60 protein-coding genes (1 of these 60 only partly in view) are annotated in these 54063 nt (G+C 69.8%); 29 read left to right on the top strand and 31 right to left on the bottom strand.

Going from position 1 to position 54063, the window contains the following annotated elements; translation table 11 throughout:
* Window positions 1–64 carry the end of a hypothetical protein gene (locus tag JWQ05_RS07715; RefSeq protein ID WP_299657052.1) on the top strand. 248 nt of this gene lie to the left of the window's left edge, so the window shows 64 of its 312 coding nt (coding positions 249–312); its start codon lies beyond the left edge, outside the window; its stop codon occupies window positions 62–64.
* A gap of 99 nt (window positions 65–163) precedes the next feature.
* On the opposite strand, the gene JWQ05_RS07710 is transcribed toward JWQ05_RS07715, so the two are convergent.
* Window positions 164–3094, bottom strand: a complete 2931-nt coding sequence (locus JWQ05_RS07710; RefSeq protein WP_299657049.1) for an EAL domain-containing protein — start codon at window positions 3092–3094, stop codon at window positions 164–166.
* Window positions 3095–3306: 212 nt separating this feature from the next.
* Between JWQ05_RS07710 and JWQ05_RS07705 the strand changes: the two genes are divergently transcribed.
* Window positions 3307–3654 carry a hypothetical protein gene (locus JWQ05_RS07705; RefSeq protein WP_299657046.1) on the top strand — a complete coding sequence of 116 codons (348 nt, stop codon included), beginning with the start codon at window positions 3307–3309 and terminating at the stop codon, window positions 3652–3654.
* 82 nt (window positions 3655–3736) lie between these two features.
* On the opposite strand, the gene JWQ05_RS07700 is transcribed toward JWQ05_RS07705, so the two are convergent.
* Window positions 3737–4735, bottom strand: coding sequence for a hypothetical protein (locus tag JWQ05_RS07700; RefSeq protein WP_299657043.1), 999 nt, complete (start codon window positions 4733–4735; stop codon window positions 3737–3739).
* A 342-nt stretch (window positions 4736–5077) separates the two neighbouring features.
* Here JWQ05_RS07700 and JWQ05_RS07695 point away from each other — a divergent pair, with 342 nt between their 5' ends.
* The gene (locus JWQ05_RS07695) at window positions 5078–5239 is read left to right on the top strand and encodes a hypothetical protein (protein WP_299657040.1); all 162 of its coding nucleotides are present in this window, start codon (window positions 5078–5080) and stop codon (window positions 5237–5239) included.
* A gap of 13 nt (window positions 5240–5252) precedes the next feature.
* Here JWQ05_RS07695 and JWQ05_RS07690 read toward each other — a convergent pair whose 3' ends face one another.
* Window positions 5253–6377, bottom strand: coding sequence for a cytochrome c peroxidase (locus JWQ05_RS07690; RefSeq protein WP_299657037.1), 1125 nt, complete (start codon window positions 6375–6377; stop codon window positions 5253–5255).
* Between the two features lie 196 nt (window positions 6378–6573).
* On the opposite strand from JWQ05_RS07690, the gene JWQ05_RS07685 reads away from it, so the two are divergent.
* Complete coding sequence (locus JWQ05_RS07685; RefSeq protein WP_299657034.1) at window positions 6574–7614, top strand: glutamine synthetase beta-grasp domain-containing protein; 1041 nt, start codon at window positions 6574–6576, stop codon at window positions 7612–7614.
* A gap of 115 nt (window positions 7615–7729) precedes the next feature.
* Here the strand turns inward: JWQ05_RS07685 and JWQ05_RS07680 are convergent, their stop codons facing one another.
* A complete protein-coding gene (locus JWQ05_RS07680; protein ID WP_299657131.1) occupies window positions 7730–8659 on the bottom strand; it encodes a glutaminase in 930 nt (309 codons plus the stop codon).
* A 392-nt stretch (window positions 8660–9051) separates the two neighbouring features.
* Between JWQ05_RS07680 and JWQ05_RS07675 the strand changes: the two genes are divergently transcribed.
* Entirely contained in the window at window positions 9052–9327 is a 276-nt protein-coding gene (locus tag JWQ05_RS07675; RefSeq protein WP_299657031.1) for a NepR family anti-sigma factor, read from the top strand.
* Window positions 9324–9917 carry a sigma-70 family RNA polymerase sigma factor gene (locus JWQ05_RS07670; protein WP_299657028.1) on the top strand — a complete coding sequence of 198 codons (594 nt, stop codon included), beginning with the start codon at window positions 9324–9326 and terminating at the stop codon, window positions 9915–9917. Before JWQ05_RS07675 ends, JWQ05_RS07670 begins: the two co-directional genes overlap by 4 nt.
* 9 nt (window positions 9918–9926) lie before the next feature.
* On the opposite strand, the gene JWQ05_RS07665 is transcribed toward JWQ05_RS07670, so the two are convergent.
* Window positions 9927–10193, bottom strand: a complete 267-nt coding sequence (locus JWQ05_RS07665) for a hypothetical protein (protein ID WP_299657025.1) — start codon at window positions 10191–10193, stop codon at window positions 9927–9929.
* Between the two features lie 544 nt (window positions 10194–10737).
* On the opposite strand from JWQ05_RS07665, the gene JWQ05_RS07660 reads away from it, so the two are divergent.
* Window positions 10738–12882, top strand: a complete 2145-nt coding sequence (locus JWQ05_RS07660; protein WP_299657022.1) for a helicase-related protein — start codon at window positions 10738–10740, stop codon at window positions 12880–12882.
* Window positions 12883–12982: 100 nt separating this feature from the next.
* Here JWQ05_RS07660 and JWQ05_RS07655 read toward each other — a convergent pair whose 3' ends face one another.
* Entirely contained in the window at window positions 12983–13354 is a 372-nt protein-coding gene (locus JWQ05_RS07655) for an SWIB/MDM2 domain-containing protein (RefSeq protein WP_299657019.1), read from the bottom strand.
* A 645-nt stretch (window positions 13355–13999) separates the two neighbouring features.
* Between JWQ05_RS07655 and JWQ05_RS07650 the strand changes: the two genes are divergently transcribed.
* On the top strand, window positions 14000–14125 hold the full coding sequence (locus tag JWQ05_RS07650; RefSeq protein ID WP_299657016.1) for a hypothetical protein: 126 nt from the start codon (window positions 14000–14002) through the stop codon (window positions 14123–14125).
* Between the two features lie 224 nt (window positions 14126–14349).
* Window positions 14350–14709, top strand: coding sequence for a hypothetical protein (locus JWQ05_RS07645; RefSeq protein WP_299657013.1), 360 nt, complete (start codon window positions 14350–14352; stop codon window positions 14707–14709).
* Here JWQ05_RS07645 and JWQ05_RS07640 read toward each other — a convergent pair.
* A complete protein-coding gene (locus JWQ05_RS07640) occupies window positions 14699–16048 on the bottom strand; it encodes an MFS transporter (RefSeq protein ID WP_299657010.1) in 1350 nt (449 codons plus the stop codon). The two genes, JWQ05_RS07645 and JWQ05_RS07640, sit on opposite strands and share 11 nt — an antisense overlap.
* Before the next feature lie 49 nt (window positions 16049–16097).
* Complete coding sequence (locus tag JWQ05_RS07635) at window positions 16098–17252, bottom strand: helix-turn-helix domain-containing protein (protein WP_299657007.1); 1155 nt, start codon at window positions 17250–17252, stop codon at window positions 16098–16100.
* Between the two features lie 215 nt (window positions 17253–17467).
* Here JWQ05_RS07635 and JWQ05_RS07630 point away from each other — a divergent pair, with 215 nt between their 5' ends.
* Window positions 17468–17686, top strand: coding sequence for a hypothetical protein (locus JWQ05_RS07630; protein ID WP_299657005.1), 219 nt, complete (start codon window positions 17468–17470; stop codon window positions 17684–17686).
* Window positions 17683–18429, top strand: a complete 747-nt coding sequence (locus JWQ05_RS07625) for a hypothetical protein (protein ID WP_299657003.1) — start codon at window positions 17683–17685, stop codon at window positions 18427–18429. The genes JWQ05_RS07630 and JWQ05_RS07625 overlap by 4 nt, the downstream gene beginning before the upstream one ends.
* Window positions 18430–18463: 34 nt before the next feature.
* Here the strand turns inward: JWQ05_RS07625 and JWQ05_RS07620 are convergent, their stop codons facing one another.
* From JWQ05_RS07620 to JWQ05_RS07605, 4 genes are all read right to left on the bottom strand, one after another.
* Window positions 18464–19033 (bottom strand): peptidase S14, encoded by a 570-nt coding sequence (locus JWQ05_RS07620; RefSeq protein ID WP_299657000.1) that lies wholly within the window; start codon window positions 19031–19033, stop codon window positions 18464–18466.
* A 103-nt stretch (window positions 19034–19136) separates the two neighbouring features.
* Window positions 19137–19871: a Crp/Fnr family transcriptional regulator gene (locus JWQ05_RS07615; protein ID WP_299656998.1), complete on the bottom strand. Its 735-nt coding sequence runs from the start codon at window positions 19869–19871 to the stop codon at window positions 19137–19139.
* A gap of 48 nt (window positions 19872–19919) precedes the next feature.
* On the bottom strand, window positions 19920–20192 hold the full coding sequence (locus JWQ05_RS07610; RefSeq protein WP_299656995.1) for a hypothetical protein: 273 nt from the start codon (window positions 20190–20192) through the stop codon (window positions 19920–19922).
* Window positions 20193–20267: 75 nt separating this feature from the next.
* Entirely contained in the window at window positions 20268–20513 is a 246-nt protein-coding gene (locus JWQ05_RS07605) for a hypothetical protein (protein ID WP_299656992.1), read from the bottom strand.
* A 151-nt stretch (window positions 20514–20664) separates the two neighbouring features.
* Here JWQ05_RS07605 and JWQ05_RS07600 point away from each other — a divergent pair, with 151 nt between their 5' ends.
* Complete coding sequence (locus JWQ05_RS07600) at window positions 20665–21378, top strand: YoaK family protein (protein ID WP_299656989.1); 714 nt, start codon at window positions 20665–20667, stop codon at window positions 21376–21378.
* A 3-nt stretch (window positions 21379–21381) separates the two neighbouring features.
* Here the strand turns inward: JWQ05_RS07600 and JWQ05_RS07595 are convergent, their stop codons facing one another.
* From JWQ05_RS07595 to JWQ05_RS07580, 4 genes are all read right to left on the bottom strand, one after another.
* Entirely contained in the window at window positions 21382–23334 is a 1953-nt protein-coding gene (locus JWQ05_RS07595) for a hypothetical protein (protein ID WP_299656986.1), read from the bottom strand.
* A 36-nt stretch (window positions 23335–23370) separates the two neighbouring features.
* On the bottom strand, window positions 23371–24885 hold the full coding sequence (locus tag JWQ05_RS07590) for an NAD(P)/FAD-dependent oxidoreductase (protein ID WP_299656984.1): 1515 nt from the start codon (window positions 24883–24885) through the stop codon (window positions 23371–23373).
* Between the two features lie 125 nt (window positions 24886–25010).
* Window positions 25011–25961 carry a UDP-glucuronic acid decarboxylase family protein gene (locus JWQ05_RS07585; protein ID WP_299656981.1) on the bottom strand — a complete coding sequence of 317 codons (951 nt, stop codon included), beginning with the start codon at window positions 25959–25961 and terminating at the stop codon, window positions 25011–25013.
* 53 nt (window positions 25962–26014) lie between these two features.
* On the bottom strand, window positions 26015–27328 hold the full coding sequence (locus tag JWQ05_RS07580) for a UDP-glucose/GDP-mannose dehydrogenase family protein (RefSeq protein WP_299656978.1): 1314 nt from the start codon (window positions 27326–27328) through the stop codon (window positions 26015–26017).
* 395 nt (window positions 27329–27723) lie between these two features.
* On the opposite strand from JWQ05_RS07580, the gene JWQ05_RS07575 reads away from it, so the two are divergent.
* On the top strand, window positions 27724–28734 hold the full coding sequence (locus JWQ05_RS07575; protein ID WP_299656975.1) for a site-specific integrase: 1011 nt from the start codon (window positions 27724–27726) through the stop codon (window positions 28732–28734).
* A 14-nt stretch (window positions 28735–28748) separates the two neighbouring features.
* On the opposite strand, the gene JWQ05_RS07570 is transcribed toward JWQ05_RS07575, so the two are convergent.
* The gene (locus tag JWQ05_RS07570; RefSeq protein WP_299656972.1) at window positions 28749–28997 is read right to left on the bottom strand and encodes a hypothetical protein; all 249 of its coding nucleotides are present in this window, start codon (window positions 28995–28997) and stop codon (window positions 28749–28751) included.
* Between the two features lie 357 nt (window positions 28998–29354).
* Here JWQ05_RS07570 and JWQ05_RS07565 point away from each other — a divergent pair, with 357 nt between their 5' ends.
* From JWQ05_RS07565 to JWQ05_RS07555, 3 genes are all read left to right on the top strand, one after another.
* Complete coding sequence (locus JWQ05_RS07565; RefSeq protein ID WP_299657128.1) at window positions 29355–29789, top strand: hypothetical protein; 435 nt, start codon at window positions 29355–29357, stop codon at window positions 29787–29789.
* Between the two features lie 148 nt (window positions 29790–29937).
* Entirely contained in the window at window positions 29938–30204 is a 267-nt protein-coding gene (locus tag JWQ05_RS07560; RefSeq protein ID WP_299657125.1) for a hypothetical protein, read from the top strand.
* A gap of 350 nt (window positions 30205–30554) precedes the next feature.
* Window positions 30555–30899: a hypothetical protein gene (locus tag JWQ05_RS07555; protein ID WP_299656969.1), complete on the top strand. Its 345-nt coding sequence runs from the start codon at window positions 30555–30557 to the stop codon at window positions 30897–30899.
* A 108-nt stretch (window positions 30900–31007) separates the two neighbouring features.
* Here the strand turns inward: JWQ05_RS07555 and JWQ05_RS07550 are convergent, their stop codons facing one another.
* Window positions 31008–31142, bottom strand: coding sequence for a hypothetical protein (locus tag JWQ05_RS07550; protein WP_299656965.1), 135 nt, complete (start codon window positions 31140–31142; stop codon window positions 31008–31010).
* 167 nt (window positions 31143–31309) lie between these two features.
* Between JWQ05_RS07550 and JWQ05_RS07545 the strand changes: the two genes are divergently transcribed.
* Entirely contained in the window at window positions 31310–31492 is a 183-nt protein-coding gene (locus JWQ05_RS07545; RefSeq protein WP_299656962.1) for a hypothetical protein, read from the top strand.
* Between the two features lie 37 nt (window positions 31493–31529).
* Here JWQ05_RS07545 and JWQ05_RS07540 read toward each other — a convergent pair whose 3' ends face one another.
* Window positions 31530–31778, bottom strand: coding sequence for a hypothetical protein (locus JWQ05_RS07540; protein ID WP_299656959.1), 249 nt, complete (start codon window positions 31776–31778; stop codon window positions 31530–31532).
* 352 nt (window positions 31779–32130) lie between these two features.
* Here JWQ05_RS07540 and JWQ05_RS07535 point away from each other — a divergent pair, with 352 nt between their 5' ends.
* Together JWQ05_RS07535 and JWQ05_RS07530 are read left to right on the top strand one after the other, a co-directional pair.
* Entirely contained in the window at window positions 32131–32652 is a 522-nt protein-coding gene (locus tag JWQ05_RS07535; RefSeq protein WP_299656956.1) for a MucR family transcriptional regulator, read from the top strand.
* 162 nt (window positions 32653–32814) lie between these two features.
* The gene (locus tag JWQ05_RS07530; protein WP_299656953.1) at window positions 32815–33372 is read left to right on the top strand and encodes a metallophosphoesterase; all 558 of its coding nucleotides are present in this window, start codon (window positions 32815–32817) and stop codon (window positions 33370–33372) included.
* A 40-nt stretch (window positions 33373–33412) separates the two neighbouring features.
* Here JWQ05_RS07530 and JWQ05_RS07525 read toward each other — a convergent pair whose 3' ends face one another.
* The 5 genes from JWQ05_RS07525 to JWQ05_RS07505 all read right to left on the bottom strand — a co-directional run bounded on the left by JWQ05_RS07525 (window position 33413) and on the right by JWQ05_RS07505 (window position 38277).
* On the bottom strand, window positions 33413–35161 hold the full coding sequence (locus JWQ05_RS07525) for an HWE histidine kinase domain-containing protein (RefSeq protein ID WP_299656951.1): 1749 nt from the start codon (window positions 35159–35161) through the stop codon (window positions 33413–33415).
* 172 nt (window positions 35162–35333) lie between these two features.
* Window positions 35334–36119: a tRNA (guanosine(46)-N(7))-methyltransferase TrmB gene (locus JWQ05_RS07520; RefSeq protein ID WP_299656948.1), complete on the bottom strand. Its 786-nt coding sequence runs from the start codon at window positions 36117–36119 to the stop codon at window positions 35334–35336.
* Between the two features lie 4 nt (window positions 36120–36123).
* A complete protein-coding gene (gene metK, locus JWQ05_RS07515; protein ID WP_299656945.1) occupies window positions 36124–37302 on the bottom strand; it encodes a methionine adenosyltransferase in 1179 nt (392 codons plus the stop codon).
* Window positions 37303–37448: 146 nt separating this feature from the next.
* The gene (locus JWQ05_RS07510) at window positions 37449–37868 is read right to left on the bottom strand and encodes a helix-turn-helix transcriptional regulator (protein ID WP_299656942.1); all 420 of its coding nucleotides are present in this window, start codon (window positions 37866–37868) and stop codon (window positions 37449–37451) included.
* Window positions 37869–38148: 280 nt separating this feature from the next.
* A complete protein-coding gene (locus JWQ05_RS07505; RefSeq protein ID WP_299657137.1) occupies window positions 38149–38277 on the bottom strand; it encodes a hypothetical protein in 129 nt (42 codons plus the stop codon).
* A gap of 454 nt (window positions 38278–38731) precedes the next feature.
* On the opposite strand from JWQ05_RS07505, the gene JWQ05_RS07500 reads away from it, so the two are divergent.
* Entirely contained in the window at window positions 38732–38881 is a 150-nt protein-coding gene (locus JWQ05_RS07500; RefSeq protein WP_299656939.1) for a DUF2735 domain-containing protein, read from the top strand.
* A 13-nt stretch (window positions 38882–38894) separates the two neighbouring features.
* Here JWQ05_RS07500 and JWQ05_RS07495 read toward each other — a convergent pair whose 3' ends face one another.
* The 3 genes from JWQ05_RS07495 to JWQ05_RS07485 form a co-directional block, all read right to left on the bottom strand.
* The gene (locus JWQ05_RS07495; RefSeq protein ID WP_299656936.1) at window positions 38895–39152 is read right to left on the bottom strand and encodes a hypothetical protein; all 258 of its coding nucleotides are present in this window, start codon (window positions 39150–39152) and stop codon (window positions 38895–38897) included.
* A gap of 67 nt (window positions 39153–39219) precedes the next feature.
* On the bottom strand, window positions 39220–39402 hold the full coding sequence (locus JWQ05_RS07490) for a DUF3606 domain-containing protein (protein WP_299656933.1): 183 nt from the start codon (window positions 39400–39402) through the stop codon (window positions 39220–39222).
* Between the two features lie 205 nt (window positions 39403–39607).
* Window positions 39608–39931: a hypothetical protein gene (locus JWQ05_RS07485; RefSeq protein ID WP_299656930.1), complete on the bottom strand. Its 324-nt coding sequence runs from the start codon at window positions 39929–39931 to the stop codon at window positions 39608–39610.
* A gap of 316 nt (window positions 39932–40247) precedes the next feature.
* Between JWQ05_RS07485 and JWQ05_RS07480 the strand changes: the two genes are divergently transcribed.
* Window positions 40248–40631: a hypothetical protein gene (locus JWQ05_RS07480; RefSeq protein ID WP_299656927.1), complete on the top strand. Its 384-nt coding sequence runs from the start codon at window positions 40248–40250 to the stop codon at window positions 40629–40631.
* Window positions 40632–40870: 239 nt separating this feature from the next.
* Here the strand turns inward: JWQ05_RS07480 and JWQ05_RS07475 are convergent, their stop codons facing one another.
* Complete coding sequence (locus tag JWQ05_RS07475; protein ID WP_299656924.1) at window positions 40871–41107, bottom strand: hypothetical protein; 237 nt, start codon at window positions 41105–41107, stop codon at window positions 40871–40873.
* A 389-nt stretch (window positions 41108–41496) separates the two neighbouring features.
* Here JWQ05_RS07475 and JWQ05_RS07470 point away from each other — a divergent pair, with 389 nt between their 5' ends.
* From JWQ05_RS07470 to JWQ05_RS07435, 8 genes are all read left to right on the top strand, one after another.
* Window positions 41497–41673 (top strand): hypothetical protein, encoded by a 177-nt coding sequence (locus tag JWQ05_RS07470; protein ID WP_299656921.1) that lies wholly within the window; start codon window positions 41497–41499, stop codon window positions 41671–41673.
* A gap of 212 nt (window positions 41674–41885) precedes the next feature.
* On the top strand, window positions 41886–42125 hold the full coding sequence (locus JWQ05_RS07465; RefSeq protein ID WP_299656918.1) for a hypothetical protein: 240 nt from the start codon (window positions 41886–41888) through the stop codon (window positions 42123–42125).
* A gap of 750 nt (window positions 42126–42875) precedes the next feature.
* A complete protein-coding gene (locus JWQ05_RS07460) occupies window positions 42876–43703 on the top strand; it encodes a DNA-binding protein (protein ID WP_299656915.1) in 828 nt (275 codons plus the stop codon).
* Window positions 43704–43708: 5 nt separating this feature from the next.
* Window positions 43709–45208, top strand: coding sequence for a M48 family metalloprotease (locus JWQ05_RS07455; protein WP_299656911.1), 1500 nt, complete (start codon window positions 43709–43711; stop codon window positions 45206–45208).
* A 294-nt stretch (window positions 45209–45502) separates the two neighbouring features.
* Window positions 45503–46774 carry an ATP-binding protein gene (locus JWQ05_RS07450; protein WP_299656908.1) on the top strand — a complete coding sequence of 424 codons (1272 nt, stop codon included), beginning with the start codon at window positions 45503–45505 and terminating at the stop codon, window positions 46772–46774.
* Window positions 46775–46819: 45 nt separating this feature from the next.
* Window positions 46820–47167 carry a response regulator gene (locus tag JWQ05_RS07445; protein WP_299656905.1) on the top strand — a complete coding sequence of 116 codons (348 nt, stop codon included), beginning with the start codon at window positions 46820–46822 and terminating at the stop codon, window positions 47165–47167.
* 146 nt (window positions 47168–47313) lie between these two features.
* A complete protein-coding gene (locus JWQ05_RS07440; RefSeq protein ID WP_299657122.1) occupies window positions 47314–47976 on the top strand; it encodes a DJ-1/PfpI family protein in 663 nt (220 codons plus the stop codon).
* Window positions 47977–48113: 137 nt separating this feature from the next.
* A complete protein-coding gene (locus tag JWQ05_RS07435; RefSeq protein ID WP_299656901.1) occupies window positions 48114–49586 on the top strand; it encodes an amino acid permease in 1473 nt (490 codons plus the stop codon).
* Window positions 49587–49628: 42 nt separating this feature from the next.
* Here the strand turns inward: JWQ05_RS07435 and JWQ05_RS07430 are convergent, their stop codons facing one another.
* The 3 genes from JWQ05_RS07430 to JWQ05_RS07420 all read right to left on the bottom strand — a co-directional run.
* Window positions 49629–50552 carry an MBL fold metallo-hydrolase gene (locus tag JWQ05_RS07430; RefSeq protein WP_299656898.1) on the bottom strand — a complete coding sequence of 308 codons (924 nt, stop codon included), beginning with the start codon at window positions 50550–50552 and terminating at the stop codon, window positions 49629–49631.
* 235 nt (window positions 50553–50787) lie between these two features.
* The gene (locus JWQ05_RS07425; protein ID WP_299656895.1) at window positions 50788–52020 is read right to left on the bottom strand and encodes a murein L,D-transpeptidase family protein; all 1233 of its coding nucleotides are present in this window, start codon (window positions 52018–52020) and stop codon (window positions 50788–50790) included.
* A 138-nt stretch (window positions 52021–52158) separates the two neighbouring features.
* A partial coding sequence (locus JWQ05_RS07420; protein ID WP_299656892.1) for an ABC transporter ATP-binding protein occupies window positions 52159–54063 on the bottom strand: 1905 nt, incomplete at its 5' end.

Here is a 54063-nt window from a genome sequence, read left to right as displayed (position 1 = left end):
GGCGCCGAGCTTCTCGAGCCAGAACGGCGACGTGAACGTCAACGACCTCAAGGTCGTCGGCTGAACGCAGGCGGGTAACGCATTCTGACTTGGACGTTGGTCCGGCGGGAACGCCCACGTTGAGAGACAACCGGCGCGGGGCTGCTCCGCGCCGCCGACGATGTCAGGCTACGGCGCGGGGCGTTCCTTTGGCCTCGCGGGGCGTTCCACCGGCCTCGCGGAGGGCGCCTTTCGCCTCACGGGACCAGCGCTCGATCATCGTCGGGACCTCGCGGGCCGGGGCGGGCTTGGCGAAGTAATAGCCCTGGCCCTCGTCGCAGCCCTCGCTGCGCAGGCGGTCGAACTGGGCCTCGGTCTCGATCCCCTCGCCGGTGGTGCGCATGCCCAGGCTGAGCCCGAGGCCGATGACGGCGCGCACGATCAGCCCGGAATCGGTCTTGCTGGTGATGTCGCGCACGAAGGACTGGTCGATCTTGATCTTGTCGAAGGGGAAGCTGCGCAGGTAGCTCAGGGACGAGTAGCCCGTGCCGAAATCGTCCATGGCGATGCGCACCCCGAGGCGGCGCAGGGCGTGCAGGGTCGCGAGCGTCGTCAGATTGTCCTTGAGGAGCACCGATTCGGTGATTTCCAGTTCGAGGCGGCCGGGCGGCAGGCGGCTACGGGTCAGCGCCTCGCGCACCGCCTCGACGATGACCTCGTCGCGGAACTGCACCGCCGAGACGTTCACCGCCACCTTGATGCCGTCGGGCCAGCGCATGGCCTCCGTGCAGGCGGTGGTGAGGCACCAGGCGCCGAGCGGCACGATCAGGCCGATCTCCTCGGCGACGGAGATGAACTCGCCGGGCGGCACGAGCCCGCGGACCGGATGGCGCCAGCGCACCAGTGCCTCGAACCCGCCGATGCACCGCGCGCGGAAATCGTAGATGGGCTGGTAGTGGAGCTCGAACTCCTCGCGCACCAGCGCCTCGCGCAGGTCGAGTTCGAGGGCACGGCGGGCCTGGAGGCTGACATCCATCGCCGCCTCGAAGAAGCGCCAGGTGCCGCGCCCGTCCGCCTTGGCGCGGTAGAGCGCGACATCGGCGTTCTTGAGGAGCTTGTCGCAGGTGGTGCCGTCGCCGGGCGCAAAGCAGATGCCGATGCTCACCCCGACGCTGGCGCGGTTGCCGTCGAGGTCATAAGGCGCGCTGACGACCTCGATGATCCGGCGCGCCAGCACGGCGGCATCCTGAGGCTGCTCGGCTTCCGAGATGATGATCGCGAATTCGTCGCCGCCGAGACGCGCGATCGTGTCGACCTCGCGCACGCAAGCCCGCAGCCGGTCGGCCACCGCGCGCAGGAGCGCGTCGCCCACCGGGTGGCCGAGGGTGTCGTTGACTTCCTTGAAGCGGTCGAGGTCGAGGCACAGGACCGCGAACGGGCTGCCGCGCCCGAGATGCGCGACCGCCTCCTCGATGCGCTCGCCGAACATCGCCCGGTTGGGCAATCCGGTGAGGACGTCGTGGCGGGCCATGAAGGCGATGCGGGCATCCGCCTCCCGGCGCTCCGTCACGTCCTCGAAGGTCGCGACCAGGCCGCCCCCGCGCACCGCCTTGTGGGAAACCTCGACGACGCGGCCGTCGGCGAGATGCAGGAAATCCGCGTTCGACGGCCGGCCGGCGGCGGTCTCCGCCAGCGCCAGGGCGAAGGCGTCGGGATCGGACCGCCGATCCGCGCGGCCGGCGGCACTCAGCGCCGCGACCTCCCGATACGGCAGGCCGAGGGGGAGCCGGTCCGGCGACAGGCCGAAGATCTCGCAGTAGCGGCGGTTGACCACGGTGAGACGGCCGCCGGCATCGAACAGGCACAGCCCCTGGGACATGTTGTCGAGGGCCGTATCGAGGCGCAGGTTGGTCGATTGCAGGATGGCTTCCTGCTGCTTGATCAGGGTGATGTCGCTGCAGACCGCGATGAAGCCGCCGCTCCGCGTGGCGTTCCGGCTGATCCGCAGCCAGCGACCATCGTCGAGGCGCAGTTCGCTGCGCTCCTCGGTGGCGTCGAGGAGTGCCCGGGCGAGGCAGCCCGAGCCCGCGGCGTTCCGCGCCAGGCCCGCGATGGCGCTGCCCGCCGGCAGGCGGCCGGCGGCAAAGCCCAGGTAGTCGTCCGCCTGGCTGTTGGTCAGGGTGACCCGCCCGGCCTCGTCGACCACGACGATGCCCTCGCGGGAGGTCTCCAGGGCGTCGGCCAGTTGATCCTCCGCCGAGATCCGCTGCGCGACCTCCCGCTCCATCGCGTGCCGGATATTGTCCCGCATGACGCCCATGGCGGCCAGCAGCGTGCCGACCTCGTCGGCGCCCCCCGCCGGCATCGTCCCGCTGAGGTCGCCCGCCGCGATGCGCGAGGCCGCCCGCGAGGCGTCGGTGAGCGGGCCCATGATGCGGCGCGCGAGGCAGAACGCCACCGTACCGGAGAGGAGGACGGCAAAGAGCGTCCCGAACAGGTTGAGCCGCGTCTCGCGGGCGACGATGGCCCGCGCCTGCTGGCGATAGATGAAGCCGTCGCCGGCGGTGTAGTTGATGAAGAGGTCGAAGTTCTCCTCGGCGACGGCGGCATGGCGGTCGAGCTCCGCGTAGGCCGCCTCGCCCTGGCCCTGGTCCGAGAGCTTGGCGCGCGCCGCCGCCCAGGCGGCGACCGCCTGCTCGGCGACCCGCGCGGCCTCGGTGGCCCGGTCGGATTGGGCGCGCTCGACGGCGATCTCGAGGTCTTCCGCGAGCAGGCGCTGCAGGCTGAGGAGGCGCTCGTCGAGGACCGTCCGTGTCGCCGGATCGGTGATCAGCCAGCGCCGCGCCTCGACCGCCCGCATTCCGGCAAAGTCGGTGGCGGCCGCACGGGCATAGTTGATCGACATCAACGAGCGGTCGAAGGTCTGGCTGACGAGTTCATCCGCCCGGCGGATGCTGGAGGCCGCCGACAGGCCGAGCGCCCCCGTGATCGCGCTCATCACGAGGAACGCGATCACGATCCGTCCGCGGATCGTGCCGAGCATCGCACCGACGGTGTCGACCCAGCGCCGGCGAGGCCGGGCGCAGGTCGCCATCGGTGCTTCGGGAGATGTCATCAAAGCCGTCCCGTCCAACGATGGGTTGAGCATGACGGACAGACGTTAAGGCGGTCTTGAAACGCAACGATTGCATTTTCGGCCTTAACCGATGTTTCACGCGGAGATGAGACACCAGAGCGGTCGGCGTTTCCGCACCCGACCCGACGCCGGATGTCGTGATCGACACCGGCGGATCGTACTCCTCAACATGCTCCACGGATGGACAACGCATGCGGCGCCTCACCTGTGTCTGCCTGGCCTTCGGTGCACTGGGTGCGGCGACGGGCGGTCTGGCACTGGCGGCCATCGGTCCGCCGACACTTCACGTTTCCCAGAAGGGGCGCGCGTTCCAGCCGAACGCCGTGATCCTGCAGCGCGGGGCCAGCGTCGAGATCGTCAACGACGACGGCGACCTCCTGCACCACGCCTACATCGATTCCCCCGACTTCACCTTCGATTCCGGAGACCTGAAACCGGGGAGCCGGGCCCAGGTGACCTTCACGGTGGGCGGGACCTTCGCGGTCCTGTGCGGCATCCACCCCAAGATGAAGCTCACCGTCCGCGTCGAGGGACGCTGAGTCGGGCACACGCGAAACAGGCTCCGCCCGATATGGGGGAGCCTGTTTCGCGTTGGCGCGCAGCCCGTCTTGGTGCCGTGTCTCAGAGCATGCTCGTTCCCTGAAGCATGGCATGGGCGCCGTAATACAATCCGATGAAGGCGGCGAGCGCGGCTCCGTAGCCCACCGGCGTCAGCGCCAGGTTGCGCAGGCGGTAGGGCGCCGTGGCGTTGTCGGCGGCGATGGCCACCATGGCCACGATGATCGGCGCATGCCCGATGGCGTCGACCTTGCCGAACTCGAAGATCGCCGAGACGAAGGTGGCGGCAAGCAGGATCGCGGCGATCCGGCGAACCAGCGGCGTACAGACCAGGGCGAAGGCGAGGGCGAATTCCACCGCGCCGGCCGCCTTCATGAAGTACTCGCCCGAGAAGCCGAGGGTCATCGCCGGATGTTCGACGAACAGCGGGAAGGACCATTGCGGGTAGGCCCACTTCTCGACCGACGCCCACATCAGGGTGATGGCGGCCGTGTACCGCACCACGTCGAGGGGCCGGATCCCGCCGGGCAGAGACCGCCCGAGGCCGGTCAGGGCGAAATAGGCCGCGACGCCGAGGAAGACCGGATAATCGGCGAGATGGAAGGCGCCGTATTCGCGCACGGCGGTGGCGAACAGCACCACGATGCCGAGCGCCGAGAGCGGCATCGTCCGGCGCCACAGGAACCCCGCCGCGATGGCGAGCTGGAACCAGGAGATCGCCGCGTTGGCGGTCTTCAACTCAGGCGTCAGGATGATGCCGCCCAGGGTCCAGAGCGAGACGAAGAAGGCGCCGCAGACCGCGCGAAACAGCAATTCGGTGTTGTCGCGCGCCCAGGCGGTGGTCCGGTCGAGGGATCGGGTCAGCGCTGCCCCCAGCACCGTTCCCTCGAGCAGGCCACCCACCATGAGGGCCAGCAGAGAGAGGCCGATCAGCTTCTCGAGATCCGAGCAGAGGACCTCGCCGAGGCCGCGCGGCGAGCCGACGAGATCGTAGGCGCAGAACCATTTCACGTGGGCCGTCGCGGCGGTGGAGCCCGCCACGGACAGGAGCACAGACATCATCACGACTGCAGGACGAGGCAGCCAGTATCGCCCGGATTGCATGGAAAGGCCCTGCTGAGATCACCGGCGATCGGGGGCTTGCCGGCGAGCTCAAAACTACGCGCCTTCGATGAATTGCGGAAGGAAGTTGTTAACGGTTCTTGCCAAATGGTTAACAACGGTCCGGAGGGTTAGCACTGCGCGCTTCGACCGAACCGAGTTCAAGACCATGTCCGACTGAAGCGATCGATCGAGGTAACAGATTGATGACACTGCAGGGCGAAAAGTGCTCAATCGACATGGCCTGCTAACCTTGAAGAGGGTAGGACAACCGCACTGGAAGCGTCCCACCCGAGCGGCCCGATGATCGCCACCCTGAGTCTGTCGAGCCTGATGGTGGGAACGGGCCTGTCCTACGCGGCGACGCGGACCTCGGGCTCGGCCGAGTCCTTCGAGCTGTGGTCCGGACGGCTGCTGCTGGCGGGCCTCGGCCTTCTGGGAGCCAGCCTTCCCCTGTTCCGCTAAAGCGCGGCGCCCCTCAGTTGAGGCGCGGCTGACCCGCGACGTCGGCGGTGAGCGTCTTCAGGAAGGCGACGAGGTCGCGCTTCTCGGCCTCCGTGAGGCCCAAGGGTTTGATGGACGGAGACCGGCTCGGCCGGTCGATTCCCCCGCGATCGTAGAGGTCGATGACGTCCTCCAGGGTGGCTCGCGAGCCGTCGTGCATGTAGGGGCCGCGCTCCGCGACGTCCCGCAGGGTCGGGGTCTTGAAGGCGTAGCGCAGCTGCTCCGAGTTCTTGAAGGCGACGGCCCGGCCGATGTCGTCGCCGGTGCCCACCCCGATGTCCTGAAAGGACCCGTCGGTGAAGGTCCAGCCGGAATGGCAGGCGGCGCACTGGCCCTTGCCGTTGAACACCGCGAACCCCGCCTTGGCGCGGGCGTCGATGGCCGTCTCGTCGCCCAGGACCCAGCGGTCGAAGGGGGACTGGCCCGAGACGATGGAGCGCTGGAAGGTAGCGAGCGCGAGTTCGATCGTCCGGCGGCTGATCGCGGCATCCATGCCCGCATTCTTGCTGGCGTCCTTGCCGGCCCCCTGGCCGCCCCCCTGGCCGGCCTCGACCCGCTCGGGGAAGGCGGCCGAGAAGGCACGACGGTAATCGGGGTCGCTCTTCAGGCGCTCGATCAGCACGCGCTCCGGCAGGTTCATCGCGCTCGGGCTGGTGATCGGCGTGAAAGCCACATCCTCCAGGTCGTCGAACTTTCCATCCCATCCCAGGATGGGGATCTGAGCGACGTCGAGGAGGGTGGGGGTCCGCACCTTCATGATGGCGCCGGTCTCGCCGACGCCGCGCGGACGCCCGTCGCTCCACGACTGCGACGGGACGTGGCAGCTGGCGCAGCTCATGGTTCCGGCGCCGGACAGGATCGGGTCGAAGAACAGGCGCTGGCCGAGTTCGGCCTTGGCCGGGCTGTAGGGATTCTCGGCCGGATAGGAATTCTCGTCGACGCGCCGATAGGCGTCCCGCAGGGCCAGGATCTCGGCCGGCGTGGTGTCGGCTACCCCGTGTCCCGGCTCACCTGCCCTGAGCGGGTCGAAACCGATTCCAGCGGACGCGACGGCGAGCAGGGCAGCGCCGGCGAGCGCGCTGCTGATCTGTCTGCGCATCGCGATCTCCTGATCCAACCAGCGCTAGTACGAACGCGTTAATGAAATCTCACGCCGAGGCCGGATGCCGTTATGCCGCAGTCCGGCGCCGGCGGGTTCTGGCGCGATCATTGCTTAGGCGCCTCACGCCAGCGATGGCTGCGAATCCCGTTGGGTGTTCTCGGATTTCGCATCGCTTCAGGACGAGAGGCTCGGAATGACGAAATACAAGCTCGAGTATATCTGGCTCGACGGATACACTCCGGTGCCGAACCTTCGCGGCAAGACCCAGATCAAGGAATTCGACGGCTTCCCCACCCTCGAGCAGCTTCCGCTTTGGGGCTTCGACGGCAGCTCGACCCTGCAGGCCGAGGGCGGAAGCTCCGACTGCATGCTCAAGCCCGTGCGCCACGTTCCGGATTCCACCCGCAAGAACGGCGTGCTCGTGCTCTGCGAAGTCATGATGCCGGACGGCGTCACCCCGCACGCCTCCAACAAGCGCGCCACCATCCTCGACGACGACGGTGCCTGGTTCGGCTTCGAGCAGGAGTACTTCTTCTACAAGGACGGCCGCCCGCTCGGCTTCCCCACCGCCGGCTACCCCGCTCCGCAGGGCCCGTATTACTGCGGCGTCGGCTACAAGGAAGTCGGCTCGATCGCCCGCAAGATCGTCGAGGAGCACCTCGACCTGTGCCTCGACGCCGGCATCAACCACGAGGGCATCAACGCCGAGGTGGCCAAGGGCCAGTGGGAATTCCAGATCTTCGGCAAGGGCTCCAAGAAGGCCGCCGACGAGATGTGGCTCGCCCGCTACCTGCTCCAGCGCCTGTGCGAGAGCTACGAGATCGACGTCGAGTACCATTGCAAGCCGCTGGGTGCGACCGACTGGAACGGCTCGGGCATGCACGCGAACTTCTCGACCGAGCACCTGCGGACCGTGGGCGGCAAGGCCTATTTCGAGTCCCTCATGGCGGCCTTCAAGGAGAACCTCGAGGACCACATCGCCGTGTACGGCCCCGACAACCACATGCGCCTGACGGGCAAGCACGAGACCGCGGCCATCGACCAGTTCAGCTACGGTGTGGCCGATCGCGGCGCCTCGATCCGCGTGCCGCACAGCTTCGTCAACAACGAGTACAAGGGCTACCTGGAAGACCGCCGCCCCAACAGCCAGGGGGACCCCTACCAGATCGCCTCGCAGATCCTGAAGACGATCGCCTCGGTGCCGACCGCCACCGATCAGCAGGCTGCCGCCTAAGTTTTAGGCGCAACCGTCGGGCATTTTGCCTGTTTTTTGATCGAAGCCTGCCGCGCTCGTCGCGGCAGGCTTTTCTTTTGTGCCCGGTGGATAGGCAATGCATCGCTCAGTGCGTTCACGCCCCGAAGATCGACCAGCCGAGGCGTTTCGTGAGCATCTCGAGGGCGATCCGCCCGAGATGCGAGTTGCCGGAGGCGTCGAGGCCCGGGGACCAGACCGCGATCGAGGCCTTGCCCGGCGCGATCGCCAGGATGCCGCCGCCGACACCGCTCTTGCCCGGCAGGCCGACCCGGTAGGCGAATTCCCCGGAGCCATCGTAATGCCCGCAGGTCAGCATCACGGCGTTGATGCGGCGCGCCCGCTCGGGCGAGACCACCGAGTGGCCGGTGGCCGGATTTCGCCCGGAATGGGCGAGGAAGCACCCGGCCTGGGCGAGCTGCCGGCAGGACATGCTGATGGCGCAGTGGTGGAAGTAGACGCCGAGGGTGAAATCGACCGGGTTGTCGAGCACCCCGAAGGATTTCATGTAATTGGCGAGCGCCACGTTGCGAAAGCCCGTGCGCAGCTCGGAGGCCGCCACCGCCTCGTCGATGGTGATCGCCGGATCCTGCGCCAGGAACTGCAGGAAGCGCAGGATCTCGCCCAGCGCCTCGCGCGGCTGGTGCCCCGACAGGATCAGGTCGGTGACCGCGATGGCGCCGGCATTGATGAAGGGGTTGCGCGGGATGCCGCGCTCGCGCTCCAGCTGGACGATGGAGTTGAAGGGGCTGCCCGAGGGCTCGCGGCCCACCCGGCGCCAGAGCCGGTCCCCCGCCATGCCGAGCGCCAGGGTCAGGGTGAACACCTTCGAGATGCTCTGGATCGAGAAGGGCGCCTCGCTGTCGCCACCGGCCGCCACGTGCCCGTCCGCGTCGATCACCACCAGTCCGAAGGCGCCCGCATCCACCCGGGCAAGCTCCGGAATGTAGGTCGCCACCTCGCCCCGGTCCGATCGGTCCCGCATCTCGTCGGCGATCTCGCGGACGACGCGGTCGAGATCCGGCACGGGTGAAATCATCGGCACGGCTTTTCGTAAGGGGAGTCGGACAAGGTCTGGGTCCCGGCCGCAAGCGGCGGGCCACGCCGCATCTGGCACGCCGCGCGGCCCGCCGACAGGGGGATTTCCCGGCGCGACCCGCGCAGCGGACCCACTCCATATTGTTCAGCTTAGCGACAGGACAGGCAGACTATAAGTCTTGCAATGGCCACGCTTAGAACCGGTCTCGTTTTGTATCTCATCGTTTCTGAACCGGCGGCGCCGATTTTCAGTCATCATTCGTAGCTTAAAGCCGGATGAATGCTTCTTTCAGAGCTCGTTAAATCGCTCGTCGCTAGCACGACCGGCGAAATGACGGCGCTCCGGTCTCTCCGGCCCCGGCCGTCGAGCGATGAGCAGCAATGAGCATTGACCCGAGCGTCCCGAACCTGAGCGCCGATCCCGGCGAGATCCCGCCCGCCGTCCCGGCCTCCGTCGTGCTGGGGCTGGCGCAGGCCACGGCGCGGTCCGCGCTGGAACGGGAGCCTCCCGTGGGCATCACCCGCGAGTCGCGCCGGCGGATCGGACGCAACCTGCGCCTTCTCTACGACGAGGTGCTGAACCAGCCGCTGCCCGACCGCTTCGATGCGCTTCTCGCCGATCTGGCTGCCCGGACCGAGACGGGAGGCCCCGCATGACGAACGCGATCCATGCCCCGGTTCATGCCCCGATCGGCACGCCGAGCGGTGCCGACGACGAGATGCGCACACTCCTGCTCGGCGCGATCCCGGCCCTGCGCGCCTTCGCGTTCTCGCTGACCTACGATCTCGATCGCAGCGACGATCTCGTCCAGGACACCCTGGTGCGCGCCTGGACCAAGGCCGACAGCTTCACCCGGGGGACCAACCTCACGGCGTGGCTGTTCACGATCCTGCGCAACCTGTTCTATTCGGAGCAGCGCAAGCGCAAGCGCGAGGTCGAGGATGCCGACGGGGCCCTCGCCGGACGCCTGACGAGCCTGCCCGAGCAGGAGATCCGCCTGGAGATGCGCGAGTTCCAGGAGGCCCTGGACGGGTTGCCGTTCAGCCAGCGCGAGGCCTTGGTGCTCGTCGGCGCCCAGAACTTCACCTACGAGGAGGCGGCGGATATCTGCGGCGTCGCGGTGGGGACCATGAAGAGCCGGGTCAGCCGCGCCCGCGGCCGCCTCATCGAGACCCTCGGCATGAACGGCACCGACGATATCGGCGCCGATTCGGTGACGCGGGCGGCACTCGGCGCGCCGCCCTGAGAGCATGCGTCAGTCCAGGATGGTGCGCACCGCGCGGGCGATCTCGGCCGGCGCGGCCTCGCTGCGGTCTCCCAGGAGGCGGCGGCCGGAGGCGATCACCTGGAGCGCCTCGCGGCTGCTGCCCTCGCGCAACGCCACCGCCTCGAGGTCGCGCAGGTACTCGATGACGCCCGCCCGCGCCTTGCCGTCCCGGGCGAGAACCGGCTCGACCCGGCTCGTGACATGATGCGCCACGGAGGCCCAGAACGCGCCCGGTCCGGCGGAATTCTCGTGCATCATGTTGCTCCCTGGGCTGTGACTGTGATGTTTCGACGTCGGGGGCCTTTCGGCGTCGGATCGGCGATCCCGCGCCGTCCATCCCCAGCATTCCGGCCTGCTCGCTACACATTGCCGACCCGCTCTGCTTCGCCCTGTTAGCAGGCGAAAAGGAAGCTGTTAAATAACGTGGATCAATCGACGCACTTTAACCAACCTCCGATTGTCGGAGCGAGGGATCTCACCTTTCGGTGAACGCGTCTATGTCGTTTTTTGCTGTGCGGACCCGCAGGAACACGAGGCACTCGGCCTCGGTTTCCGTCGCGGATCGAGAGGTGCCGATGCCGTGGGACGAGGCTTCCGTCCTCCGATCGCAGCACCCGGACGGGCGATGAGCCGGCGGGCGGCCGGGGACCCGGCGCTTTGCTGGGGGCAACCGGCCTGGGAACGGCCGAACCGGCGCTGCGCTGATCCGGGCCGTTGCTTTTTAGCCCGCCTGCCGCACACCCTGACGTCACCACGGTTGTCCGTCCGTGGCGAATGACGCCCCCACGATGAGAGGCCCATGGCCCGCAAGCGCGTGCGACCGACGAGCGAGATCCTGCTGGAGGCGGCCATGCGCCTGGGCCTGCCGCCCCGCAGCGTCGAGGTGGATGCCCTGCGGCTGCATCTCGGCCTGCCGGAACTCGGCGGCTTCGTCGAGGATGCGGTGGTGGCGAAAGCCCTGCGCGAGTTGAAGGCGCGTCGCGCCTTTGCGGAAGGCGGGGTGGTCAGCCTGAAGAAGGCGGTTCCGGCCCTGCGTGCCGCCGTGATGCGGGACGGCAGCATCACCTGGACCATCCGGTCCACGATCCCGATCCTCGATGGCGGGCGCCTGGATCTGCGGGTCGACGCCGCCCCCGAGACCGGGATCGCCGGCATCCTTGCGGGGATGGCCCACCGCAACGATCCGACCTGGCGCCTCGACGAATTGCGCGCCGGCGTCGCCGAGACCACGATCCGCACGGCCAAGTCCCTACGCCGGGCGGTGGAACGCCTGCGCGATCAGGTGGCGGAGGACCTGCGCGAGGTCGGTGCCGATGCGGTCACCTATATCGACCACCTCGACCGGTCCCTGCGCTCGCGGGCCTTCCTGCTCTCGCCCAATCTCAACCAGTCCCTCACCGACACCCTGAAGGGGGTGCGCGCCAGGGCCCGCACCGTGGCGCGCGAGGATTCGCGCCTGCGCCGCCTGCGCGACCAGGTCGGCTTCGGCGCCTATATCGAGAAGTTCACCGCCGCGCGGGGCCTTGGCCGCCGCATCATCTTCCACATGGGGCCGACGAATTCCGGCAAGACCTACGCGGCGCTCGAGATGCTGCGGGCGGCCGCCACGGGCACCTACCTCGCACCCCTGCGCCTTCTCGCCCTGGAGAATTACGAGGCGCTCGTCGAGCGCGGCCTGCGCGCCGGCATGGTCACCGGCGAGGAGACCCTCGGCGACCTGAATCCGACCCACACGGCGCGCACCATCGAGACCGCCGACCTGAGCCGGCCCGTCGAGGTCGCCGTCATCGACGAGATCCAGATGATCGCCGACCCGGACCGGGGCTGGGCCTGGACCAACGCCCTGTTCGGGGTGGCTGCCCGCACCGTGGTGGTCTGCGGCTCGGACGATGCCCTGGCGGCCGTGCGCCGGGCGGCGGAGGCCGCCAACGAATCCCTGGAGGTGATCACCTTCGTGCGCAAGACGCCGCTGGTGCTGCAGGAGACGCCCGTCCCCCTTGAGAAGGTGACGCCCGGCGACGCCGTGGTGGCGTTCTCGCGCCGGGCCGTCCACGAGAACCGCGAGACCCTGGTGGCGGCGGGACACCGGGTGGCGACGATCTACGGCGCGCTCTCGCCGGAGGTGCGTCGCGCCGAAGCCGCCCGCTTCCGTGCCGGCGAGGCCGACGTCCTCGTCACCACCGACGCCATCGGCATGGGGCTCAACCTCGGGCCGCTCAAGCGCATCGTCTTCTCGGCGGTGCGCAAGTGGGACGGCGTCGGCGAGCGGGCGCTGACCAATTCCGAGATCCGCCAGATCGCCGGCCGCGCCGGCCGCTTCGGGCACCAGGACGAGGGCTACGTCGCCGCCGTGGATGAGACTGGCCTGGAGCCGATTCGCGCGGCCCTCGCGGGCGCTCCCACGGCGCCGGCCGCCGACACGCGCTTCTTCGTGCGGCCCGACCTGATCGCGATCAACTCGGTGGCCGAGGAGATGCGCACCGACAGCCTGCGCGAGGTCCTGGCGCATTTCGCCCGCGCCACCTTCTACGCCGGCTCGCCGTTCCAGCCCTCCGCCCTGGAGGAGATCCTGGAAATCGCCCGCGTGGTGGACAAGGCGCGGTTGCCGATCGCGGAGAAATTCGCGTTCTCGGTCTGCCCCGTCGACCGGCGCGATCCGGTCTCCCTCGGCATGCTGGAACGCTGGACGCAGGCGCGGGCGGGCGGCATCACGGTCCCGGCCCTGCGCGCGAATCTGGCGGGCGAACTCGTCTATCAGGAACGGACGGTGAAGCTCGCCAGCGCCTATCTCTGGCTGTCCCGGCGCTTTCCCGAGACCTTCGACGACGCGGACGCCATGCGGGAGATGCGCTCCCGCGCCAATGGGGCCATCGAACGCCACCTGCAGGAGACGGCGACGCGAAAGGTCGAGCGTCGGACGCGGCGAGCGGGCGGCGGGGTCTGACCCGCGATCTGGGTTGAATGCCGGGGCCGGTCGGCCAAGGGGAGGGAGAACCCCTCCCCGACGCCGATCCGGGTGTTTTCGTCGAAGCCGAAGGCCGTGTTCAGGCCGACTTCAGGTGCGCTGCCAGGTGCTTGTTCATCTCGAACATGGTGCACTTGTCCTTGCCAAAGACCTTCTTCAGCTTGTCGTCGGCGAGGATCTCTCGCTTGTTCTCGGGGTTCTGGAGCTCGTGCTTCTTGATGTATTCCCAGACCTTGCTCACGACCTCGCCGCGCGGCAGGGCAGCATCGCCGACGACGGCGGCGAGTTCGGGCGAAGGCTTCAGCGGCTGCTGCAGCGCGTTCGGCTTGGCGCCCTCGCCCTTCGGCGCGGCGACCTTCTTGCCCTTGGCGGCGGCGGCCGGCTTCTCGGCAGCCTTGTCGGCGGCCTTGGGCGCTGCCTTCTCCGCAGTCTTGGTGGTGCTCTTTGCCATGGCATTGTCCTCCGGATGTCGACGGTGAGCGCCGGTACGCCCACGGCCTGTGGCCTCGCAGCGCATAGCTGCAACAACTAAGCGGTGCCGCGAGCGTTCCAAGGGAAATCCGTCGAGATTGCGGCCGTCATCCACAGGCGCGGAGGTCAGCGCGGGCCGCCCGCCGCTTCGGACAGAGACGACTCTCGTTCGACTTGCACGAAACCTTGGTCTCCCCCGCCTTGTACTTCGGCAAATCCCCCGCATCGCAGCGAGCTGAGGTTCCGCCGCGGCACGGCCCTAAAGCCTTGATGGCGAAAGGCTTTGCGCGTTCGAGCTTCACGCGATGGCCTACGCCGTTGAAGGACGCCGTGGTCCGGAACGTTGCTTTCGGCCTCCGCTGCCCCTGTTTGGTGCCAAAGCCTCGATGGGTCGCTCGTGCCGCAATCGTGCCGACCGAAGTTTACGCGCGCTGAGGGAAAAACGCAGTTTGTTCGAGGTGAGACCCCGACGGACTCGGATTTCGCAGGCGGGCGGGCCTCCGATCCGCTCGCCGCTCGATCGCGGCTGAGGCCATGGCGGCCGGCCCTCGCGGCGCTCGATTTCGGGACGCGGGTGAGCCCGGCACGTCACCAAATCTTAAGCCCGATCGGATCAACCGACGTCATGATCCTCATCGCATTCACACTGTCGCTGTGCGCGGCCGCCGCTCTGATTGTCGGGCTCGGTGCCGTGGTGTCGGTCGAGACCCCGGCGGGCTCCACCTTTCGTGGCGATGTGGGCCTGATCTGACGCCCACCCGTCGCGCGATATCGAAGGGTCGTCACGGCAGTCCAGCGACGTGACGACCGGCGCACACACGCGCGAAGTCCCCTGTTGCGTTGCGCGGATCTGCGACCTTGGCTCCGACCGCGTGCGCAACCTCATGTCCCGGACCGGAAACCTCGAAACCGCTTTGTGTTGCCGTTTTGTTCCTGTGCGAAGGGATGGAAATCGGGCATACTGCGTTCATGCGAATGACCGCCGCCTGCGCATTTCTGTCGATCGTCCTCGCCGCTCCGGGCGCGAATGCGCAGCCGTCTTCGCGGTCGCCCGGTGACCTCGCGGCCCTGGAGCGTGACTGGCACGACTGCGTGCGGGAGGCCTTCCGGCACCAGCCCATGGCCCAGAGTCGGGCGGCCTCCCAGCGCAGCGCCCTCGACATGTGTCAGGCCGGCGAGGATGCCTACGTGGCCGCTGCGATGCGCGCCGATGCCGGGGCCACGGATCGCGGCACTCGCCGGGGTCTGACCGATCGGGCCAGGGCCTGGGTGTCCTCGATGGCCGCCGAGGTCATCGATCCGGTCTCGTCCTGGTTCGACGCACTCAGGCGCTGAGTCTCGACGCCGGAACGCGGACGGCTTCCGGCGTCCTTGGGGACCGGGGAGCCGCGCGGCGCGCGGCGCGGACCGCGCACAGGATCCCCGGTCCGCCGACGAGCAGGAACAGCGTGATTAGCGCCCGGCCGAGTTGGTCGGCACCGTAGACGGTGTCCGCGAGGAGCCCGAGCAGCGGAGGGCCGGTGCCGGAGGCCGTCAGGGTGACGGCCGCGATGAAGAGCGCGCTGACCCGCCCGCGCAGCGCGATGGGCGTCAGCCACTGCACGCCGGACAGGGCCGCCGGCGCCGTGAAGCCGAGAATCGCCGTGAGCAGGGTGAAGCCGGCAAGAGACATCGCCCGATCCGGCACGATGGTCATGACGATGACGGCCGGCAGAGCGAGCACGAGGCCGAGGCCGAGCATCCACGAAGCCGCAGGCCGCCGTCGGCGCGGGTCGATGCGGTCGAGGATCAGGCCCGCGGCCACATGGCCGAGGGGACCACCGATCAGCAGCAGCAGCCCGAGGGTGATGCCGCTCTCGGCGGGGCTCATGCCGTGGCTGCGGACGTAGAAGGTCGGCCCCCAGGCGGCCAAGGTCCGTCCCATCAGGACGGCGGCGGCGGAGGCGGCGAAGTGCGGCAGGTAGATGCTCCGGCGGCGCACCATCCAGGCGAAGGCGGTCCCGAGCCTGGCCCGGGCGAGCGGCGGCGTCGCGGGCAGGCGCACGGACGCCGCAAACAGCAGGAGCAGGAGATTGGGCAGGCAGGCCAGGACGAAGAGCGCGCGCCAGGGGGGCAGCCCCCCCAACCCCGGGAACCACAGGCCGCCGCGCGCCACCAGCCAGGCCAGCAAAGCGCCGCCGGAGACGAGGGCGAAGGATTGCCCGAGGCTTCCGGCGGCCGTGAACAACGAGACCGCGAGGGCCATTCGCCCCCGGCCGGAATGATGGGCGATCAGCGAAAGGGCAGCCGGGGCGACGCCGGCCTGGCCCAGACCGAGGGCGAGGCGGGCGAGGAACAGGGCCGCGAAGGAGCCCGCCAGCCCGAAGCCGAAGGTCGCCAGCGTCCAGACCGCGATGCTCACCAGGAGGATCGCGCGCTGGTGGCCGCGATCGGCGAGCGTACCGAGGAGCGGCATCGTCAGCGCGTAGAGCAGCACGAAGGCCGAGCCCAGCAGGAGACCGAGTTGGGCATCGCTCAGGGCCAGCGCCTGCTTTGCCGGCGTGGTCACCAGGGTGATCAGGAACCGGTCGCTCCCGGCCGAGAGTTGCGCTCCCGTCAGGAGAAGCACCAGCGGCCAGGTGCGCCTGCCCATACGCTGCGGATCGACCGGCCCCACCGCGTCCGGGGCCGTCACGCGAGGGACGGCTCGGGACGCGTGCCTGAGCAACGACCCGGGGCCGCCATCAATACAGCTCGCAGAGCCATTCCCCGAGGACCGTCGCAGGGCTTTGATCCTTGCGTGCCTCGTTGCGACGCCGGTTCAGGTCAGTTCGGAACTGTCCCGGTGGCCGGCCGAACGCGTCCCGGAAGGTCCGGTTGAAATGATGCTCGCTGGTGAAGCCGTAGGCATAGGCCAGCGTCGCAATCGATCGCGTCTCGCCCTGACGCCGCAAGGCATGGCGGACGCGTTCCAGGCGCCGTTGCCGCACGAACCGGGCGACGCCGCCATCGGGCGCGAAGGTGCGATAGAGGATGCTGCGCGACACGGCGATGGCGGCCGCGATGGAGTTCGCGTTCAGGTCCTGCTCGCCGAGATGCGCCTCGATATGGGCCTCGGCCTGCCGCCGCCGCGCCAGATCCCCGTTGAGATCGTGGGCTCCTGCCCAGACCACCGCCTCGACCGGCGGAGCTTGCCCACGCAGGACCGCCGCCAGCAGCATGCCGACCACCGTGCTGGAATGACCGCCAACGTTCGCATCGAGCGTGGGCGAGCGCCGCGTCAGGGCAATGAGGAAATCGGCCAGGAGGCCCCCGATGGCTTCCGGCAGGATCGTCCCGTGAAACGCCCGGATGTCGGGCACCAGAGGCTCGATCAGGTCGCGGGCCACGGGTGCGGAGATCACGTTGACGTCGTAGGATCGGCTTTGCTGCGGCAGGCTGTTGTCGAGGACGAGGATCTCGCCCGGTTGCATCCGGCGTTCGTGGCCTGGCGGACCGGCGCGCATCTCGCCGGCCAGCAGGAGATGGAGCGTGATATGGTCGAAGGCGTCCCGCCGGACGCGCGTGGGATTCCGACTGTGCTGGAGGCCGTTCAGGCTGCGCTTGAACAGGATCATCCGCTCGAAGCGATAGGCCTGTACCTCGGCATGGAAGACGTCCCCCACGCGCGCTACGTCCGCGCCGGTCGCGTACAGGTCGTGATACGCTCCAAAGCCAAGCCCAGGATCGAGCCGCCGGGTGGAAAAGGTGATCGACGGAAGCGACACGGTCGGGGGCCCCGGGGCGCCAGGTGTGGCGAATGCGGTCAGGCTCGGGAGAGGGCGACCCGCAAAATCGATGCAAATCAAGCATCGAACGTTACCCTTGTTAATTGGTTCCTTGGCCCGGCCACAACTCACGGGCCCGTGATGATGAGATCCGAGGTCGGACGACGCCCTGTGAGCGGACGCTGCGCAGGCCCCGTGCCTGTGCCATCCACGCGGCAACACGAGTAAGCCTCGAGCCTTGCGGTCTCCGCCTGAAAGGCTCGAGCCCCCATGCCGCAACGCCTCGGTAACCGTTGCGCTTTAGGCCTTGGGAACCGCGTTCCCGCAAAACCCCCGCGATCGGCACGATGACACGAGACCAGTTGGCCGCCGAACTCCTCCGCATTTCCAAGCTGCAGCTCAGCGACATCACCCGCGCCGTGAAGAATGGCGAGAAGTCCATCGCACTCAATGAGGTGGTGGATCTCGCCCGGCGCCTGAACCGGCTCGCCGACGCGGTGGCGGGCCGGCCGGCGCAAGCCCTCCCCGCTTCCGGTCCCGACGCCAGCGCCCACGCCGAGGCGTGAGCGCGGCATCGGAGTGGCGCGCCGAGCGCAACGTCGCGGCGCTGGCCCGCCTGGAGCGGGCGCTTCCGGGCGTCTTTCCGGGCGCCGTCCTGCAGCACGCCCTGGCCCGCCCGCTGATCCCGCCGACGCCGCGCCTCGCGGTCGAGAGCTACTGGCGGGCCCATCTCCTGCGCGCCGATCGCCTCGCCCGGGCGCTGGCCACGCGCTCGGGCCATCCCGAGGGCTGGACCTGGCGCCTGGGCACCGTCAAGGATTCCGGACTCGCGGCGACGTTCCGGCTGCCGCCCTCCCCGTTTCGCGAGCCAGGCCATGCGCGCGGCAAGGGGCATTGCTGCATCTGCGGGCAGCCGGTCTACCGCTTCGGCTGGCACCGGGACCTCTGGGGCGCGGGCATCCCCAACAAGAACGCGCGCTGGCACGCCGCCTGTGTCACCGCCTGGAAGCTGTGGGTGGCCCCGAGCGATCAGGTGAAGGTGCTGAAAGCCCATCAGCGCCATCGCTGCGCGGCCTCGGGCAAGCGCCTGTTCAAGACCGCCGAGGTGGATCACCGGGTGCCGCTCTACCGCGTCTGGCGCGAGCACCGGGACGCGCCCTGGCCGACCCTCCTGGGCTTCTGGGGGGCGCCGAACCTGCAGGTCGTCAATCGCGTGGTCCACGTGGAGAAGTGCGGGATCGAGGCGGGCGAGCGGGCGCTCAGCCGGCGCGGCGCGCGCGCCGAGCCCGAGCAGGGTTCCCAGAGCTGAGCGGACGAACGGGGCTCAAGGTCGGTCCGGGCCCTTACAGCACGCCCTCGATCAGGCCGAGTTCCTGCGCCTCCACGGCCTCGATGTACCAGTTCTCGGGCGCGCGCCGGAGAACCTCCTCGAGGCTCACGCGCGACCCTTGGACGAGGTTGCCGAAACCCTCGTTCTGGATCTCGATGGAGCACTCGATCTCGTGCAGGGCGGCCTTGACGGAGGCGATGCAGGTGGTCAGCGGGCCGTTGAGCTCCACCGTCTTGGCGAGCTTGCGCTCGTGGACCATCAGGCGCGTGCCCCGGGTGAGGTAGCGGTTCGGGCGGGCAAAGAAGCTCATGAGGGTGGTCCCGGCCGAGTAGATCGCGGCCTTGCCGAGGAAGACGAAGCGGCGATCGGGCGACATCTCGGTGTTGAAGCGGATGTCCTCCCCCATCATGCGCGCCACCTCCGGATCGCCCCCGAGGGTCGTCAGTTCGACGACCACGAGATCCCGCTCGGCCGCCGCATCGAGCTGGCGCCGGAAGTCCCGGTACATGTCCTGGTCGACGGACCCGGAGAGCAGGATGGCGGGCGTGCCGAAGGCGGACGCGGGCAAGGCTGACGTATCCATCGCTGACTCCCGGCGGCCGGACATGGCGGCCGTTTCCACGTGAACCCGGATGCGCGCGAAAGGATCGCCGGCGCGGAACTTATCCGCTGCCGACCCCGGATTCCTAGGCGGCCGACGAGCGCGCGAGGCCGGCGCGCAGCGGCCCGATGAGCTGCTCGTAGGCCGCCTCGGCCGGGCCGTAGCTGTCGCCCGCGTGCGCGCAGAGCCGGGTCCGGTCGAGCACCGTGATCCGTCCGCGCCGCGCCCGGATCATGCCGTGCCCTTCGAGCGCCTGGATCGCCAGGGTGACGCCCGAGCGCTGCGTCCCCAGCATCAAGGACAGGAATTCGTGGGTCAGCGCGAACTCGTCGCCACCGAGGCGGTCATGGGCCATCAGCAGCCAGCGCGCGAGGCGCTCCTCGATGGAATAGGCGCCGTTCGAGAGGGCCGTCTGCGACAGGGTCATGATGACGAAATGGACGTAGCGCAGCAGCACGGCGCGCAGGCCCGGCAGGGTCTCGAACGCGACGCGCAGGCGCGCAGCCTCGATGCGCAGCCAGGGTCCACCGGCCTGGACCAGGATCTCGTGTGGGGCCTCGTCGGATCCGAGGAACGTGGCCGTGCTGACCATGCCTTCGAAGCCGAAGCAGCCGACCTCCAGGCGACGGCTCCCGCGCGCCGTCGCGATGTTCGAGGACAGCCCGGCCTCCGGGAAGTAGGCGAATTCCAGGCGGTCGCCCGCCTGGACGAGGCGCTCGCCCTTGGAGACCGCGATGCGGGTGAAGTGCGGCAGGAGTTGCGTGCGCTCTTCCCCCGGAATGGCCCGGAGCAGGAGGTTGCCGGTGTCGGCGATGCTCATGCGCGTCCGCCCCGGTCGATGGCGTTCACCGCCGGCTTACCGGGGCGATCAATAGGGATGGCCGTAATAGGGCTGCCGGCTCGGACGGTACCGGTCCCGCACCGGGCGTTCGCGGCGGCCCTCGTAGGCGCCGAGATAGGGGTCGAGTTCGGGCGCGCGGTAATTGCCGTTGTTGACGCCCGCGGAGCGATCGTTGCCGCTCAGCGCGGAATAGGGCGACAGGCCATCGCCGCTGCTGCCGCCGCCGCGTGCCAGGGCAGCGCCGGACAGGCCGACGAACAGTGCCGCCGCGAGTGTGCTGCGAATGAGCGATGTTGACATGGAAACCTCCTGCGATGAGGGAAGCGACCCTTGGTCCGGTCGCCTCCGGTGGATGGGGATGCGGTGGTTGCCGGGCTAGCGCTCGGCCTGCAGGCTCTTGAGGAAGCGGCGGGCCACGTCGCGGACGGCCTCGTCGTCGCGGGTGCCGTCGTCGGCCTTGTCCCAAAGGTGATCGAGGCTGGATTCCAGGATCGCCAGCAGATCCGGGTTTTCCCGGGCAAGGAACCGGATCGTTCCGAACAGCAGGTGCTCGATCGCGAGTTCGCGGTGGCGGGCCTGTGCGAGGGCGGCGGTGGTCGTGTCGGCTGCGGCGTTGGTCATGACGACACAACGATCGGCCCCGCCGGCGGTTCATGTCCGTCTGCAACAGCCGCACGCTTTCGCACCGGCTGCGACATCGAGCGCTTTCGCTTCCGAATACTTTGCGCCAGAGAAGCCGCCACTCCGCGTTCCGTCCACCGGGCAGACCAAGATGGCACAGACACGAAGCTCGGACGCGCGCGACGCGGGACCAGCCGCCTTCGACACGGATCTCTTCGCCGGCACGGGTCTCGCCTTCGTGGCGGGCTTCGTCGACGCGGCGGCCTTCATCGCGCTCGCCGGCCTGTTCACCGCGCATGTGACGGGCAATTTCGTGCTGATCGGGGCCGAACTCGTCACGACCTCGTCCGGCGTCGTCGCCAAGCTCCTGGCCCTGCCGGCCTTCGTGCTGGCGGTGGCGGGAACGCGCCTGTTGGCGCTGGCGCTGGAGCGACGCGGCAGGGCGCCCTTGCGCTGGCTGCTGGGTCTCGAAGTCCTGCTGCTCGCCGGGTTCTGCCTCGCCGGCCTCGCGTGTCGGCCGCTCGGCTCGCCCGACGGCGTCGCGGCGGTCTCGGTCGGCATGCTGGGGGTGGCGGCGATGGGGGTGCAGAACGCCATCGGCCGCCTCGGCCTGCCGCATCTGGCCGCCACCACGGTGATGACCGTCAACGTCACCCAGGCGGTGATCGATCTCGTCGACTGGGCACGCGGGACAGTCGCGCCGGACGGGCCCGCCCGCACCCGGATGCGCCGGATGCTGCCGGCGGTGCTCGCCTTCGCGGTCGGCGCGCTGGCGGGTGCCTTCGGGGTCGCGGCCTGGTCGTTCGGGTGCCTCGCGATCCCCATCGCGGCGCTCTGCGCCCTGATCGTCCTGCTGCGGCCCTGAACCTCAGGGGCGGCAGGCCAGCAGCCCGTAGGCGACGATGCGCTGCCAGGCGATCCCCTCGGCCAGATCGATGGATTTCGTCAGCGGCGCCGGCAGGGGAAAGGTCCCGACGCTTCCAGACAGAGTCTGCCCTTCGCGCAGGGGCACCACGATCCAGGCCGGAGCATCCGGATCGGCGCAGAGGTCGGCGATCGTCCCAGCCGGCGGAGCGTCGAGGCGCCGGGGGCCGGCCGGGTGGAAGGGCGCGCGGTCGATCTCGGAGGCGAGTCCCCCCGCGATCAGGCGGTTCATGCGCTCGGACCAAGCGGCCGCGAGGGGCCGCGAGAACACGATGCTGGCGCCCTGCAGGTTGGTGATCCAGTTCGCGCGTCCGAGGACGAGCCAAGCCTCCGCCTCGCCGTCGAGCCAGAGCACCTCGCCCGGCCGGGACGCGACCGCCGCGGCGAGGTCGGGCAGCGCGACGCGGCGCTCGATCTGGCGCGCCGTCGCGGAGCGCTCGTCCCAGAACGTCGCGAGGGCGAGGACGAGGGCGAGCGCGGCGAAGACCCGCGACGCGACATGCCGGGAAGCCCGAGTCCAGGCGAGCCCGGCGAGGATCGCCAGGGGCAGCACCACGGAGAAGTTCCGGATCGTACCGAGCCCGGCTTGTGCCCCCTCCGCGCGACGGGCCAGCAGCCAGGCCAGCGCCGAGACCTCGACGGCCATCCGGCCCGCGACGAGCAGGCCGACCAGCACCCCGCCGAACAGCATCACCCGTGAGGTGGGGGTGATGCGGCCCGGGCGCAGGAGCGCATGGGCGGCAAGCGCCAGGCCGGCTGCCCCCGCCGCGATGACGAGGTCGTCCGAAAACACCCATCCGAGTGCCAGCAGGGCCAGGGTGATCCGCTCGCCCGGCGTGCCCCGCCAGAAAGCGGCCGCGCAAAGCCCGAAGGCGGCGGCCCCGACGACGGCGGTGAGCCAGAGGAAACGCCAGGGCTGAAGCTGCACGATGAGGAGCGATGGCCAGGAATCGCCGAACAGGGCCGAGACGGCAGCACCGAGACCGCCCGCCAGGAGCGCGGCGGCGAGGACGCGCCGCGCCGCCGGCGCCAGCCGGGAGCCGGCGACGAGGATCGACGCGCCTTGCACCAGAAGCGGAGTCCAGGCGGTCGCCGGCCAGAAGGAGGGAAACAATTCGGCGCAGCGCAGGCGCAGGATGGCCGAGAATTCGGGATCGAGCCCGGTGAGCAGGCGGTCGAACAGCGGCACTCCGAGGGCGGCGGCGGCAAGCGTCCCGATCGGCAGCGCCGCCAGGGCCGCCAGCCAGCGGCGATCCGATGCCACGAGGACGAGGGCGAGCACGGCGAGTCCCGCCAGCCCCATGATCGGGTGGACGAGGCATGCGAGGATCGCCAGGCCGCCGCAGAGCCGCACGCGGCGAGCGAGGTAGGCGGCCAGGCTCCCGAGGACGGCGGCCTCCGCGAGCGTCCGGGGCGTGGCCAGTGCCTCGCCCACCCGGAACACGCCCGGATAGCCGTAGCAGGCCGGCAGGACCACCAGAGCGGCGAGGACGATCCAGCGCCCGCGTCCGGCGGCAAGGCTGGCCGCCAGCGCGTAGGCCCCGCAGAACCAGGCGCCCATTCCGAGCAGGCTCAGGGCGAGGGCCGCATCGGCGGGCCCGAGACTCGCGACGAGCCAGCGCAGGATGAGGGGGAACAGGCTGAAGCGCGACTGCCCGTCATGGACGAACATGAGGTCGCGCCCGATCCCAGCCGGGTCGAGGTCCGCCAGCGCCCGCCCGACATAGAGGCGCGCATCCCCGAAGATGCCCCGATAGGGATGCATCAGCAGGAGCAGCCCCGCGGCTCCCAGGCCCAGCCAGAGCTTGCCCTGGGAGCCGGCGACACCCTCGCTCGCGGCGGCCGAGGGGATTTCAGGCAGGCGCGAAGCCTGCACGGGCGATCCCGCCTGCGCCATCGCGTCCTCCCCTCGCTCGATCGCGTCCGGCCGTCCTCAGGCGGCCCGGCGCGGAACTTGGGACGGAACCTGGCGCTCGCTCGTCAGCGCCCCGGCCGCGCCCGAGACGCCGGCCTCGGTGTATTCCGCGTCCTCGTTCACGCACCAGGGATCGTAGCGGCGCTCGCCCGCGAGGATGTTCTCCACGGAGAGCATCGCGGTCATCATCGCGTGGTCCTGGTTGTTGTACTTGTGCATGCCGTTGCGCCCGACGAGGTGCAGGCTCGGGTAGGCGTGCTCGAGGTCGCGTCGCACGGTGGCGACATGCGCCTTGTAGTCGGCGTCATAGACCGGATAGGCCTTGGGCTGGCGCACCACGCAGGCATCGACCACGTCCTCGGGCCGGATGAGCCCGATCCGGCCGATCTCGCGCTTGGCCAGCGCGATGAGGTCGGCGTCGGACGCGGTCCAGAGGCCGTCGCCCTCGAAGCAGAAATATTCGAGCCCGAGGCAGGTGTGGTCGTCGTGCGGCACCATCTCGGGCGACCACGAGCGGAAGTTCTGCACGCGCCCCACCTGCACGGAGGGATCGTGGATGTAGATCCAGTTGTCGGGAAAATCCTTCGTCGAGCGGGCGATCAGCGCCACGGTGAGGAAGTCTCGGTACTGCAGGGCGCGGGCCTGGAAGGTGCTGATCGGAGTCGGGGTGATGGCGCCGACGAGTTCGCGCAGGGGCGCCGACGAGATCACGTTGCGGGCGGTGAAGGTCTCGCGCGTACCGTCGCCGCCCTTGGCGGTCACGGTCCAGAGCCCCGTCCTGGCGTCGAAGTGCAGGCCGTCCACGCCCCGGTCGAGGTGCAGGCTGCCGCCCCTGGCGACGACCTTGGCGGCGGCGGCCTCCCACATCATGCCCGGCCCCTTGCGGGGGTAGCGGAAGGATTCGATCAGCGTCTTGATCACGGGTTCGCCGGCGCGCGGCGCGCGGCGCAGGCCGAGCGAGCGCACGAGCGCGTCGCGGATCGCGGCGCCGAGGTCGAGGCCATTGATGCGCTGGGCCGCCCAATCCGCCGAGATGGCGTCGCAGGACATGCCCCAGACCTTCTCGGTGTAGGTCTTGAAGAAGATCGAGAACAGGCGCTCGCCGAAGCGGTTGCGGACCCAATCGTGGAAGCTCTTCGGCTCGGCGATGGGCCGCGCGCGGGCATAAAGATACGACGCGACGCAGGCCGCGCTCTCGAGAAGGCCGAGGTTGCGCAGGGCCTCGAAGGCCTTGAGGGGGTAGGCGTAGTACTTGCCCTTGTAGAAGATCCGCGACAGGCGCGGCCGCTCGATGAAATCGTCAGGCAGGAGTTCGTCCCAGAGATCGACAACCGCCTTCGACTTCGAGAAGAAGCGATGGCCGCCGATGTCGAACAGGTAGCCGTTGTGCGACACGGTGCGGCTGATCCCGCCGACCTGCACGGGGTCTCGCTCCAGGACCGCGACGGAGCGGCCCGCCTTGGCAAGCAGGTAGGCGGCGGTGAGGCCGGCCGGACCGGCGCCGATCACGAGCGTTTCCGTGTGTTGGCTCATGGGGCGGCGACTCGTGGATACCGGAGGACGAACGCCCCCGGCATAGAGCCGTTTTGGTTAAGGAAGACCTTTTCGCGCGCGCTGGGTCCGTCGCCGTGTCGACGCCAACATCACATCGACGGCGATCAGCCTAGGCTTTTCTCGAAGTACGCGATCGTCTTCCGCAATCCCTCGCGCAGCGGGATGGTCGGCTCCCAATCGAGGACGGCTCTCGCCTGGGTGATGTCCGGCCTGCGCTGGCGCGGGTCGTCCGGCGGTAACGGCCGGAAAACCATCTCGGAGCGCGAGCCGGTCAGCTCGACCACCAGTTCGGCGAGCTGCCGGATGGTGAACTCACCGGGATTTCCGATGTTGATCGGGCCGGTGACGGTCGCATCCGTCTCCATCAGGCGCAGGAAGCCCTCGATCAAGTCGTCGACGTAGCAGAAGGAGCGGGTCTGCGAGCCGTCGCCGTAGAGCGTGATGTCCTCGTTGCGCAGGGCCTGGAGCACGAGGTTCGAGACGACGCGGCCGTCGTTGGGGTGCATGCGCGGGCCATAGGTGTTGAAGATGCGCGCCACCTTGATGGGGATGCCGTGCTGGCGGTGGTAATCGAAGAACAGCGTTTCGGCGCAGCGCTTGCCCTCGTCGTAGCAGGACCGGTACCCGATCGGGTTGACCCTGCCCCAATACGCCTCGGGCTGCGGATGCACCTCGGGATCGCCGTAGACTTCCGAGGTCGAAGCCTGAAACACCTTCGCCTTCAGACGCTTGGCGAGGCCCAGCATGTTGATGGCACCGATGACGCTGGTCTTGGCCGTCTGCACGGGATCGAATTGATAATGCACCGGGGAGGCCGGACAGGCGAGGTTGTAGATCTCGTCCACCTCGACGTAGAGCGGAAAGGTCACGTCGTGGCGCATCAGCTCGAAGCGTGGCTCTCCGAGCAGGTGGGCCACGTTGCGCCGCGTCCCCGTGAAGAAGTTGTCGACACAGAGCACTTCGTGGCCCTGGTCCAGCAGCCGCTCACACAGGTGGGATCCCAGGAAGCCGGCGCCGCCCGTGACGAGGATCTTCTTCGTGTTTCCGTAGCGCACGGTGTGCTTCCCAAGGTGTTGATCCGGCCACCCGAAGGCGCGGCCGGATCCGGTCATCGCGCGGCCACGGTGCCGATCCCGGTGTAGGAAAATCCGTGCCGCTCCGTGACGGCGCGGCTGTAGACATTGCGCAGGTCGACCATGACGGGTGCGTTCATGGTCTGGCGCAGGCGGGCGAAGTCGAGGGCGCGGAAGGCGTTCCATTCGGTGACGATGACGATGGCGTCGGCGCCGTCGGCGCAATCGTAGGCGTCGCTGGCGTAGGTCACGTCCGAGAGGAGGGGCCTGGCGGCGGCCATGCCCTCGGGGTCGTAGGCCCGGATGGCGGCGCCTGCGTCCTGGAGGCCTGTGATGATGGAGAGCGCGGGGGCGTCGCGCATGTCGTCGGTGTTGGGCTTGAAGGTCAGGCCCAGGATGGCGATGGTCTTGCCCCGCACGGATCCGCCGCAGGCCAGGATGACCTTGCGGGCCATGGCGCGTTTGCGCTGGTCGTTGACTGCCACGACGGTCTCGACGAGGCGCACCGGGGTGCCGGCGTCCTGGGCGGTCTTGACGAGGGCCAGGGTGTCCTTGGGAAAGCAGGAGCCGCCGTAGCCGGGGCCGGCGTGGAGGAACTTGGCGCCGATGCGGTTGTCGAGGCCGATGCCGCGGGCGACCTGCTGCACGTTGGCGCCGACCTGCTCGCACAGGTCCGCGATCTCGTTGATGAAGGTGATCTTGGTGGCCAGGAAGGCGTTGGCGGCGTACTTGGTCAGCTCGGCGGTACGCCGGTCCGTCACCAGGATCGGAGCCTGGTTGAGGTAGAGCGGCCGGTAGATCTCGCGCATGACCGCCTCCGCGCGCTCGTCCTCGGTGCCGACGACGATGCGGTCGGGGCGCTTGAAGTCGTCGATGGCGGCGCCTTCCCGCAGGAACTCGGGGTTGGAGACCACCGCGACCTCGGCGTCCGGGTTGGTCTCGCGGATGATGCGCTCGACCTCGTCGCCGGTGCCCACCGGCACGGTGGACTTGGTGACCACGACGGTGAAGCCGGTGAGCGCGGCGGCGATCTCCTTGGCTGCGGCGAAGACGTAGGTGAGGTCGGCAAAGCCGTCCCCGCGCCGGGAAGGTGTGCCCACCGCGATGAAGACGGCGTCGGCCCCGGCGACGGCGGGGGTGAACTCGGTGGTGAAGCTCAGGCGCTCCTGGCGCACGTTCTCGGCGACCAGCGCCTCGAGCCCCGGCTCGTAGATCGGCATGCGCCCGGCCTTCAGCGCCTCGATCTTGGCCGGGTCCTTGTCGACGCAGACCACGCTGTGCCCGAAATCCGCAAAGCACGTGCCCGACACCAGGCCCACGTAACCCGAACCGATAACCGCGATACGCACGTATCAACCTCTCCGATGACAGCGTTTTTCCTTCTGAAACAAAGGTCATGGGAGTTCAATCGGCGGATTGAAACCCAACCTGCGATGCCCTTTGGTTCCGGTTCCGGTTGCGTATCATCGTCACTATCATCGAAGATGACGTGTCCCATTAATCTGTGATAACCCGCCGCCGACTTTCGCGAAGCGGCATTTGCTGGTCTTGCGTGAGATCAGTCGGCATCGTTATGACACCGCGTTGCCGGATCAGCTGCGTCATGGGATGCGCGGACCGGCCTTCGCGATCTCGCGGGCGCCTGGCCGAAGACCGCAGCGGCGGCATAGCTTCGAGCGCTCGTCCGCTACCGCCTTGTCTCGGACGTCCGGCTGCAGGTTTGCTCTCGATCAGACTGAAATCCATGACCAATCTCACGGAGAGCGGCGTGCAATCGGATACCGGCCCGCTCCCAATCCTGGTCGAGGAGGCCGTCGGGCTCCCCACCCAGATGGCGGCGATCGTTCGGGCGTACCAGCGTGCGAGCAAGGCGGACGCCACGGTGAGGGCGTACCGGACCGACATGGCTTTGTTCGGCGAATGGTGCCGGCGCTGCGACGTCCCATCCCTGCCGGCGTCTCCGGAATCCGTCGCCGCGTTCCTCGTCTCCGAGGCAGAAGCCGGCCGGGCAAGCTCGACCATCGGACGGCGCTGCGCCGCGATCCGGTACGCGCACAAGCTCGCAGGGGCAGCCGACCCGACGGATGACGAAGGCGTGCGCGCCACGCTCGAGGGGATCCGGCGCAAGGTCGGGGTCGCACCAGCGCAGAAGGCGGCCGCCACCGCCGAGGTGCTGGCCCGGATGCTGATGCGCACGCAGGACACCCTGGCCGGCAAGCGCGACAGGGCCCTGCTGGCACTGGGCTTCGCGGGGGCTTTCCGGCGCTCAGAGTTGGTGGCCCTCGACGTAGGGGACCTCGAAGCGGATCGGGAGGGTCTGCGCGTGCGGGTGCGGCGTTCGAAGACGGACCAGGACGGGCGCGGCTTCGAGAAGACCATCCCGCACGGACGCTTCCTCCGGCCGGTGGCCCTGGTGCGGGACTGGCTCGATGCGGCCGGGATCGTGGAGGGGCCGGTGTTCCGGCCGGTGTCGCGCTCGGGACACGTGCGGGGCCTGACCGGCGCGGCGCCTCGCCGCCTGACGTCCCAGGCGGTGGCCAATATCGTCAAGCGCTACGCGCACTTAGCCGGGCTGGATGCCTCGGCCTACGGGGGCCATTCGCTGCGCGCCGGGTACATCACCACGGCGGCCGAGTACGGGGCGGACCTCGCCCGCATCATGGACCAGTCGGGCCACCGCGACCCGCGCACGGTGGTCGGATACATCCGGCGGGCGAACGCCTTCAAGGATCACTCGGGCGCCGGATTCCTCTGAGGCGACCCGTCCGATCAGCGGGACGCGGTCGTTTCGGCGTCTGCAACAATCTGCACGGCGCGGGATGCAACGCTCGGCTTTGTTGCAGCGACCGGCTGCGGTGTCGTGGTCAGTTCGCCCGAGCGATGCACCTGCTGCGTCTCGCGGGCCTGCTCGCGGAACAGCGGAGGCGTCAGGTAGAGGGCCTCGCCGGCCAGGGCGGCGCCGGTGCCGAGGGTGGCGAGGGCGAGGACGGCCGAGGCGAGGAGGGTGGGAACGCGCATTGGAAATCTCCGGGATGAGGCCGCCGGGAGGGGGCCTGTTGATGGAGATTGAACCACACTTTTGTGCGCCGCGACGTGCTCATTTTGCATCGCACCATAATGCGGAAAGCGAACTATCTCGCTGATCTATTGCATTCTCCCAGGGCGCAGGTGGATGAAATCAATCGTCGAGCCATGCTTTGCACGCACGTCAAGAAAATCTCGCGGGACGACATTGAAAACGAATTTGTGCGCCGCAAAAGAATAATTTGCGATCGTCCTGAAAAGGCTTTTCCGCCCGTGGCGCCGCGAGAACGCAGCGCCGCGCCGTCGCCGCCGGACTTGCGGAAACGGCCGGGCCCGTGGCCTGGTGCGGCCATGCCCATCCGGCGCGAGCACCGCTTCTTCTATCCCATCGACTGGCCCGAGCTCTCGGCCGTGATCCGCTTCCAGCGGGCGGGCGGCCGCTGCGAGGTCTGCGGGCGGCCGCATGGGCAGACCGTCTTCCATCTCGGCGACGGGCGCTGGTGGGACGCGCAGGCCGCCGCGTGGCGCGACGGCGCCGGGCGCTTCATCTGCCTCGCCATCGGCGCCGACGACGTGCTGGGCCGCGTGCGCACCACGCGGGTGGTCCTGGCCGCCGCCCACCGCGACCATGACACGGCCAACAACGCCGCCCGCAACCTCGCGGCCTTCTGCCAACGCTGCCACATGAACCACGACCGGCCCGAACATCGGCGCAGACGCTGGTCTACCTTGTTCCGTCGCAAGGCTTTGGGCGATCTATTCCGGGGGCCCTATTCGGGCGCCTGACAAACCAGGCTTCAGGACCCGGCTTTAATCCGGCTCACCATGTGCCCCGTGACACGTCATGGATGGAAACAGCACCCCATATTGGTTTCAGACAGAGAGAAACGAGCCAACGACTTGGTTCGTGCTGTAGAGGAAGCCAGAAGCCATGATCAAGACCCGTATCGCCGCTCTTGCCACCGCCCTTGTCCTTGGCGTTGCTCCGATCTCGTCCGCAATGGCCTACGACAGCCCCTCTCGCTACACCGCGTTCTCGCCCTATGAGGTCGAGACGACGGGATCGCTGGATGTCCGCGGCGATGCTTATTCGCGCAATCCTTCCAGCTGCCCGATGAGCTCGGCCGCCGAGGGCAACGCCAACCAGCAGAACTTCCCGGTCCAGCAATACGGCCAGACCTCGGGCGGCAACCGCTGCTGATCGGAACCGGCCCGTTGGAGGGAGGCCGCCGGGGGCTCGCCACGGGAGTGAGCGGCGGCCTTCGCGGGCTCCCTCCCTCCACGAAGTCCCTTCCCTTAGCGAAGTCCTTTCCTCAGCCCTGGACCCGCCCGACGCGGTCCCGGGCCTCGGGCGGGCACACCGCCCCCACCTCACCGACATCCCAACCCGCCAGGCTCCGGCCGAGGCGGGTTTTTCCATGGCGTCACGCTCCGTTCTGGCCGGGAAAGCGCGAAAGCCGCCGCTGGTGAAGAAAATGGTCACGGTCCTGCGCTACGCCTGCGCCAGATGGGCGCCTCTCAGGAGGCGCCAGCCGCTCGGGGAGATGTCACATGAGCAGCGCTCTCGCACCCGCACTCCAGGGATCCGGCGGATCGGACCGCCTGCCGGAACTCTCACGGCTCGCGGCCCACCTCGCCAGCAACGTCCTCGAATCCCAGATCGAGGGACGCCCGGTCCCCGACGACCACATCCGCTTCCTCCTCGATGCCGCCCTGCTGCTGCAGGAGCACGGCGTCGTGCTGCCGTCCCTGCTCGGGCAGATCATGAAGGGTGCCGCCGAACCGGAGGCCGCGCCGCCCAGCAATCCGCCCCGGACGCGGCCGGCGAGCGAGGACGACGACGACGCGGGCCGTCTCGCCTGGCTGCTGCGCCCCTTCCAGGCGATGAAGGGCTGAGCGGGCGCGGCCCGCACAATCGACGGCAGGACCCGGCCTTCGCCCATCACGCCAGCCCTGCGGTCGCCCTCACGCGCGCGGCTGTCGCCTTCACGCGCGGCTGTCGCCTCACCGATCCTCGATCAGGGCTTCGATGGAGAGGATGGCGTTCTCGAGTTCGGCAATGCGCTTGAGGAGTGTCCGGCAGACGCGCGAACCGTTGCCGTCCGCCTGCACAAGCAGGTCGTGCTGTCTGGCTTTCAAGCCTTCGAGAAGAAGCTCCAGATGCGACATACGACGGGAAGCATTGCGCGGCGCAATGCGTTCCTGGATCGTGTTGCGCGTGCTTAATGAAGGCTTCCCGCGTGATATAGGGCGACTTTGTCGGACGGATGCCCTATTGAAAGCTTCTCGGCAGCGTAGGAGAATTCATGTCCGATCAGCCAAGCCACGTCGTCGACCGTCTCGAGACCAAGGCCGCCAAGGGGGCGGAGCGCGAGCGGATCGCGCATGCGGCCTGGGCCGAGCTTCACGATGCGAGCCGCGTGCAGGATGAGAAGACCGTACGGCTGAAGGCGTTGCGGCTGGCCCAGCGGGCCTCACCGCAGGGGTAGGCGGAGTAACCGCCCCAATGGGCCGGGGGCGGCGCGTTCAGGATGCCGCCGGCGCGAAGGTCCAGCCCGTGAGCGTGCGCGGGATCGGAAGCCGGGCGATGTCGAGGCCGCAAGCGACCTTGAACGCGCGCTCCTCCGTCAGCAACTTGAGCCCCTGTTCGGCGGATTCGCACGTGCCGAGCAGGTCGTCGTCCAGCAGAACGACGTAGCACTCGTTCTGCGCGAGGCGCGTTCGCGTGATCCGGAAGACGCCCTGGGGCGTGTCGCAGAGCCAGTCACCACGCATCGGACGTCCCCTCCCCGCTGTCCCGCGGACGCCGATCATGGGCCGGCGATTGCGGTCCTGTCCAGCAGGTTAATGCATCCCTAACGTGGATCGATGCACCATTCTGCATGGCGTGGCGGAGTACCGCCCAAGCCCTTCGGCCACATTCATCGGACCTCCGCCGCCTGTCGTCACAGGCACCGGAAGACGGCAGCTTGGCCGTCGAGGGGCTCGACGAGCGTCATCGCGCGACGTCGGCGATTCCGCGCGGTTGAAAATTGGGCGTCGCGGCGAATCCGCGAAGATAAAGATTGATTTCCTCCCGATCCTGCCCCTTAGACAATCCGCTTCGCACCTTGAGGACCGCAAGAACATGGAAGACGTCACCCCAGAGCAGCAGACCGATTACGTTGTGCTGGCTGCCGAAATCGTGTCGGCCTATGTTTCCAACAATTCCATCCCGGCAAGCGAACTGGGCAACCTCTTGGCCAGCGTCTACGCGGGCATCAGCGGTCTTGCCTCGGGCGGAACCGCCAAGTCCGCGCAAGACGAGGTCGAGAAGCCGACCCCCGCGCAGATCAAGAAGTCGATCACGCCGGATGCCCTCATCAGCTTCGAGGACGGCAAGCCCTACAAGACGCTGCGCCGGCACTTGACCATTCGTGGCCTCACGCCCGAGGCCTACCGGGCCAAGCATGGCCTGCCGGTCGATTATCCGATGACCTCGGCGAGCTATTCGGCCCAGCGCTCGGAGCTGGCGCGTTCCCTCGGGCTCGGGAACCACCGCAAGGACGCATCTGCCACGGCCTCTGACGAGGCGCAGCCGGACGCATCGGAGGAGGCCAAGCCCGCCCGGCGCGTTGGGCGTCCCCGCAAGGCCGACGCGGCGGCCTGAGGCTCCTCGGAGGCGGCGGCATCGAAGCCGCCGCCTCCCGTTTGGAGGCCGGGCGCCGTGGGCGAGAACCAGACCTGATGTCGCGCCGGCTTGCTGCGCGCGCGGCCCGCGCCACGTGAGCGTCCGGGCACCTTCCGGGCCTGTGCTCACTTCGCGAACCGCATGGCAACGTACTTCACGGCCGACACGCATTTCGGCGATGCCCCCCTCGTGCAGCGGCGGCGCTTCGCCTTCCGCTCCGTGGAATCGCACGACGAAGCGTTGATCGCGCGCTGGAACGCGGTCGTCTCGGCCGGCGACACGGTCTGGCACCTCGGCGATTTCGCCGCCGATGCCAGCCGCGCGCATTGTGCCGCGGTGTTCGCCCGGCTCAACGGGATCAAGCGCCTGGTGCGCGGCAACCACGACACCAACCGCGTGCTCGATCTGGCCTGGGCCGAGCCGCCCGTGGAGAGCGCCCGCATCACCGTACAGGACGCGGATGGCCGGGCCTGGCGGCTCTTCCTCTCGCATTACCCGCATCGGTCCTGGCCGGGGTTCTGGCGGGAGACGCGGCACTTCTACGGGCACACCCACGCCTGCCTGCCCGATACCAGCCGCGCCTGCGACGTCGGCGCGGATGCGTGCGGATACCGGCCGATGGATCTCGCCACGCTGATCGCGCGCCAGGATGCGGCCGAGCAGGCCCCCGAGGAAATGGCGGCGCGCGGCCTGCGCTGAGACGAGCCGCACGATCGTGCGCGGTGCCGGGCTGCCGTGATCAGGTCAGCGGGTTGAGCGCGTCGTTGCGGGCCGGCAGCGGCGCCAGCATCGTCAGGCAGAAGCCTTCGGGCGGATAGGTCATGGTCACCTCGGCCCGGACCTGGGCGGTCAGGACGCGCTGGAGGAGGCGCGAGCCGAAGCCCTGGCGCGTCGGCGGGCTGACCGGGGGTCCGCCGCTCTCCACCCAGGAGAAGCGCAAGATCCCCGCCGGGCCGCCGGGCTCGACGGCCCAGGTGATCGCCACCCGGCCCTCGCGATTGGACAGGGCGCCGTACTTCGCCGCGTTGGTGGTGAGTTCGTGGATCGCCATGCCGATCGGCACGGCGATCTCGGACGACATGTCGATCGAAGGCCCGACGAGCTGGATGCGGGCATCCCCGTCGGGGCCCTCCTCCAGCGCGCCCTCCGCATAGGGCTTGAGTTCGTTGGCGAGCAGGTTGCGCAGCGAAGCGGTCTGCCAGGTGTCCTCGGTGAGGACCGAGTGGGTGTGGGCCAGGGACATGATCCGCCCCACGAAGGCCTCGTAGAAGCTCTCGATGCTGGAGGCGGTGCGGGCGGTGGAGCCGACGATCGCCTGCACCGTGGCGAGCGTGTTCTTCACCCGGTGATGCAGCTCGCGGATCAGCAGCGTCTGGCGCTCCTCGGCCAGGCGCCGCTCGGTGACGTCGGCGACGACCCCGATCAGGCGGCGCGGCAGCCGGTGGCGGCCGTCCCGCTCGAAGCGTCCGGCGAAATCGAGGACGCGCCAGGCCCCGTCGCCGAGGCGGCGGATGCGGCCCGTAGCCTCCAGGACGCTGTCCTCCCGCAGGGCCCGCGTGATGGCGGCGCGAAAGGCCGGGCGGTCCTCCGGATGGAGCACGACGTCGAGGAACTCGCGTTTTCCCAAAGCTCCGTCGGCGGGCCTGCGCCCGAAGATCGCGAACATGCGCTCGTTCTCCCAGATCGCCTGGTCGTCGAGCATGTGCCACTCGAAGATGCCGAGCGCGGCGAGCGAGGTCGCGATGCGCAGGCGCTGCTCGCCGGCGCGCAGGGCGGTGCGCGTCTCGACGCGGGCGGTGACGTCCTCGATCACCCCGACCACGGCGACCGGCCGGCGCCTCCCATCCGTCCCGAGGATGGCCTCGCCCCGGACCTCCACGTCGATCGCGACCCCGTCGCGCTCCCGGCGCAGGCGGCATTCGAGGGCGAAGGGCTTGGCCTCCCGCAGCGAGGCGCGGACCTGGGCCCGGATGCGGTCGGTCTCGCCGCTCTCCAGGGCGGCCTGGAGGCCGACCCAGCTGACGGCGGCACCGGGCGCGTGGCCGAGGATGTGGGCCGCCCGGCGCGAGAGCGCGACCTGCCCGTCGGCGAAGTCGTAGCGCCACTCGCCGAGCCCGGCGGCGGTCAGGGCGGCGCGGTTCTCATCGGCCCGGACGACCTCGTCGGGGTCGACGGCCTCGACGATGAGGACCTGGAAGTCGCCGCTGGGCCGGGAGGGACGGATGCGCAGGTCGAGACCGGTGCCGTCCGCGCGCAGCCATCGCCGGATGCAGGCGCGCGGCGCGACGGCCCCGAGGGCCGAGAGGGCGCGCCCGTTCAGGGCACCGGCCGGAAAGCCGAGGAGGTCGCAGAGGGCGGGGTTGGCCTCGCGGATCAGGCCCGCGCCATCGACGACGAGGATGCCCACCGGAGCCTGCGCGAACGCGACCGCCCGGAGGTGCGCATCCGCGTCGCCGTCTCCGGACGGCGGGTTCGATGCGTCCTGCACTCCACATCCTCGCTCGCCGCAGAAGGCCGCGGGTCACCGGCCGGCCCCCGACCGGGCGCCATCAGACAACCGAAGGTCGCGCGGAACAAGGCCGCCCAGGGGTGGTATCACGGGTTTTGCCCGCCGACCCGCTGACGGGACCGTGTCCCGGTCCCCGCGCCACGTTCGCAACTCAGGCGGGCGAGACGCGCCGGAATTCGAGGTAGCTCGGAGGACGGCCGGCGGCGAGGGCCTTGGCCTCGTAGCGCGTGCCCGGCCAATCGGCCCAGGCCCGCGTCCAGTCCCGGGCCGCCTCGGCGGTCCAGGCCAGTTGCGGGCAGCGCGCGGCGCGCACCAGCGTCCAGCCGGCGTAATCGTCGATGTCGCTGGCAAAGCGGAACAGGCCGCCGGGCTTCAGCACGCGGGCGATCTCGGCGAGCGAGGCATCCGAGACGAAGCGGCGCTTGCGCTGCCGGCGCTTGGGCCAGGGATCGGGGTAGAGGAGATAGACCCGGGTCAGACTCGCATCCGGCAGGGCGGCCAGGAGGGCGGTCGCGTCCTCGTCCCAGACCCGGACGTTGCGCAGGGCACCGTCGTCCACCGCCCGCAGCAGCTTCACGACGCCGTTCACGAAGGGCTCGGCGCCGATGATGCCCGTGCGCGGATTCCGCGTGGCCTGGGCGGCGAGGTGCTCGCCGCCGCCGAAACCGATCTCCAGCCAGACCTCGTCGGTGGGAACCGGGAACAGCGCCTGCGGATCGATGAACGCGCCCGGTGGCGGCAGGGTCAGCCGCAGGACCGGCAGCAATTCGACGAGGCGCTGCTCCTGGCCCGCGCGCAGGCGCTTGCCCTTGCGGCGGCCGTAGAAGGCGCGCTCGGCGCCTTCCGCATCGTGCCCGACCGAAACGGCCGGGTGCCCGCCCGGACCGGCCGGGTGCCCGCCCGGATGGGGCGGGGAATCGTCCCGCCCCAGGGTCATGGGGTCAGGCCAGGGCCGACTTGAGGCTGTCGGCGAGGTCGACGCGCTCCCAGGAGAAGCCGCCATCGGCGTCCGGCGCCCGGCCGAAATGGCCGTAGGCGGAGGTGCGGGCGTAGATCGGCTTGTTGAGGCCGAGCTTCGTCCGGATGCCGCGGGGCGACAGGTCGAGGGCGCTCATCAGCACGTTCTCGAGGCGGGCCTCGTCCACCTGTCCGGTGCCGTGCAGGTCGACGTAGATCGAGAGCGGCTTGGCGACGCCGATGGCGTAGGCGAGCTGGATCGTGGCGCGGGTGGCGAGGCCCGCCGCCACCACGTTCTTGGCGAGGTAGCGGGCCGCGTAGGCCGCCGAGCGGTCGACCTTCGTCGGGTCCTTGCCCGAGAAGGCGCCTCCGCCGTGGGGTGCGGCGCCGCCGTAGGTGTCGACGATGATCTTGCGGCCGGTGAGACCGGCGTCGCCGTCGGGACCGCCGATGACGAACTTGCCCGTGGGGTTCACGTGCCAGACCGTCTCCTCGGAGACCCAGTTCTGCGGCAGGGCGGCGAGGATGTAGGGCTCGACGATGGCGCGGACGTCGGCCGAGTCGAGGGACTCGTCGACGTGCTGGGTGGAGAGCACGATCTGGGTGACGCCGACCGGGCGACCGTTCTCGTAGCGGACCGTGACCTGGCTCTTGGCGTCGGGGCCGAGCTTGGCGGCGTCGCCCTGGCGGCCCTTGCGGGCGTCGGCGAGGTCCTTGAGGATCTTGTGGGCGTAGTAGATCGGCGCCGGCATCAGCTCGGGCGTCTCGTCGGACGCGTAGCCGAACATGATGCCCTGGTCGCCCGCGCCCTCGTCCTTGTTGCCGGCCGAATCCACGCCCTGGGCGATGTCGGCGGACTGGGCGTGCAGGTGGATCGCGATGTCGTTGTTCTTCCAGTGGAAGCCCGACTGCTCGTAGCCGATGTCCTTCACCGCCTCGCGGGTGAGGTGCTCGAGGTGGTCGAAGGTCACGGAATCGGGGCCGCGCACCTCGCCCGCGATGACGATGCGGTTGGTGGTGGCCAGGGTCTCGACGCCGAGGCGGGCCTCCGGCATCACGGCGAGGTAGGCGTCGACGACGGTGTCGGAGATCCGGTCGCAGACCTTGTCCGGATGGCCTTCGGAGACCGACTCGCTCGTGAACAGGTAGTTGGAACGCGGCATTCAAGGCCCCCGATGTCTGGATGCGCCCAGGATGTCGCGGCGCCTCACCCGATGGTTCTGACGGCGAAGTGTCTGTCAGCCGTCCGTCCGGCGGTCAAGACGAAAAAGCGGATGAATTCGCCAAAGCGAACGAAACGGACGGTAAATCAGTCTCCGAGCTTATGCCCGAGGGCCTGCACCGCCGCCGCGAGCCGCCGCCTGTCCGCGTCGGAGAAATGCTCGGTCACGTGCCGGGCCACGACGTCGGCGAGGCCCTCCCAGGGGTTGGCGGCGGGATCGGGCTGGTAGGCGCGCTGGCGCGGCTCGGACAGGCCCGGCCCGGACGCCGCGTCGGCCTCCTCGAGCCCGTCGAAGAAGTAGGCGACCGGCACGCCGGTCATCCGGCTGAAGGTGTCGAGGTGGATCGCACTGATGCGATTGGTGCCCTTCTCGTATTTCTGCAGCTGCGCGGCGGACATCCCGAAGCTCAGGGCCACCCGCTTCTGGGTCAGGGACGCCTTCTTGCGCTGCTCGGCGATCCGCTGCCCCACATGCACGTCACGCGCGTCGGTCTTCTGCCCTGCCATCCCGTGTGTCGATGCTCCGCCCCGTGCGCCCGCCGCGAAGGCTCCGGGCGGCCGGGATCGGGAACCCCGGATGGCTCTCGGTCGCTCTCGCTCGGCCGGCGCCGGACGGTAGGTCCCGTCCCGGCACCCGTCAAACCCGCCGGGGGCCGGGACGCGCCGCCCGGCCGGCTTGTCCCCTGCGCCCTGGCGGCAACCTCACGGCATTGTCAGCCGCATGTCCTGCTTCTCACACCAATCCTGCCGAGCGGACCGGTCTTTCTGATCGGACCAGTCTCGCCGATCACACCAGGTCGCGCTTCAGGGCATGCGTGACGCGGCCCCCGGCGGTTTCCGCATCGGGATTGCGCAACTCGCGCATGCCGGGCGCCCGTCCCGTCGTGAGGAAGGCCAGCAGCGTCAGCACCAGCATCACCTTCGACCTCGCACGCCGCTTGCAAAACATCGTCCTGCAAATCGTCGCCCTGCAAATCGTCGCCCTCACCGTCATCGTCCTCACGCCCCGGTCCCGAGAGCGAGCGGTCTAGCTTCGTGCCCGGGGCACGGCACTGCGCCAGCGCACATCGATCAGCGCGCCGGAGCGTCATCGGCGGGTTCGCGGCGGACAGGGTGAAGGAAGTGTTGCGGGCCTCCACGCCACGTTTCGGTCAGTGGCATTGACCGAAGATGGGGGAATATTCAGCACGCCTATATTTCTCGCATCATGCTGTTTTCTGCATCCGGCAGCGATGCAATCACCCGGGAAGGTGCCTATACTCTGGTCCTGTCACGGCGCGAGCGCAGTGCACAAAGGGACATCATCTTCCATGACTATGGGACATCATCAACATACGGCAACCATCCTTCCGTTTGCGAGCCGCGCGCAGATGTCGGGCAAGACCGGGGGGCTCGGATTGAAGGTGACCGGCAAGTCGGGTGACGCGTCCACGCCGCCGCGGGCCACGCAGATGGCGTTCGCCGAGAGCTGGTACCATCAGGCGGCGATCGAGGAAGCCTCGCCGACCCGCAAGCCCTGAGGACGTCCGGCTCTCAGTGCAGCGTTCCGTCCGCTCCGGGCGACGACACCATCGCCTCGGCGAACGGAAATTCGAAGACCACGTCGCCGGCCTCATCGGTGACGACGAGGCAGGCCCCGATCAGGCGGGTCTGGTTGCGGGGCTCGGCCATCGTGGCCCAGATGGTCTCGCGCGCCACGGTCCAGGCGGCGTCGGCATCGCGCAGCTCCGAACCGGATTCGTCCGTCACGACGTCGTCGCCGATCTGCGTATGGAAGAAGTAGCGGGGCATCCGTGAACTCCACACGCCGCGAAACGCAACCGGCTCCGCCCGTCGAACGAGGCCTCGCGCGCGGGGCCTAACGCTTCTTGCCCAGTTCCGCCGCGATATCCTTGGTCATCCGCCCCACCTTCCGGTGCGCCGCCGTGAGCTGATCCTGGGTCACGCCCCAGCGCTTCATCCAGAACTCCACGGCCTTGCGCTCGGAGAGGTCGAGGCGCTCCTTGTCGATGAAGCCGCGCTTGTCCTTGAGGCCAGCCATGAACGCTCCTGTGGGGTCGGCAGCCTATCGGCACTCGGCGCCTCGCGGTCAAGCCGCCGTCCCGTTCCGGCGACGCCCCACGGGATCGCGCAGGTCGTCGCCGGTGGAAGAGACGCGGCGGAGTATCCCCGAACAGGCCTCGGGCCGAACGTGAGGCCGGCGTCCCGTCGGGATCCGGCCGCACGCCCGGCATCTCGTCCCGGTCTCAGCGGGTCGGGGAACTGGCGCCCTTGCCCGATGCTCCCGGCGAGGACCCGGAGCCCGCATCGTTGGCCCCGGTGCTGTTGGCGGTGCCGGAGCGGCTCTTGTCGCCCGTCGAGGGACCACTGCCGCTGGCGCCCGGTGACGAGCCGGCGCCGGCATCGTTCGGGCCGGTGCTGTTCAGGGTGCCCGACTTGGTCGTGCCCGAGCCCCCCTCGGCCGCGAGGGCGGCCGGCCCGAGGGCAAGGGTGCCGGCAGCAAAAACGAGGGTGCCGGCAGCGAGGGCGAGGGTGCCGGCAACGGTAAGGGTCCGTGCGATAGCCGTCATGGCGTTTTTCTCCCTGATGTTGGCGTGAAGCACGCATCGGGTAACGCCGCAACGCCGTGCGATGTTCTGGCACAGCGGCCTCGTCCAGGTGCGTCGCCCTCATCCAGGCACGGCGGTCTCGCGCGGCGCCGATCCTCGATCGCGATCGCTGCGAGCGACACGACCATTGCGGGTTGCGAAGTGTTCGGACGCACACCCGGGCGATTTTCGCCGATCGCGACGCGTCCAAAGCGGGCTCATGCGAGTTCCTAGGGTCGACCGTCCCTGGATGGTTCGTGTCGCGTGGGAATTCGTGTCGCGTTGGAAGGAGAAGACGATGAGACTGTCAGCCTTGGGCGCGATCTCCGCGCTGACCCTGGGAGCTTGCCTCGGCGCCGGCTCCGTGACCGCACAGGCCGCCGATTTCGGCTATGGCGGGTACGACGAGCCCGAGACGGTGGTGACCCGGCGCACCGTCGTCGAGCAACGTGTCGTCCAGCCACAGCGGATCGTGCGCGAGGAGATCATCGAGCGGCCGCCCGTCTATGTGCCGCGCCGCGTCGTCCGCGAGGTCATCGAGGAGCGCCCCGTGGTCTACCGGCCGCGCCCGGTGATCCGTGACGTCGTCGTCGATCGGGAGCGCTTCTACGACCACCGCCCCTACGGCCCGCGTCCGGTCGGCTTCCGGCATCACGGTCCGGATTTCGACCCTTACGACTGACCCTCGCCTGTCAGGGCGGGACCAAGCCGCGGCGCGGGGACCCTCACGGCCCCCGTGCAGCCTTCGAGGTCGCTCGAGAGAACCGAGCCGCCGTCCGAGCGCTTGTCGGGTATGTTCTTTTTCTTCTCCAACCGCCTCGGCTGCCTCGGCTCGCTGCTCGTTTCGGCGGTCCTCACGTTGATCGTGATCGCGGTGATCCGAGGATTGTAGGCCGTCGAGGCGGAGGTCGGCCGGCCGCGTCACGCCAGCCGGAGCGCCTCCTTCAGCGGCAACCGGGCACGCACGATGCCGGCCTCGTCCGTGATCTCGAAGACCTGTCCGTCCATCACCTCACCGGCCCGGAGCTTCTCCGCGAGGATGTCCCGTGCGGCGGCGACCGCCTCGCGGCAAGCGGCCTCGATGTCCGGCAGGATGCTGCCTTCCAGGTCTTCGATGACATCGGCGCCATCGCGGATGTTGAGGAAGTAACGGGGCATCCGAAATTAACCCAGGTCAGGCTGCGGAGTTGCCGTACGTTAACGTACGGCCTGCGGTGATGCCCCGATTGCTGGCCCGCCCCGCCTTCGCCGCAGCATCATCGCACCCGGCGGTCCATTGCGTCTGCGTCCCGGTGTCCTCCGCATAGGGGCAGACCTCGGGCCGCAGGCCCTTGCCGGGGGCGGATAAACTCGGTTTTGCGTGATCGAGGTTGTCGTCCCGCGGGCTGATCGTGTCAGGCGAGCGAGGGTGCCGGGTGGCCTCCTCAACCGCCGCCGCCCACGGCGAGGCCCGGTCGCATCCGGAACTTTCCTGCGCGTCCCCGCTTGCCTTGCAGCATTGTGCATCATTCCTCGTCTCGAACGGGGGCCGGAGGGGATCGCGACCGATGAGCAGCGGCTATCCACTTTTGATCCTGGCGCTGGGCACGCTCGGGGGCATCGGCTTCCTCGCCCTCGCGGCACGCAACCAGGTCGCGGACCTGAAGGGCGATCCCGAACGATCGAACCTCATCAAGGATCACGGGGGGCCGCCGAGGCCGAACATGCCGGGCACGGAGCACTGAGGTGTCGGCATTCGCCCACGTGCGTCGGCTCACATCGCGCCCTCGCGGGAGAGCGTAGACCGTTCGAACTGGCGGGGCGGGAGGGGGACCATGGCTCGCCTGCCTCGCCGGTTCTTCACTTCATCGCTGTCCGACGCGGCCCTTGACCGAACCCGGCAGGCTGCTACGTGTTCCCTATTCGTTCTCATGACGGATCGAAGGGACAGCATCGCGTGGCACCGAGAGAAGACACACCGCCACCCGCCTCGTCCTGCCCCACCCAGACCTGCCCCATCGAGGCCATCGCGCAGGCCTATCTCACGACCACGCAAGGCGATGAGGGGCAGGCCCTCCGCATCGCCATCACAGACGCCCTGGCCGACCTCATGGAAGGCGACAGGCGGGCCCGCGCGCAAAGCCGGCTGATCTCCCGGGGCTACGTTCGGGGTCGTCTCGACGATACGAAGGCCTGACGCCCGGGCGATGGCCGATGGGCGAGGTTGCTCGCGCGGTCCAGCGCGAAAACGCCGCTGGCGCTGGCGATGAGCGGTGGATGTCCGGCCTGTTCCAGGGCGAGATCCGGCATCGGGGTCATCGCAATGGAACCGCCCGGATCCCGTAACGGGCCGCGCGCAGGCGAATGACGGTTTCAGAATTTCAGCCCGGACAAGGGCGTGAAGTATGGTGGCGTCCCCGGCAGGTCTCGAACCTGCGACCCCAGGTTTCATCCCACTTCGGCTTCCGCCGCCGCGCCCCGCAAGGGACGCGTTCGTGGTCTGGACTATCCCTTCACCGTAGGTCCCGTCGCCAGGGCCCTTAGGTGCCGCCCGTCTAGTCTCTACACCGTCCCGGCGCCCCGTTACGGGCGGACATCCGGGCTTGGCTCGGGATCGGCCGCGTCCGCAAGACGCGGACGGTGGGCGTTCCCCGAATTTGAGCGGATCCGCCGCGCGGTTTCCCCTCGCGACGCCCAATTGTGATCTAGGAAACCTGTGCTCTGTCCAGCTGAGCTACGGAGACTCACCGCAGGCGTCCTAGCATCATCGAGCCGACCCGCCAACCGGAACGGCGCGCATGGGCGCATCCGTGGACCTGTGGCGATCCTGCCGCAATGCGGCATGAACCGTCGCGCCGATGGCTCGCGCTTCCTTGCCTGGACCCGTGTCCGGACGGCACAATGAACGCGGATTCGCACAGACCGGCCGGGAGCGGACTTCGTGGGGGTGGCGCATCGACGATCGCCGATCGGACCCGGAACGCTGCTCGCCGCCGCCCTCGCGGTCCTCGCGCAGCCGCGCCCGGCCGAGGCCGCGCCCGATTGCGCGGCGGCGCCTTCGCGCGCCGATGTCCTGGCCGGCCTCGGTCCGCGCGGCGAACTCGTCCTCGCCTCCGGCGCCCGCGCGGTGCTCGACGGGTTGCAATGGCCCGAGGACGCGGCCGTGGCCGCTGCGGCGCAAGCCTGGCTCCTCCGGCATCGCGGGCGCGGCCTGACTCTGGTGGCGCGCGGCGAGACCGACCGCTGGGGCCGGACCCATGTCGACGCCACCGTCGAGCCCGATCCCGGCACGGCCGCCCCGGCGGATGCGGAGCCCGCCGACCTGACGGGCGGGCTCGTCGCGGCCGGGCTGGCCCAGGTCGATGCCGGCGAGGGCGACACCCTGTGCCGGCCCGCCCTCCTCGGCCTGGAGGCGGGCGCGCGGCGGGCCGGGCGCGGCCTCTGGAGCGCGGCGAGCCCGGACGTGCGCGACGGCGCGGCGCTTCGGGCCCGGATGGGGCGCTTCGTGGTGACGCAGGGCCGCGTGCTCTGGGTCGGCGAGCGGGCGCGGCGGACCTATCTCGACTTCGCGCGCAAGGGCGAGGACGGGCTCACGGTCACCGTGTCGAAACGCACTTGGCGCCACTTGCAGGAACGTGGTTTGAGTGCGGCGAGCCTGCGGGGCCGCGAGGTTCGCGTCCGGGGCAGGCTCGAGGCCTGGCGCGGTCCGACCCTCGACGTCGCGAGCGCGGACATGATCGAAGTTCTGGACGGGGAGCGGGCGCCGCGGCGCTGAACGGCATGGCCTCGATCCGCACCTCCCTGGCATCTCCGACATCCGGCAGGACCGCGCGCGCGCGGGCACAGGCCCTCGCGGCCCTGTTCCCGGCCCTGCTGCTCACGGGCTGCATCGGCGACCAGACCGGCGCTACGGTGCAGCCGGCGGTGATCACGGTGCCGCGCGAGGCGCCGCGCACCACGGGGCGCGAGCGCAGCGGGTCGGACGCCGACCATGCCAAGCTGGTATCCTCCTTCGGCGGCGAATACCGCGCCCCCGCGAGCCTCAAGCTCCTCACCGAGGTGACCGACCGCCTCGTGCGCGCCACGGAACGGCCCGAGGAGACCTACGCGGTCACCCTGCTCGATTCCCCGGTCATCAACGCCTTCGCGCTGCCGAGCGGCCGGCTCTACGTGACGCGCGGGCTGCTGGCGCTGGCGAGCGACACCTCCGAGATCGCGGCGGTGCTGGCTCACGAGATCGCCCACGTCACCCTGCGCCACGCCACCGCGCGCACCGAACTGGCGCTGCGCTCGCAGCTCGTCAGCAAGGTCGTGGCCGACGTGCTGAACGACCCCGTCACGGGCGCGCAGCTCCAGAGCCAGTCGAAATTCGCCCTGGCGCGCTTCTCGCGCGACCAGGAACTGGAGGCCGACGGCGTCGGCGTGCGGACCCTCGCCCGCGCGGGCTACGACCCCTTCGGCGCGGGGCGCTTCCTCACCGCGCTCAACCGGACCACGGCCCTGAAGACCGGCACCGGCATGGCGGGCGAGCCCGACATGCTGGCGACCCATCCGGGCACCGCCGAGCGCATCACCCTCGTCACCCGGGCCGCCCGCCTGATCGGCGCGCCCGGCCTCGGCGTCGACGAGCGCGCCCGCTACCTCGCCGCCGTGGACGGCATCGCCTACGGCGACAATCCGGGCGACGGCCTCGTGCGCGGGCGCCGCTTCCTGCATCCCGGCCTCGGCATCGCCTTCGAGGTGCCCGAGGGCTTCTCGATCGAGAACACCCGCAGCGCCGTGCTCGGCACCACCGGCGAGGGCAGCCGACGCCTGCTCTTCGATCAGGTCGAGAGCCATGCCGGCCAGGGCCTCGACGCGGTGCTCAAGGCCACCTGGAACGACGTGATCGAGCCCGGCTCCCTGGAGAACCGCATGGTCGCGGGCAATCCGGCGGTGACCGCCCTGTCGCGCGGCAAGGACTGGACCTTCCGCCTCGCCGCGATCCGGGTCGGCGAGACCACCTTCCGGATGATCATGGCGGCCAAGGGCGGCACGGACCCGGACGGCGCATTCCGGCGCTGGACCGAGAGCCTGTCCACCATCGACCCCGCCGAGACCCGGAGCCTGCGTCCCCTGCGGCTCGTGGTGGTCACCGCCGCCCCGGGCGAGACGGCCGAGATGCTCGCGCAGCGCATGGTGGTGCCCGACAAGGCGCTCGACCGCTTCCTGGTCCTCAACGGGCTCGAGCGCGGCGCCGGCGTGCGGGCCGGCCAGAGCTACAAACTGGTGCTGGAGTAGCGCGATCCCGGAGGCGCCTATCGCGCCGGCCGGATCCACCGAACGCGATCCGGCCGCCCTCGAAAGGGCCGCGGCCCCGGCGCGGGTCCGTCCGCCCGCGGCAAGCAGGGCGCGCGGCCTGAGCTTGCGAATATCACCGGTCCACCCGTCCGAGACAGAATTGAGCGTTATTGGCTCACCCGAAAGGACAATTTTTGTCCGCGACGACGGATGATCTTCAGGTTAAGGTTCGTCGGCGTTCTTTCCGCCGTGGGAGAACCCCTCCATTCCAGCGCCGATCCGCCGAGGCCCGACATGCTCGAGACCCTGACCGGCTTCCTCGATCGGACCAGCCTGGCGCCGCACGGGATCTGCCTGCTCTGGCGGCCTGAGCTGATCTGGACCCACGTGATCTCCGACGCCATCATCGCGCTCGCCTACTTCACGATTCCGGTGGCGCTCGGCGTCTTCGTGACGCGCCGACGCGACGTCGTGTTCGGCTGGATGTTCTGGGCCTTCGCCCTCTTCATCATGGCCTGCGGCACCACCCACCTGTTCGAGATCTGGACCCTGTGGGTGCCGGACTATGCCCTCGAAGCCGCGGTCAAGGCGGTGACGGCCGCCGCCTCCATCGTCACCGCGATCCTGCTCTGGGTGCTGCTGCCCAAGGCCCTCGCCCTCCCCTCGCCGGCCCAGCTGCGCACCGCCAACGCGGAGCTCGAAGCGCGGGTGCGCGAGCGCGACGCGGCCCTCGACGCCCTGCGCGAGGCCTATGCCGAACGGGACCGGGCCGAGGACATGCTGCGCCAGAGCCAGAAGATGGAGGCGATCGGCTCGCTCACCGGGGGCGTGGCGCACGACTTCAACAACCTGCTCGGAGTCGTCATCAGCAACCTCGACCGCATCGAGCGGTTCCTGCCCGCCGAGAGCGGCGCCCATCGCTCCCTGCGCGGCGCCATGAACGGGGCCGAGCGCGCGGCCGCCCTGGTGCAGAAGATGCTGGCCTTCGCCCGGCGCCAGCCCCTCCAGCCGGTCTCGGTCGACCCGAACCGCCTGATCCGCGACCTGTCGGAACTCCTGCGCGGCGCGCTCGGCACCGTCGAGGCACCCGAGATGGTGCTCGCCCCCCATCTCTGGCCCGTCCGCGTCGATGCCAACCAGCTGGAGAACGCGTTGCTCAACCTGTCGGTGAACGCCCGCGACGCGATGCCCGGGGGCGGACAGGCGGTGATCCGCACACGCAACGTGCCGGCCGCCGAAGCCGCGGGCATCGCGGGCCTGCGGGCCCTCGATCACGTCGCGATCTCGGTGGAGGACAGCGGCGCCGGCATGAGCGCCGAGGTCCTCGCCCGCGCCTTCGAGCCCTTCTTCACCACCAAGGCGGTGGGCGAAGGCACCGGCCTCGGCCTGTCCCAGGTGTTCGGTTTCGCCAAGCAATCCGATGGCCACGCCGAGATCATCAGCCAGCCCGAACACGGCACCACGGTCCGGCTCTACTTGCCACGGGAGCGAACCGAGTTATCGTCGGTCAAGCCGGGGGGAGAGGCTGCTCGAATCAGCCCCGCACCACGCCTCGGTTTCGCCTGACGGAACGCGATGACGATGAGCGGCGCACCCAAACACCGAATTCTGATGGTCGAAGACGAATCTCTTCTCCTCGAAGTCATCACCGCCGACCTCGAGGATGCCGGCTTCTCGGTCCTCCAGGCCGCCACGGCCGAGATCGCCCTGAACATCCTCGAGGCCGAGACCTCCATCGACATCCTGTTCACCGACATCCGATTGCCCGGCCAGATGGACGGGTGGCAACTCGCCGAAGCCGCGCGCAGCCTGCGCCCCGGCCTGCCTGTGATCTACGCGACAGGCTTCTCGCAGACGCCGCCCCGGCTGATCGAGGGCAGCGTGTTCTTCACCAAGCCCTACCGCGCGGCCGCCGTGATCCGGGCGATCCAATCGTTCGAGGCCGGACCGAAATCGTGAGCCCGGGGCCGGGGCTGAACCGCCGCGCCTTCGCCGCCGCGCTGGCGACGGGGACGGTGGCCGTGGCCTCGACGAGTGCAGCGGCGGCGGAAGACGGGCCCGCCCCCTCGCCCGCCGGGCCGGAGCCCGCGCCGCTGCGGATCGCGATGCTGCTCTTTCCCGGCATGACCGCCCTCGACCTCGTCGGTCCCCAAAACCTCCTCGCGGGCATCGCCGGGGGACACCTGCACCTCGTGGCGCGCACCGCCGGCCCGGTCGTCTCCGATACGGGCCTGACCCTCGTGGCGGGCGAAGGGTTCGCGACCTGCCCGCGCGACCTCGACGTGCTGTTCGTCCCCGGCGGCGACGGCACGCCGGCACAGATGCGGGACGCCGAGATCCTCGCGTTCCTGCGGGATCGCGGGGCGCGGGCGGGCTGGGTCACGAGCGTCTGCACCGGCTCGCTGATCCTCGGGGCCGCCGGCCTCCTCGACGGCTACCGCGCCACCTCGCACTGGTGCGTGCGCGACCGCGTGCTGCCGCGCCTCGGCGCGATCCCGGTGAACGAGCGCGTGGTGTTCGACCGCAACCGGGTCACGGCCGCCGGGATCTCGGCGGGGCTGGACTTCGCCCTGGCGCTGTCAGCCCGCCTGCGCGGGGCGGACGACGCCCGCACCAGCCAGCTGGTGGCCGAATACGCCCCGGCCCCGCCCTTCGCGGCCGGAACGCCCGAGGCCGCCGGTCCGGCGATCACGGCGCGCGCACGCGCCATCCTGGCGCCGCTGATCGAAGGATCGGAGGCGGCCGCCGCCGCGATCACGCGTCCGTGACGCGGACCGACGGTCCAAAACCTGCCGGCGAGTGGATTCGTCGTTTGCCAGCGCTCCTGGCACTTGCCAAGATCGCCGCGCAGGCCCGCACGCGGCGCGGCGCGGTTCCGCATCTCGGACCAGGATAGGACGAACCCATGGCGGCAGGCCTCGCGGGCGATCTCACGCGCATCAAATCGCTGGAGCGGCTGAACAGCGACGCGGAGGCCGGCGAGAACAAGCTCGCCCGAACCCTCGGCCCCTGGAGCCTGATCGCGCTGGGCATCGGCGCGGTGATCGGCGCCGGCCTGTTCTCGCTCACCGGCATCGCGGCGGCCGAGCACGCGGGGCCGGCGGTGGTGATCTCGTTCGCCATCGCGTCCATCGCCTGCGCCTTCGCGGGCATGTGCTACAGCGAGCTCGCCGGCATGATCCCGGTGGCGGGGTCGGCCTATACCTACGCCTACGCCACCATGGGCGAGTTCGTGGCCTGGATCATCGGCTGGGACCTCGTGCTCGAATACGCGGTGGGGGCCGCCACCGTCTCGGTGAGCTGGTCGAGCTACGTCACCCGCTTCCTGCGCGACAGCCTCGGGATCAACCTGCCCCCGAGCCTGATCCACTCGCCCTTCGAGACCTACACGCTCGCCGACGGCGCGACCGCGCACGGCCTCGTCAACCTGCCGGCGATCTTCATCATCGTGGCGGCCTCCGCGCTCCTGATGATCGGCATCCGCGAATCCGCCCGGGTCAACGCCGTGGTGGTGCTGATCAAGCTCGCCGTGGTTGCGGTCGTGGTGGGCGTCGGCCTGTTCTACATCAAGGCGCAGAACTACGTGCCGTTCATCCCCGAGAACACCGGCACCTTCGGCGAGTACGGCTGGAGCGGGATCATGCGCGGGGCCGGCGTCGTCTTCTTCGCCTATGTGGGCTTCGACGCGGTCTCCACCGCCGCGCAGGAAGCCAAGAACCCCCAGCGCAACATGATGATCGGCATCCTGGGGTCGCTGGCCATCTGCACGGTGATCTACATCGCCTTCGCGGGCGTGCTCACGGGACTCGTGCATTACGACCAGATGAAGGGCGACGCGGCGCCGGTGAACACCGCCATCGCGCAGACGCCGTTTCCCTGGCTGCGCAGCCTCGTGACGCTCGGGGTGATCGCGGGCTTCTCCACCGTGATCCTGGTGCTGCTGCTCGGCCAGAGCCGGGTGTTCTACTCCATGAGCCAGGACCGGCTGCTGCCGGGCTTCTTCTCCAAGATCCACCCGACCTGGAAGACGCCCTACCGCTCGAACCTGTTCTTCATGGTGTTCACGAGCGCGCTCGGCGGCTTCCTGCCGATCTCCCAGCTCGGCCACATGACCAGCATCGGCACGCTGCTCGCCTTCATCCTGGTCTGCGTCGGCGTCATCATCCTGCGCCGGACGCAGCCGGACGCGCGGCGCGACTACCGCACGCCCCTGGTGCCTCTGGTGCCGATCCTCGGCATCGTGAGCTGCTTTGCCATGATGGTGTCGCTCGACGGGGAAACCTGGCTGCGCCTGATCGTCTGGCTCGCCATCGGCCTCGTCATCTACTTCGCCTGGAGCCGGCGCCACAGCCGGGTCGGGCGCGAGGAGGCGGCCTGATCCCGGATGTCCCGCCCCTCGTAGGGGAGGAGCGTCCGCGCCTCAGGCGCTGCGCGCCAGGGCCAGGGGCGGCACGGTGCCAGTCACTTCGCCGACCACTTCGCCGACCGGCTCGCCGACGGCGATGGTCTGGCGCTCGCGGGCGATGAAGGCGGTGGGCATCGCGGCCTGCATGTCCGCCTCCACGCTGAGCAGCATCGCGTCGGTGTGGCAGGGGTGCAGGTGGATGATGGCGAGCGCCTTGACGCCAGCGGCCTTGGCCAGCTCCACGCCCTTCTGCCAGGTCGAGTGGCCCCAGCCCCGGCAGACCGGGTACTCGCCCTCGGTGAACATGCCGTCATAGACGACGAGGTCGGCATCCCGGACGAAGTCCATCAGGGCCGTGTCGGGCCAGGGATCGCTGTGCTCGATGTCGCTGATCACGCAGAGCCGGCGCCCCGCATGCTCGAAGCGGTAGCCCACCGAACCCTGCGGGTGGTTGAGCAGGATGGTGTCGACGGTGGCGCCGTCCGCGAAGGTCAGGCGCTCGCCTGCCCTGAAGCCGTGATGGGCGAGGCGGCAGGGGATGATGTCGAGGGTGACCGGAAACAGCGGCGGCGAGAACAGCCGGTCGAGGGCCGCCGCGGCGCTGGTCCCGTCGAGGTTGCCGCAATAGGTGTTGATGGTGCGGGAAGGGTCGAGCACCACCGGCTTGAAAAAGGGCAGCCCGGCGGTGTGGTCGAGGTGCAGGTGGCTGAAGAGGAGGTCGATCTCCTTGGGCAGCGCGTCGCGGTGGTGGCGGCCGCAGGCGTTGAGGCCCGAGCCGGCATCGAGCAGGAACAGGCGCTCGCCGCAGCGGATCTCGAGGCAGGGCGTGTTGCCGCCGAACTCGGTGTAGTCCGGCCCGCTGACGGGCGTGGAGCCGCGCACACCCCAGAATTTCAGGGTGAGGGCGTCGTCCGGAAGGGGACGCGGGGTGAGGGTCATCGCTCGATTACCATGTGCCCCGATCCCGTGAGGGTCGGGAGCCCTTCGTCGCGCCGACGCGATCCAATCCTCACGGGTCGGCGATCAGCATGTTGCCGGGATCGAAGTGGAACAAGTCCTGAGGTAGTAAGCCGGCCGTGCACCCGATGTGCGAGCCCGCACATGGCCGGGCGCCGGTGCCGGAACGCCCGGACGCTGTGGCGAACCCCGTTGCGGGGGTGCAACAGGGCGCATGTCACCGCTGCGCCACCACCTCGACGGGGGCCTTGGCCGAGACCGTTCCGGGGGAGAGACCGAAATCCGGCGGCGCGAGCGCGCCCGAGAGGGTGAGGCCGACGAGGCGGGGCCAGGTCTGCGCATAGGTGGCCACGAGGGGGGCGAAGCGCGAGCCCGCCTGCTCGTGGGCCGGCACGAAGCCCGGCATCCGCGTGCGCGAGAGGGGCGAGTCCGGTGCGATCCAGCGCGACCACACCGCCTCGGCGACCTGGACGGGCCGTGGACGCGCGGCGATGACCACCACCTCCTGGCCCGCATACGCGAGGGCTTCCGGGCGGCTGACATCGCCGAGCGAGGTGCCCTTGGCGGCGAGCGCCGCCCAGAACGGGTGCTGCGCCCCGTCGGAATAGGTGGTGCGCACGGCCGCGCTCCCCTCCTCCACGAGGCTCGCGATGCGCGCCTCCTCGGCGTTGCGGCGGGCCGCGACCAGCGCCTCCTTGGCGGGGTCCTTTGACGGCGCGAAGACGTAGCGCCCTCCGGCCACGCCGACGGCCGGCTCCTCGCCGAGGGCCTCGAACCGGTCGGAGCCTTCCTTGAGCTGGCGCCAGAAGACGATGTTCGGGTCCGTGCGGTGGCGGGCCATGTTCTGGGCCGTCATCCGGAACGGATAGGACTGGAACTGGAACGCCGCCTGCCCGCCCGCAAAGGCCTCGCGGGCGATGGCGTAGATCTCCCCCACCACCCCGTCCGTCATGGCAAAGCAGCCCATCGACGAGCAGACCCCGTGCACCATCACGGCCGAGCCGGTGGAGCCCTGGGCCCGGTCGTAGGCGTTGGGATAGCCGACGTCGAAAGAGAGGTAGTAGCTCGAATTTGGGTTCATCTGGCGCTGGGGCACGGTGTAGAACCCCTCCGGCGTCTGGCGGTCACCGGTCTTGCGCTTGGGTCCGAGCTGGCCCGACCAGCGGCAGATCGGAAAGGTCTTCACGTGGACGAAGCGCCCGCCGGCCGCCCGCTTCCAGACCTCGATCTCGGATTCCCGCTTGTAGGCCCGGAACAGCACCGGGGCCGAGGCGGTGGTGCCCCTGGCCTGCATCAGCGCCAGGGTCGCGGCCGGGATCGGCGCCGAGGCCTTGGCCGACTGGGCCAGAGCCGGCCGCGCCGCGATCGGCGTCCCCGCGGCGAGGAGAACCCCGAGGACACGGAAGGCCGGCAGCGCGAGGCGGACCGGACTTCGGGAGGGGACGACCATGCGCGGCCCTGGAGGAGCGACCCGCCCGCGGATCGCGGACGCCCGTGCACGATGCACGTCCTTCTGCCTATCCCATCGCAATGGGGCGGCAATAGGGGACGCTCGTAAAACCCGCGCCCGGCCCGGTTCTCCCGTGCTTCAGGCGGCGACGACGGTGTTGCGCTCCACGCGCAGCACCGCGTCGAACGACTCGACGCCCGCCAGGATCCCCGCATCCGGCAGGCAGACGATGAGCCCGCATCCGGCCCGGGCGGCGCGCAGGGCGGAGAGGCGCGCGCGGATCTCCTCGGGCTTGGGGTCCTCCAGCGCGATGGCGACCACGACGATGTCGGGCCGGCGCACGAGGCAGCGGGCGAGGTCGATGGCGATGCGCTCGCGCGGGCCGATGGCGTTCTCGCCGAGGCTGGCGCCGCCCCCGGCGAGGCCCGGCTCGACCCGGCTCTCCAGGCCCAGGCGATAGACCGCCGGCTCCAGGCCCTCGTCGGCGAGCACCCGTCGCACCAGGGCCCGCACCCTGGCCTCGGCGCCGGCCTCCTCGCCGTTGATGCGGCCGAACAGGATGTTCTCCTCCAGGCTCGCGGCCGCCGTGAGCCGGCCCGGATCGTAGAACTCGACATGCGGGCGCAGGTGCGCCGGCATCAGCCGGGCGAAGGAGCGGCGCGCCGCCACCAGCCGCTCCTCGAAGGCGGCGTCGATGAGGCCGAAGCGGTGCCGGGTCTCGCTGTAGCGCAGCGCCAGGCCGATCAGGCGCTTGCGGTCGCGCTGGCCCGGGGGGCCGCGCCGCCAGCCCTTCGCCTCGGGCTGGCGCCCGACGAGGTCCTCGAAGAAGCCGCGCTCGGAGGCCGGGAACAGCGAGAAGGTCTCGAAGAGCGGGTGGTCGTCGGGCAGGTCCGCGAAGATCTCCACCAGGCTGCGGGCGACCTGCAGGCCGATCTCGGTGAGCGGGCGGCTCAGGCCCTCCGCCTCCAGCACGGCGCGCAGGTACGGATGGGCGGCAATGTGGTCCGGCGCGAAGGCCGGCCCCACCGCCTCGCCGAACAGGATGTTCTCGCCCACCGTGGCCTGGTGGTTGTAGCGGGCCGGGTCGAACGGCTCGACGAGGCGCCCGGCCTTGTCGGCGGCCAGCGCCTCGCGCACCGCCCGGCGGGCGGCCACCACCGCGCGGGCGATCTCGGGCTCGGCCGCCGGGTCGACGGTGCCCTCGAGGCCGCGCGCATACGCGAAGGCGTCGAGGCCGGTGATCCTCAAGGTCGCGACGAGGTCGTCCCGGTCCGGGGCGACGGCGGCGCCGTACAGGATGTTCTGGCGCAGGGTGCCCTCGATGAGGATGGCCTCGGCGCCGGCCAGCGCGATGCGGCGGGCGCGCTCCTCCGGCTCGAAGGCGCGCAGGTCGAGCCCCCCGTAGGTGACGGCACCGGCGGAGGGCTCGAGCTGCCCCGCCAGGATCGCGGCCAGGACCCGGCTGCCGCTGCCGCGCTCGCCCAGGATGACGGCGTGGCCCGGCATCGGCAGCGTGACGTCCACCCCGGCCAGCCGCTCGCCCGTGGCGGGGTCGTAGGCGCCGACCCCCTGCGCCACCAGGGCGCCGCCCTCGGGAAAGGCCACCGGCGTGCTCGGCCGGGCGGCGGCGCGGCCTTCGAGGGCCGGCACGCCGAGGGCGACCTCGCGGAAGGGGGCGGCCAGGGCCCGGTGCAGGCCGAGGGTGCGCAGGGTCACGGTCAGCGCCACCACCGCGAGGGCGAAGCCCCCGCCGGCGGCGAGGAGCGCCCCCGGCTCCACCGGCGCCGTGGTGCCGTCGTGCCCGCGCCAGAGGGCCACCGCGACGACGATGGCGGGGAGCAGGATGGCGAGCGCCAGGGCGGGCGCGCGGGCATAGGCCAGGGCCGATTCCGAGGCTTCCAGCGCGTTGCGGGTGCTGGCCCCCTTCGCGGCGAGGCGGCCCCGCTCGAAGGCCGCCGCCCCGTGGGCGCGCACCGCCGGCATCCTGCGGATCAGGTCGGAGAGCGCCCGCCCGGCCGCGCTGCCGGCGCGCAGGCGCAGGGC

Source organism: Methylobacterium sp. (genome assembly GCF_028290105.1).
Classification (GTDB): domain Bacteria; phylum Pseudomonadota; class Alphaproteobacteria; order Rhizobiales; family Beijerinckiaceae; genus Methylobacterium.
The sequence above is the reverse complement of the archived record's forward strand: the minus strand, read 5'-3'. Positions and strand labels throughout refer to the sequence as shown.

Bases quoted from the DNA above. Each gene is read 5' to 3' on its own strand.
- JWQ05_RS07555 (WP_299656969.1), top strand. From the start codon at position 30,555: ATGAGCAGCGCTCTCGCACCCGCACTCCAGGGATCCGGCGGATCGGAC.
- JWQ05_RS07590 (WP_299656984.1), bottom strand. From the start codon at position 24,885: ATGAGCCAACACACGGAAACGCTCGTGATCGGCGCCGGTCCGGCCGGC.
- JWQ05_RS07665 (WP_299657025.1), bottom strand. From the start codon at position 10,193: ATGCACGAGAATTCCGCCGGACCGGGCGCGTTCTGGGCCTCCGTGGCG.
- JWQ05_RS07620 (WP_299657000.1), bottom strand. From the start codon at position 19,033: ATGGATACGTCAGCCTTGCCCGCGTCCGCCTTCGGCACGCCCGCCATC.
- JWQ05_RS07520 (WP_299656948.1), bottom strand. From the start codon at position 36,119: ATGACCCTGGGGCGGGACGATTCCCCGCCCCATCCGGGCGGGCACCCG.
- JWQ05_RS07695 (WP_299657040.1), top strand. From the start codon at position 5,078: ATGATCGCCACCCTGAGTCTGTCGAGCCTGATGGTGGGAACGGGCCTG.
- JWQ05_RS07705 (WP_299657046.1), top strand. From the start codon at position 3,307: ATGCGGCGCCTCACCTGTGTCTGCCTGGCCTTCGGTGCACTGGGTGCG.
- JWQ05_RS07610 (WP_299656995.1), bottom strand. From the start codon at position 20,192: ATGTCAACATCGCTCATTCGCAGCACACTCGCGGCGGCACTGTTCGTC.
- JWQ05_RS07435 (WP_299656901.1), top strand. From the start codon at position 48,114: ATGGCGGCAGGCCTCGCGGGCGATCTCACGCGCATCAAATCGCTGGAG.
- JWQ05_RS07600 (WP_299656989.1), top strand. From the start codon at position 20,665: ATGGCACAGACACGAAGCTCGGACGCGCGCGACGCGGGACCAGCCGCC.
- JWQ05_RS07570 (WP_299656972.1), bottom strand. From the start codon at position 28,997: ATGCGCGTTCCCACCCTCCTCGCCTCGGCCGTCCTCGCCCTCGCCACC.
- JWQ05_RS07530 (WP_299656953.1), top strand. From the start codon at position 32,815: ATGGCAACGTACTTCACGGCCGACACGCATTTCGGCGATGCCCCCCTC.
- JWQ05_RS07565 (WP_299657128.1), top strand. From the start codon at position 29,355: ATGCCCATCCGGCGCGAGCACCGCTTCTTCTATCCCATCGACTGGCCC.
- JWQ05_RS07430 (WP_299656898.1), bottom strand. From the start codon at position 50,552: ATGACCCTCACCCCGCGTCCCCTTCCGGACGACGCCCTCACCCTGAAA.
- JWQ05_RS07660 (WP_299657022.1), top strand. From the start codon at position 10,738: ATGGCCCGCAAGCGCGTGCGACCGACGAGCGAGATCCTGCTGGAGGCG.
- JWQ05_RS07425 (WP_299656895.1), bottom strand. From the start codon at position 52,020: ATGGTCGTCCCCTCCCGAAGTCCGGTCCGCCTCGCGCTGCCGGCCTTC.
- JWQ05_RS07475 (WP_299656924.1), bottom strand. From the start codon at position 41,107: ATGCCCCGTTACTTCCTCAACATCCGCGATGGCGCCGATGTCATCGAA.
- JWQ05_RS07495 (WP_299656936.1), bottom strand. From the start codon at position 39,152: ATGCCCCGCTACTTCTTCCATACGCAGATCGGCGACGACGTCGTGACG.
- JWQ05_RS07575 (WP_299656975.1), top strand. From the start codon at position 27,724: ATGACCAATCTCACGGAGAGCGGCGTGCAATCGGATACCGGCCCGCTC.
- JWQ05_RS07615 (WP_299656998.1), bottom strand. From the start codon at position 19,871: ATGAGCATCGCCGACACCGGCAACCTCCTGCTCCGGGCCATTCCGGGG.
- JWQ05_RS07685 (WP_299657034.1), top strand. From the start codon at position 6,574: ATGACGAAATACAAGCTCGAGTATATCTGGCTCGACGGATACACTCCG.
- JWQ05_RS07540 (WP_299656959.1), bottom strand. From the start codon at position 31,778: ATGCGTGGTGACTGGCTCTGCGACACGCCCCAGGGCGTCTTCCGGATC.
- JWQ05_RS07650 (WP_299657016.1), top strand. From the start codon at position 14,000: ATGATCCTCATCGCATTCACACTGTCGCTGTGCGCGGCCGCCGCTCTG.
- JWQ05_RS07490 (WP_299656933.1), bottom strand. From the start codon at position 39,402: ATGGCTGGCCTCAAGGACAAGCGCGGCTTCATCGACAAGGAGCGCCTC.
- JWQ05_RS07690 (WP_299657037.1), bottom strand. From the start codon at position 6,377: ATGCGCAGACAGATCAGCAGCGCGCTCGCCGGCGCTGCCCTGCTCGCC.
- JWQ05_RS07450 (WP_299656908.1), top strand. From the start codon at position 45,503: ATGCTCGAGACCCTGACCGGCTTCCTCGATCGGACCAGCCTGGCGCCG.
- JWQ05_RS07630 (WP_299657005.1), top strand. From the start codon at position 17,468: ATGACACGAGACCAGTTGGCCGCCGAACTCCTCCGCATTTCCAAGCTG.
- JWQ05_RS07595 (WP_299656986.1), bottom strand. From the start codon at position 23,334: ATGGCGCAGGCGGGATCGCCCGTGCAGGCTTCGCGCCTGCCTGAAATC.
- JWQ05_RS07645 (WP_299657013.1), top strand. From the start codon at position 14,350: ATGACCGCCGCCTGCGCATTTCTGTCGATCGTCCTCGCCGCTCCGGGC.
- JWQ05_RS07445 (WP_299656905.1), top strand. From the start codon at position 46,820: ATGGTCGAAGACGAATCTCTTCTCCTCGAAGTCATCACCGCCGACCTC.
- JWQ05_RS07535 (WP_299656956.1), top strand. From the start codon at position 32,131: ATGGAAGACGTCACCCCAGAGCAGCAGACCGATTACGTTGTGCTGGCT.
- JWQ05_RS07485 (WP_299656930.1), bottom strand. From the start codon at position 39,931: ATGACGGCTATCGCACGGACCCTTACCGTTGCCGGCACCCTCGCCCTC.
- metK (WP_299656945.1), bottom strand. From the start codon at position 37,302: ATGCCGCGTTCCAACTACCTGTTCACGAGCGAGTCGGTCTCCGAAGGC.
- JWQ05_RS07655 (WP_299657019.1), bottom strand. From the start codon at position 13,354: ATGGCAAAGAGCACCACCAAGACTGCGGAGAAGGCAGCGCCCAAGGCC.
- JWQ05_RS07470 (WP_299656921.1), top strand. From the start codon at position 41,497: ATGAGCAGCGGCTATCCACTTTTGATCCTGGCGCTGGGCACGCTCGGG.
- JWQ05_RS07670 (WP_299657028.1), top strand. From the start codon at position 9,324: ATGACGAACGCGATCCATGCCCCGGTTCATGCCCCGATCGGCACGCCG.
- JWQ05_RS07480 (WP_299656927.1), top strand. From the start codon at position 40,248: ATGAGACTGTCAGCCTTGGGCGCGATCTCCGCGCTGACCCTGGGAGCT.
- JWQ05_RS07500 (WP_299656939.1), top strand. From the start codon at position 38,732: ATGTCGGGCAAGACCGGGGGGCTCGGATTGAAGGTGACCGGCAAGTCG.
- JWQ05_RS07605 (WP_299656992.1), bottom strand. From the start codon at position 20,513: ATGACCAACGCCGCAGCCGACACGACCACCGCCGCCCTCGCACAGGCC.
- JWQ05_RS07710 (WP_299657049.1), bottom strand. From the start codon at position 3,094: ATGACATCTCCCGAAGCACCGATGGCGACCTGCGCCCGGCCTCGCCGG.
- JWQ05_RS07455 (WP_299656911.1), top strand. From the start codon at position 43,709: ATGGCCTCGATCCGCACCTCCCTGGCATCTCCGACATCCGGCAGGACC.
- JWQ05_RS07675 (WP_299657031.1), top strand. From the start codon at position 9,052: ATGAGCATTGACCCGAGCGTCCCGAACCTGAGCGCCGATCCCGGCGAG.
- JWQ05_RS07505 (WP_299657137.1), bottom strand. From the start codon at position 38,277: ATGCTGGTGCTGACGCTGCTGGCCTTCCTCACGACGGGACGGGCGCCC.
- JWQ05_RS07700 (WP_299657043.1), bottom strand. From the start codon at position 4,735: ATGATGTCTGTGCTCCTGTCCGTGGCGGGCTCCACCGCCGCGACGGCC.
- JWQ05_RS07510 (WP_299656942.1), bottom strand. From the start codon at position 37,868: ATGGCAGGGCAGAAGACCGACGCGCGTGACGTGCATGTGGGGCAGCGG.
- JWQ05_RS07545 (WP_299656962.1), top strand. From the start codon at position 31,310: ATGTCCGATCAGCCAAGCCACGTCGTCGACCGTCTCGAGACCAAGGCC.
- JWQ05_RS07440 (WP_299657122.1), top strand. From the start codon at position 47,314: ATGCTGCTCTTTCCCGGCATGACCGCCCTCGACCTCGTCGGTCCCCAA.